The 57,671-nt window shown below is 29.6% G+C and carries 54 protein-coding genes (1 of these 54 running past the window's edge); 44 read left to right on the forward strand and 10 right to left on the reverse strand.

The window, feature by feature from the left end; translation table 11 throughout:
• Positions 1 to 106 precede the first annotated feature (106 nt).
• Positions 107 to 1,495, reverse strand: coding sequence for a PLP-dependent aminotransferase family protein (locus ACLVEP_RS06875; RefSeq protein ID WP_412583793.1), 1,389 nt, complete (start codon positions 1,493 to 1,495; stop codon positions 107 to 109).
• 113 nt (positions 1,496 to 1,608) lie between these two features.
• On the opposite strand from ACLVEP_RS06875, the gene pdxS reads away from it, so the two are divergent.
• The 5 genes from pdxS (at position 1,609) to ACLVEP_RS06900 (ending at position 5,607) form a co-directional block, all read left to right on the forward strand.
• Positions 1,609 to 2,484: a pyridoxal 5'-phosphate synthase lyase subunit PdxS gene (gene pdxS / locus ACLVEP_RS06880; protein WP_412583795.1), complete on the forward strand. Its 876-nt coding sequence runs from the start codon at positions 1,609 to 1,611 to the stop codon at positions 2,482 to 2,484.
• Positions 2,484 to 3,059 carry a pyridoxal 5'-phosphate synthase glutaminase subunit PdxT gene (gene pdxT, locus ACLVEP_RS06885; protein ID WP_412583797.1) on the forward strand — a complete coding sequence of 192 codons (576 nt, stop codon included), beginning with the start codon at positions 2,484 to 2,486 and terminating at the stop codon, positions 3,057 to 3,059. The genes pdxS and pdxT overlap by 1 nt, the downstream gene beginning before the upstream one ends.
• Positions 3,060 to 3,099: 40 nt before the next feature.
• Complete coding sequence (locus ACLVEP_RS06890) at positions 3,100 to 3,876, forward strand: helix-turn-helix domain-containing protein (protein ID WP_412583798.1); 777 nt, start codon at positions 3,100 to 3,102, stop codon at positions 3,874 to 3,876.
• A gap of 75 nt (positions 3,877 to 3,951) precedes the next feature.
• Positions 3,952 to 5,313, forward strand: coding sequence for an alpha-glucosidase (locus tag ACLVEP_RS06895; RefSeq protein ID WP_412583800.1), 1,362 nt, complete (start codon positions 3,952 to 3,954; stop codon positions 5,311 to 5,313).
• 57 nt (positions 5,314 to 5,370) lie between these two features.
• Positions 5,371 to 5,607: an alpha-glucosidase C-terminal domain-containing protein gene (locus ACLVEP_RS06900; protein ID WP_412583863.1), complete on the forward strand. Its 237-nt coding sequence runs from the start codon at positions 5,371 to 5,373 to the stop codon at positions 5,605 to 5,607.
• 13 nt (positions 5,608 to 5,620) lie between these two features.
• Here the strand turns inward: ACLVEP_RS06900 and ACLVEP_RS06905 are convergent, their stop codons facing one another.
• A complete protein-coding gene (locus ACLVEP_RS06905) occupies positions 5,621 to 6,646 on the reverse strand; it encodes a dihydrodipicolinate reductase (RefSeq protein WP_412583801.1) in 1,026 nt (341 codons plus the stop codon).
• Between the two features lie 60 nt (positions 6,647 to 6,706).
• On the reverse strand, positions 6,707 to 7,546 hold the full coding sequence (locus ACLVEP_RS06910) for a MerR family transcriptional regulator (RefSeq protein WP_412583803.1): 840 nt from the start codon (positions 7,544 to 7,546) through the stop codon (positions 6,707 to 6,709).
• A 327-nt stretch (positions 7,547 to 7,873) separates the two neighbouring features.
• On the opposite strand from ACLVEP_RS06910, the gene ACLVEP_RS06915 reads away from it, so the two are divergent.
• Together ACLVEP_RS06915 and ACLVEP_RS06920 are read left to right on the forward strand one after the other, a co-directional pair.
• On the forward strand, positions 7,874 to 8,575 hold the full coding sequence (locus ACLVEP_RS06915; RefSeq protein WP_412583804.1) for a response regulator transcription factor: 702 nt from the start codon (positions 7,874 to 7,876) through the stop codon (positions 8,573 to 8,575).
• Between the two features lie 8 nt (positions 8,576 to 8,583).
• Complete coding sequence (locus tag ACLVEP_RS06920; RefSeq protein WP_412583805.1) at positions 8,584 to 10,788, forward strand: sensor histidine kinase; 2,205 nt, start codon at positions 8,584 to 8,586, stop codon at positions 10,786 to 10,788.
• Positions 10,789 to 11,155: 367 nt separating this feature from the next.
• Here the strand turns inward: ACLVEP_RS06920 and ACLVEP_RS06925 are convergent, their stop codons facing one another.
• Positions 11,156 to 12,721 (reverse strand): DDE-type integrase/transposase/recombinase, encoded by a 1,566-nt coding sequence (locus ACLVEP_RS06925; RefSeq protein ID WP_412582242.1) that lies wholly within the window; start codon positions 12,719 to 12,721, stop codon positions 11,156 to 11,158.
• 209 nt (positions 12,722 to 12,930) lie between these two features.
• On the opposite strand from ACLVEP_RS06925, the gene ACLVEP_RS06930 reads away from it, so the two are divergent.
• The 11 genes from ACLVEP_RS06930 (at position 12,931) to ACLVEP_RS06980 (ending at position 19,385) form a co-directional block, all read left to right on the forward strand.
• A complete protein-coding gene (locus ACLVEP_RS06930) occupies positions 12,931 to 13,578 on the forward strand; it encodes a YczE/YyaS/YitT family protein (protein ID WP_412583806.1) in 648 nt (215 codons plus the stop codon).
• A 56-nt stretch (positions 13,579 to 13,634) separates the two neighbouring features.
• On the forward strand, positions 13,635 to 14,330 hold the full coding sequence (locus ACLVEP_RS06935; protein WP_412583807.1) for an AzlC family ABC transporter permease: 696 nt from the start codon (positions 13,635 to 13,637) through the stop codon (positions 14,328 to 14,330).
• Complete coding sequence (locus ACLVEP_RS06940; protein ID WP_318000184.1) at positions 14,323 to 14,628, forward strand: AzlD domain-containing protein; 306 nt, start codon at positions 14,323 to 14,325, stop codon at positions 14,626 to 14,628. The genes ACLVEP_RS06935 and ACLVEP_RS06940 overlap by 8 nt, the downstream gene beginning before the upstream one ends.
• Before the next feature lie 130 nt (positions 14,629 to 14,758).
• Positions 14,759 to 15,166, forward strand: coding sequence for a helix-turn-helix domain-containing protein (locus tag ACLVEP_RS06945; protein WP_412583808.1), 408 nt, complete (start codon positions 14,759 to 14,761; stop codon positions 15,164 to 15,166).
• A gap of 13 nt (positions 15,167 to 15,179) precedes the next feature.
• Positions 15,180 to 15,506: a hypothetical protein gene (locus ACLVEP_RS06950; RefSeq protein ID WP_412583809.1), complete on the forward strand. Its 327-nt coding sequence runs from the start codon at positions 15,180 to 15,182 to the stop codon at positions 15,504 to 15,506.
• Positions 15,507 to 15,611: 105 nt separating this feature from the next.
• Complete coding sequence (locus ACLVEP_RS06955; protein WP_318000182.1) at positions 15,612 to 16,037, forward strand: MarR family winged helix-turn-helix transcriptional regulator; 426 nt, start codon at positions 15,612 to 15,614, stop codon at positions 16,035 to 16,037.
• Between the two features lie 49 nt (positions 16,038 to 16,086).
• Positions 16,087 to 16,812: a sulfite exporter TauE/SafE family protein gene (locus ACLVEP_RS06960; protein ID WP_412583865.1), complete on the forward strand. Its 726-nt coding sequence runs from the start codon at positions 16,087 to 16,089 to the stop codon at positions 16,810 to 16,812.
• A 98-nt stretch (positions 16,813 to 16,910) separates the two neighbouring features.
• Complete coding sequence (locus ACLVEP_RS06965) at positions 16,911 to 17,684, forward strand: AAA family ATPase (RefSeq protein WP_412583810.1); 774 nt, start codon at positions 16,911 to 16,913, stop codon at positions 17,682 to 17,684.
• Between the two features lie 53 nt (positions 17,685 to 17,737).
• The gene (locus tag ACLVEP_RS06970) at positions 17,738 to 18,331 is read left to right on the forward strand and encodes an RNA-guided endonuclease TnpB family protein (protein ID WP_412583866.1); all 594 of its coding nucleotides are present in this window, start codon (positions 17,738 to 17,740) and stop codon (positions 18,329 to 18,331) included.
• 86 nt (positions 18,332 to 18,417) lie between these two features.
• A complete protein-coding gene (locus ACLVEP_RS06975; RefSeq protein WP_412583811.1) occupies positions 18,418 to 19,035 on the forward strand; it encodes a hypothetical protein in 618 nt (205 codons plus the stop codon).
• The gene (locus ACLVEP_RS06980) at positions 19,035 to 19,385 is read left to right on the forward strand and encodes a PD-(D/E)XK nuclease domain-containing protein (protein ID WP_412583812.1); all 351 of its coding nucleotides are present in this window, start codon (positions 19,035 to 19,037) and stop codon (positions 19,383 to 19,385) included. Before ACLVEP_RS06975 ends, ACLVEP_RS06980 begins: the two co-directional genes overlap by 1 nt.
• 22 nt (positions 19,386 to 19,407) lie before the next feature.
• Here the strand turns inward: ACLVEP_RS06980 and ACLVEP_RS06985 are convergent, their stop codons facing one another.
• Both ACLVEP_RS06985 and ACLVEP_RS06990 read right to left on the reverse strand, forming a co-directional pair.
• The gene (locus tag ACLVEP_RS06985) at positions 19,408 to 20,367 is read right to left on the reverse strand and encodes a D-isomer specific 2-hydroxyacid dehydrogenase family protein (protein WP_412583813.1); all 960 of its coding nucleotides are present in this window, start codon (positions 20,365 to 20,367) and stop codon (positions 19,408 to 19,410) included.
• A 2-nt stretch (positions 20,368 to 20,369) separates the two neighbouring features.
• Positions 20,370 to 21,734, reverse strand: a complete 1,365-nt coding sequence (locus ACLVEP_RS06990; RefSeq protein WP_412583814.1) for an LVIVD repeat-containing protein — start codon at positions 21,732 to 21,734, stop codon at positions 20,370 to 20,372.
• 329 nt (positions 21,735 to 22,063) lie between these two features.
• Between ACLVEP_RS06990 and ACLVEP_RS06995 the strand changes: the two genes are divergently transcribed.
• The 16 genes from ACLVEP_RS06995 (at position 22,064) to ACLVEP_RS07070 (ending at position 35,569) form a co-directional block, all read left to right on the forward strand.
• A complete protein-coding gene (locus tag ACLVEP_RS06995; RefSeq protein WP_412583815.1) occupies positions 22,064 to 23,353 on the forward strand; it encodes an IS110 family transposase in 1,290 nt (429 codons plus the stop codon).
• A 208-nt stretch (positions 23,354 to 23,561) separates the two neighbouring features.
• A complete protein-coding gene (locus ACLVEP_RS07000; RefSeq protein ID WP_412583817.1) occupies positions 23,562 to 24,449 on the forward strand; it encodes a LysR family transcriptional regulator in 888 nt (295 codons plus the stop codon).
• Between the two features lie 101 nt (positions 24,450 to 24,550).
• Entirely contained in the window at positions 24,551 to 24,829 is a 279-nt protein-coding gene (locus ACLVEP_RS07005; RefSeq protein WP_412583819.1) for a PTS sugar transporter subunit IIB, read from the forward strand.
• Positions 24,830 to 24,913: 84 nt separating this feature from the next.
• Entirely contained in the window at positions 24,914 to 25,873 is a 960-nt protein-coding gene (locus ACLVEP_RS07010) for a sugar ABC transporter substrate-binding protein (RefSeq protein WP_412583821.1), read from the forward strand.
• Positions 25,873 to 27,174 carry a sensor histidine kinase gene (locus ACLVEP_RS07015; protein WP_412583822.1) on the forward strand — a complete coding sequence of 434 codons (1,302 nt, stop codon included), beginning with the start codon at positions 25,873 to 25,875 and terminating at the stop codon, positions 27,172 to 27,174. Before ACLVEP_RS07010 ends, ACLVEP_RS07015 begins: the two co-directional genes overlap by 1 nt.
• On the forward strand, positions 27,167 to 27,847 hold the full coding sequence (locus tag ACLVEP_RS07020) for a response regulator transcription factor (protein WP_318000647.1): 681 nt from the start codon (positions 27,167 to 27,169) through the stop codon (positions 27,845 to 27,847). The genes ACLVEP_RS07015 and ACLVEP_RS07020 overlap by 8 nt, the downstream gene beginning before the upstream one ends.
• The gene (locus tag ACLVEP_RS07025) at positions 27,840 to 29,126 is read left to right on the forward strand and encodes an extracellular solute-binding protein (RefSeq protein ID WP_412583824.1); all 1,287 of its coding nucleotides are present in this window, start codon (positions 27,840 to 27,842) and stop codon (positions 29,124 to 29,126) included. Before ACLVEP_RS07020 ends, ACLVEP_RS07025 begins: the two co-directional genes overlap by 8 nt.
• Positions 29,127 to 29,286: 160 nt before the next feature.
• On the forward strand, positions 29,287 to 29,709 hold the full coding sequence (locus tag ACLVEP_RS07030) for a PTS fructose transporter subunit IIA (RefSeq protein ID WP_318000645.1): 423 nt from the start codon (positions 29,287 to 29,289) through the stop codon (positions 29,707 to 29,709).
• A 12-nt stretch (positions 29,710 to 29,721) separates the two neighbouring features.
• On the forward strand, positions 29,722 to 30,213 hold the full coding sequence (locus ACLVEP_RS07035; protein ID WP_412583826.1) for a PTS system mannose/fructose/N-acetylgalactosamine-transporter subunit IIB: 492 nt from the start codon (positions 29,722 to 29,724) through the stop codon (positions 30,211 to 30,213).
• Positions 30,214 to 30,241: 28 nt separating this feature from the next.
• Entirely contained in the window at positions 30,242 to 31,087 is an 846-nt protein-coding gene (locus ACLVEP_RS07040; protein ID WP_412583828.1) for a PTS mannose/fructose/sorbose/N-acetylgalactosamine transporter subunit IIC, read from the forward strand.
• 1 nt (position 31,088) lies between these two features.
• Positions 31,089 to 31,925, forward strand: a complete 837-nt coding sequence (locus ACLVEP_RS07045) for a PTS system mannose/fructose/sorbose family transporter subunit IID (protein ID WP_118661806.1) — start codon at positions 31,089 to 31,091, stop codon at positions 31,923 to 31,925.
• A gap of 13 nt (positions 31,926 to 31,938) precedes the next feature.
• Complete coding sequence (locus tag ACLVEP_RS07050; RefSeq protein WP_412583830.1) at positions 31,939 to 32,223, forward strand: hypothetical protein; 285 nt, start codon at positions 31,939 to 31,941, stop codon at positions 32,221 to 32,223.
• Between the two features lie 54 nt (positions 32,224 to 32,277).
• A complete protein-coding gene (locus tag ACLVEP_RS07055; RefSeq protein ID WP_412583832.1) occupies positions 32,278 to 33,024 on the forward strand; it encodes a MurR/RpiR family transcriptional regulator in 747 nt (248 codons plus the stop codon).
• Positions 33,025 to 33,118: 94 nt separating this feature from the next.
• Positions 33,119 to 34,507, forward strand: a complete 1,389-nt coding sequence (locus ACLVEP_RS07060; protein WP_412583833.1) for a DHA2 family efflux MFS transporter permease subunit — start codon at positions 33,119 to 33,121, stop codon at positions 34,505 to 34,507.
• On the forward strand, positions 34,497 to 35,267 hold the full coding sequence (locus ACLVEP_RS07065; RefSeq protein ID WP_412583835.1) for an SDR family NAD(P)-dependent oxidoreductase: 771 nt from the start codon (positions 34,497 to 34,499) through the stop codon (positions 35,265 to 35,267). The genes ACLVEP_RS07060 and ACLVEP_RS07065 overlap by 11 nt, the downstream gene beginning before the upstream one ends.
• Positions 35,268 to 35,278: 11 nt before the next feature.
• Positions 35,279 to 35,569, forward strand: a complete 291-nt coding sequence (locus ACLVEP_RS07070) for a Dabb family protein (protein ID WP_320096958.1) — start codon at positions 35,279 to 35,281, stop codon at positions 35,567 to 35,569.
• 9 nt (positions 35,570 to 35,578) lie between these two features.
• Here the strand turns inward: ACLVEP_RS07070 and ACLVEP_RS07075 are convergent, their stop codons facing one another.
• Positions 35,579 to 36,724: a YibE/F family protein gene (locus ACLVEP_RS07075; protein WP_412583838.1), complete on the reverse strand. Its 1,146-nt coding sequence runs from the start codon at positions 36,722 to 36,724 to the stop codon at positions 35,579 to 35,581.
• A gap of 69 nt (positions 36,725 to 36,793) precedes the next feature.
• Positions 36,794 to 39,154 (reverse strand): fibronectin type III domain-containing protein, encoded by a 2,361-nt coding sequence (locus ACLVEP_RS07080; protein WP_412583839.1) that lies wholly within the window; start codon positions 39,152 to 39,154, stop codon positions 36,794 to 36,796.
• Between the two features lie 188 nt (positions 39,155 to 39,342).
• Here ACLVEP_RS07080 and ACLVEP_RS07085 point away from each other — a divergent pair, with 188 nt between their 5' ends.
• The 8 genes from ACLVEP_RS07085 to ACLVEP_RS07120 all read left to right on the forward strand — a co-directional run bounded on the left by ACLVEP_RS07085 (position 39,343) and on the right by ACLVEP_RS07120 (position 49,343).
• Positions 39,343 to 40,086: a DeoR/GlpR family DNA-binding transcription regulator gene (locus tag ACLVEP_RS07085; RefSeq protein ID WP_412583841.1), complete on the forward strand. Its 744-nt coding sequence runs from the start codon at positions 39,343 to 39,345 to the stop codon at positions 40,084 to 40,086.
• Complete coding sequence (gene pfkB / locus ACLVEP_RS07090; protein ID WP_412583843.1) at positions 40,086 to 41,003, forward strand: 1-phosphofructokinase; 918 nt, start codon at positions 40,086 to 40,088, stop codon at positions 41,001 to 41,003. The genes ACLVEP_RS07085 and pfkB overlap by 1 nt, the downstream gene beginning before the upstream one ends.
• A 15-nt stretch (positions 41,004 to 41,018) precedes the next feature.
• Entirely contained in the window at positions 41,019 to 42,887 is a 1,869-nt protein-coding gene (locus tag ACLVEP_RS07095) for a fructose-specific PTS transporter subunit EIIC (RefSeq protein ID WP_412583845.1), read from the forward strand.
• 74 nt (positions 42,888 to 42,961) lie between these two features.
• Complete coding sequence (locus ACLVEP_RS07100; RefSeq protein ID WP_412583846.1) at positions 42,962 to 43,393, forward strand: hypothetical protein; 432 nt, start codon at positions 42,962 to 42,964, stop codon at positions 43,391 to 43,393.
• Positions 43,394 to 43,487: 94 nt separating this feature from the next.
• Complete coding sequence (locus ACLVEP_RS07105) at positions 43,488 to 44,435, forward strand: hypothetical protein (protein WP_412583848.1); 948 nt, start codon at positions 43,488 to 43,490, stop codon at positions 44,433 to 44,435.
• Between the two features lie 175 nt (positions 44,436 to 44,610).
• The gene (locus tag ACLVEP_RS07110) at positions 44,611 to 45,585 is read left to right on the forward strand and encodes an IS1595 family transposase (RefSeq protein WP_257360652.1); all 975 of its coding nucleotides are present in this window, start codon (positions 44,611 to 44,613) and stop codon (positions 45,583 to 45,585) included.
• 79 nt (positions 45,586 to 45,664) lie between these two features.
• Entirely contained in the window at positions 45,665 to 46,534 is an 870-nt protein-coding gene (locus ACLVEP_RS07115; protein WP_412583850.1) for an AraC family transcriptional regulator, read from the forward strand.
• 85 nt (positions 46,535 to 46,619) lie between these two features.
• Positions 46,620 to 49,343 (forward strand): prolyl oligopeptidase family serine peptidase, encoded by a 2,724-nt coding sequence (locus tag ACLVEP_RS07120; protein WP_412583851.1) that lies wholly within the window; start codon positions 46,620 to 46,622, stop codon positions 49,341 to 49,343.
• Between the two features lie 240 nt (positions 49,344 to 49,583).
• Here ACLVEP_RS07120 and ACLVEP_RS07125 read toward each other — a convergent pair whose 3' ends face one another.
• Together ACLVEP_RS07125 and ACLVEP_RS07130 are read right to left on the reverse strand one after the other, a co-directional pair.
• Complete coding sequence (locus tag ACLVEP_RS07125) at positions 49,584 to 50,990, reverse strand: ISL3 family transposase (RefSeq protein ID WP_412582684.1); 1,407 nt, start codon at positions 50,988 to 50,990, stop codon at positions 49,584 to 49,586.
• Positions 50,991 to 51,176: 186 nt separating this feature from the next.
• Positions 51,177 to 51,875 carry a GntR family transcriptional regulator gene (locus ACLVEP_RS07130; RefSeq protein ID WP_318000463.1) on the reverse strand — a complete coding sequence of 233 codons (699 nt, stop codon included), beginning with the start codon at positions 51,873 to 51,875 and terminating at the stop codon, positions 51,177 to 51,179.
• 166 nt (positions 51,876 to 52,041) lie between these two features.
• Between ACLVEP_RS07130 and ACLVEP_RS07135 the strand changes: the two genes are divergently transcribed.
• Together ACLVEP_RS07135 and ACLVEP_RS07140 are read left to right on the forward strand one after the other, a co-directional pair.
• Entirely contained in the window at positions 52,042 to 54,480 is a 2,439-nt protein-coding gene (locus tag ACLVEP_RS07135; protein WP_412583853.1) for a glycoside hydrolase family 3 N-terminal domain-containing protein, read from the forward strand.
• Between the two features lie 129 nt (positions 54,481 to 54,609).
• Positions 54,610 to 57,671, forward strand: partial view of a carbohydrate-binding protein gene (locus tag ACLVEP_RS07140; RefSeq protein WP_412583855.1) — the 5' portion only. It continues 1,123 nt past the right edge of the window; the window shows 3,062 of its 4,185 coding nt (coding positions 1-3,062); the start codon lies at positions 54,610 to 54,612; the stop codon falls past the right edge of the window.

Consider the following 57,671-nt stretch of genomic DNA (forward strand, 5'->3'; position numbering starts at 1 on the left):
AAGCATCATCGCGGCGAAGATAGTACGTTGTGCGAAAATAGCTCGTTGCCAGTTTTTTTTTTTTGCGTTTTTTATTCAAAAAAAAGTTCTCAATCAAGAGAACTTTTTAAATACATTGTTTTAATTTTTCAACGATTTCTTCTATTTTATTACTATTTAATGATGAATAGTTCATGACATATATATTGTTATTTTCTATGGAATTTGAATAATATTTAGAAAGAGGGTTTAATTTGATTCCTTTGCTATAAGCATTATTAATAATTTCTTTTTCTTCTTTTTTACTTTTTATTTTCATTAAAAAATGAACACCAGCAGATTCATTATAAATTTCAACTTTATTTTTTAAGACACTTGATTGAAAAGCATTTAATATAATTTCTTGTTTTTTTTGATAATAATTTCTTAAACGATTAATATGTCTTTCAAAATGTCCATTTTCAATAAATTTTGAAAGTGTATACTGTTCAAAATTAGAAACAGTACATGAATAAAAAGATAATCTTTTATAGTATTCATTAGCTAAACTTTCTGGTAAGACCATATATGACATACGAATCGTTGAAGATAATGTTTTAGTAAAAGTATTCATATAAATAACTTTATCTGAAACATCAATACTTTGTAAAGTAGGAAGAGGCTTACCACCTAATCTTAATTCACTATCATAATCATCTTCTATAATATAATGATTTTTTACTTTATTTGCCCATCCAAGTAATTCATAACGTCTAGAAATAGGCATTACAATTCCTGTAGGAAATTGATGTGATGGTGAAATATGAATCACATCAATATCTTTCCTCTCTAATTCTTGAGGATCTATCCCATAACTATCCATATTTACATATTCAAAATGAACATTCATACTTTTATAAATTTGTGCTGTTTTAGGATATCCAGGATTTTCTAAACCATATTTAATATCATTTCCTAACAATTGAATAATTAAACTATATAAATATTCTGTTCCTGCACCAATAATAATTTGTTCAGGTTTTACATCCATATCTCTAAACTCTTTTAAAAAAGTAGCAATATTTTTTCTTAACTCAAGAATTCCTCCACAAGGAGAATTAATCATAAGTTCTTTTTGATTATCTTTCAAAACTTCTTTCATTGTTTTAATCCATGTTGTAAAAGGAAATATTTCACTTTCAGTTTGATTACTAGAAAAATCAGCTAAATAATGTGTATGTCCACTTGTCAAAACAACTGTTTCTTGATGTACTTGTTTTGTTGGTTGTACATCATTTAAATCAGCAACATAAAATCCTTTTTTAGGTAAAGAATAAATAAATCCTTCAGACATCAATAAACTATAAGCATTTTCAACAGTAATCACGCTTATACCTAAATTTTTAGCGAAAGTTCTTTTTGATGGTAAACGTTCTCCAGGCTTTATCTTTCTTAAAACAATATCTTTTTTTATACATTTATATAAATGTTCATAAAGAGAATCTGACCCTATATTTGAAAGATTATAAGTTAACATAATGATTTCCTCCTAAAACTGACCTTATTGAATATATTTATTTTGAATATTTTTTTATGTTCACATTTAAGTATAATAAAAGCCATAACAAAAGTAAACAGGGGGATCAAAAAATGGAAAATGAAAGATATACATTAAATAAACAATTAGCACAAATGTTAAAGGGTGGAGTTATTATGGATGTCACAACACCTGAACAAGCAAAAATTGCAGAGGAAGCAGGGGCTTGTGCAGTAATGGCACTTGAAAGAATTCCTGCAGATATTCGTGCAGCAGGGGGAGTTGCTAGAATGTCTGATCCAAAAATGATTCAAGAAATTCAAGCTGCTGTAAGTATTCCAGTTATGGCAAAATGTCGTATTGGACATTTTGTAGAAGCTCAAATATTACAAGCAATCGAAATTGATTACATTGATGAAAGTGAAGTATTATCACCAGCAGATGATGTTTATCATGTCAATAAAAGAGAATTTGAAGTACCATTTGTATGTGGTGCTAAAGATTTAGGAGAAGCGCTTCGTCGTATTAATGAAGGAGCAAGTATGATTCGTACAAAAGGTGAACCAGGAACAGGGGATATTGTACAAGCTGTTCGTCATATGAGAATGATGAATAAACAAATTGCTCAAATTTCAGCACTTAGAAAAGATGAACTATTTGAAGTTGCAAAACAATTACAAGTACCTTATGAACTTGTAGAATATGTACATGATCATAAAAAATTACCAGTTGTTAACTTTGCAGCTGGTGGAGTCGCAACACCAGCAGATGCAGCTTTAATGATGCAACTTGGTGCTGAAGGTGTATTTGTTGGTTCTGGTATCTTTAAATCAGGAAATCCCAAAAAACGTGCAGCAGCGATTGTACAAGCTGTTACAAATTATACAGATGCTAAGTTGATTGCAAAATTATCTGAAGATTTAGGGGAAGCAATGGTTGGGATTAATGAACAAGAAATTGAAATCTTAATGGCTGAAAGAGGTAAATAATGAAAGTTGCAGTTTTGGCTTTACAAGGTGCTTTTATTGAACATGAAAAAAGATTAGAACAATTAGGAGTGACTTGCATAGAATTAAGACAAAAAAGTGATCTTGATCAAGAGTTTGATGGTCTTGTTTTACCTGGTGGTGAAAGTACAGTTCAAGGTAAACTTTTAAAAGAATTGGATATGTTTGATTCTTTACAAAAACGTATTCAAGAAGGACTGCCAACGCTTGCAACTTGTGCGGGACTTATTTTACTAGCACAAAATATTGAAAATCAAGATCAAACTTATTTTTCAACAATACCTATGAGTGTTAAAAGAAACGCTTATGGTAGACAACTAGGAAGTTTTCATACCATTGAAGAAGTTAAGGGAATAGGAAAAGTGCCTATGACTTTTATTCGAGCACCTTATATCGAAAGTGTACAAGAAGGTGTTGATATTCTTTCTAAAGTAAATGACCATATTATTGCTGTTAAGTATAAAAACCAACTTGCACTTGCTTTTCATCCAGAATTAGATGAAGATCATTCTATTCATCAATATTTTATAAATATGATTAAAAAGTCTACGAGGTAGGCTTTTTTCTTATATAATAAAAGTAAAAGGAAGTGTTAAGATGAATCATCATATAGAAGTAATGAATTCTAATATAAAATATCCAATTATTTTTTATAATCATTTTTTTAATCAAAACCGACCTGTAACATCACATTTCCATAAGGATATTGAAGTTGTTTATGTTGTTTCAGGAAAATTAGAGGCATATATTGATGGAAAAAATGAAATATTTCATCAAGGAGAAATGTTTATCATTAATAGCCATGTCATTCATCAATTTATATTTTTGGAAGAAACGCATATTTATACTTATCTTCTTTCAATAGATGTATTTAATGAGTTTAATATTAAATGTCATACATTTAGACTAAGAACACCATTAGATGTAGAATGGTTAAAACCTTGGTTAGAAATGAAAAATTACCAATGTCTATCATCTTTAGACAAACATATTTTAATGTATCAACTCTATCAAAAATTAATTCAAGATTGTTTAATTGAAACAAAGAAAGAAACAAAACAAAATGATATTTCTTTCATATTAGATGAAATAGAAAAAAATTATGACCAAAATTTAACACTTGAACTTCTTGCAAAAAAATTTCATTTTCATCCTAATTCACTAACACGCTATTTTAAAAAACAAACAGGAACTACCTTTTACCAATATCTACAAAAAATTCGTTTAAAACATGCTTATTATGATTTAATGCATACGGATATGAAAATTATTGATATTGCTTTAAATAATGGATTTAAAAATGTGAAATCTTTTGAAAAAGTATTTCAAAATAAATATCAAAAAACACCTACAAATTATAAAAAAGGTTTATAATTGCCTATTAATTGTTTAAAAAAGCAATGAATATATTTTATGAATAGTTAAAATATAAGAAAAGGGGGTCAAGAAATGGAATGGTGGAAAAAGAGTGTTGTTTATCAAATTTATGTAAAAAGTTTTCAAGATAGTAATAATGATGGAATAGGTGATCTTCAAGGAATTATTTCCCGTTTGGATTACTTGAAAAAATTAGGGGTTGATGTTTTATGGTTAACACCAATTTATAAGTCTCCTAATGATGATAATGGTTATGACATTTCAGATTATTATCAAATTCAACCAGAATTTGGAACGATGGATGATTTTGAAGAATTATTGGAAAAAGCACATCAAAAACAAATTAAAATTATCTTGGATGTTGTTTTTAATCATACAAGTGATGAACATCATTGGTTTAAAGAAAGTCAATCATCAAAAGAAAATCCTTATCGAGATTATTATATTTGGAAAGAGCCTAAAGAAGGAGCTGTTCCTAACAATTGGACAAGTTGTTTTCAAGGTTCAGCGTGGGAATTTGATGAAAATACAAAAGAATATTATCTTCATTTATTTTCTAAAAAACAACCTGATTTAAATTGGCAAAACCCTAAAGTAAGGCAAGAATGTTATGATATTATGAATTATTGGGTAGATAAGGGAGTAGATGGTTTTCGTTTAGATGTCATTAATGTTATTAGTAAAGATGTAAGTCAATATTATGTAGATAGTTTAATTAAAGGACATAAGGTATGTGCTAATGGGCCACATGTACATGAATATATTCAAGAGATGAATCAAAAGGTATTTTCAAGAAAAGAATTATTGACAGTAGGAGAAACCCCAGCTGTTACTATAGAAGATGGTCAAAAATATGCACCATTAGATAATAGTGAATTAAGTATTATTTTTCAATTTGAATTGATGGATGTTGATGGTGGGGAAACGAATAAGTGGTCTGATCAACGCTTTGTTTTAAAAAATTTAAAACAAATCATGTCAAGATGGCAAGAGGGAATGTATCAAAAAGCTTGGAATTCATTATTTTGGAACAATCATGATCAACCCCGTTGTGTTTCACGATTTGGTGATACTTCAACTGCTCTTTATCATGAAAAATCAGCAAAAATGCTAGCAATTTGTCTTCATATGATGCAAGGAACACCTTATATTTATCAAGGAGAAGAATTAGGAATGACGAATGTTCCATTTAAATCATTGAATGATTATCGCGATATTGAAACCTATAATAGCTACAAACAACTTGTTGAAATAGAAAAGAAAGTAACCCATGAAGATATGTTACGCTACATGTTAAAATCAAGTCGTGATCATGCAAGAACACCAATGCAATGGAACAAAGATAAAAATGCGGGATTTAGTAAGCAAACACCATGGATCATGGTAAATCCAAATTATCTAACGATCAATGCAGAAGATGAAATCAGTAATTAAAATTCAATTTTTTATACTTATCAAAAACTTATACAATTAAGGAAGACATATGAAATTATAACTTTAGGAAAATATGAATTAATAATGAAGGATGATGAAAATATCTATGCATATAAACGTCTTTATAAAGACGAAGAAATGATTGTTTATTGTAATTTTAGTAATCAAGAAGTTAGTTATGATGCTTCTATTTTAAAAAATGAAAAAATATTGATTCAAAACTATGAAAAGCATCAAAAAGGAACTCTTAAACCTTATGAAAGTATTGTTTTCTATCAAAAAAGCAGAGCTTAGCTCTGCTTTTACATTAAATATGATATTCCATAGGATAAGTTAAATAATCTAAACGATCTAATTCATCAACTGTAACAACACCAGCAGGTGCAACTAAAACAGTTGGAATACGATTGACAATTGTTGCACATGTATGTTCAACTGTTGCAGGTTTTACAACATGGAATTCTGTATCTGGTTCACCAGTAATCTTCCAATCACACATATCACCATCATCTTCACCATAAACTTTACCAATACATTGTGTTTCAATAATTGGTCCTTGGAATGTTTCAGTTGTTACAACAGCAGCCATTCCAATACAATTTCCTTTAGGAATTGTTTCACCCAAAGTAGATGAATATAAATCTGTTTCATGGAAATAAGGAACACATTTTTGTGTTTGTGATTTAATTGTCCATCCCATACGAGTAGCTAATGCTTCATTTGAATTCCATACATAAGAAGGTTCTAATACTTCAGGATGAGCAATACTTGCTTCAAATTCTTCAGGTGTTAAACCAACACCATGTGCTTTAGCAAGTGCTAATCCATAATCTTCAACATTATAACTTACAGCCCCTTCAATCTTTTTAATAGAATGACATCCACCAGCAACAAGACCTACCATGTTTACCCAGAAAATATCTTCCATACCACTACCAACAAAAGTACATCCATTTTCTTTAGCAATGACATCCAATTGATTTGTACGAACAGGATCAGTTGTCCAACTATATGTTGCTTCTTCACAAGTTGAAATAACACTGATTCCTCTAGATAAACATTTTACATAATGATCAAAGCAATCACTAACTAAACTAAATAAAGTCACAACAGCAATATCAGGATCAGTTTCATCTAAAACTTTATCAGCTTGATCACTAATACAAACCCCTGTTTTAACACCTAATTCAGCAAAATCTCCAATATCCATTCCTACAATTGCAGGATTTGTATCAATAGCTCCAACAATCATAGCTCCATTTTCATAAAGATAACGAATAATATACTTTGCCATCTTTCCACAACCATATTGTACAACTTTAATCTTTTCCATATTTCATGCCTCCTATTTCTTTCACTTACATCATAGACCCTTATCTAAGAAGAGAGTCAACTACTTTTCAAAAGAAACAGGGACTTGCAATCTTAAAAACATCGAACGTTCATGATGATCAAAAATACTCAATTCACTTAAAACTTCACAAATATAATCACCACATATTTTTAAATGATTCATTTTACAATAATTTAAAAGTCTTTTCGCATAATCTATTTCTTGATGAAAATCATCTAAATAAATACAAGCATACATTCCATTTTCAATAATTTGAATTTCTTTTTCAGGAAAATGATCATCAACAAAAACAAAAATTCTATCAGAAACAAATTCTTGTTTTAAAAATCTATCCTTATTAAGAAAAGTACCAGCATTACAATAATAAATTTGAGGATAATGATGCATAATCAAATCATTTTTTAATTGTGTTAAAAGATGTTCATAAACATTTAAATCATGTTCATAAAAATTAATATCAGTATGCATTGCATAAATTCTTCTACGATCAATATATTCTAAAGTAATCGTTCCACTTGGAGGAGATTTACGATATCTTTCTAAACTATAAATTGTTCTAGAAATAGCATCTTTTGTTCTTTGCAAATCTTTGATTTGCATAGCTAATTGTTGTTTCTTTTTAATTAAAATAGCCTCAATTAAATTAATATCTTCTTTATCAAGAAGCTCTTTAATTTCTTTTAAATTCATTTGTAATTCTTTCATATATTGAATTAAATCTAAACGGGCATTTTGCTTAATATCATAATAACGATAATTTGTTTCTGGATTAACATAAACAGGTTTCAATAAATCAAGTTCATCATATAATCTTAAAGTTGTAACAGTGATATGATTCATTTTGGCCATTTCACCAATACTTAAATAGTCATTATTCATTGTTTTCACCTCTTTATTATTATAACAAACTCTCATGTAACATGAGAGTTATTTAGATAATTAAATGAAAAATAGACAAAAAATCTTATATTAATAAGAGATTTTATTTTTTTGATTATATTTTGTACAATAAAGGTAGTTTTAATCTTTAGAAAATCTTTAGAAATATAAAAAGAAAATATTTATAAATCATCTCTATACTTTAAGACAAGAGGTGAGGAAGATGGAAAGACTTAACAAAATTATTTTAATAAGCTGTATTTATGCAGGATATATATGTATTAGTTTTGCATTGTTTTCAATGCTTAAATAAGGAGTAAAAAGGGAATGGAAAAATATCATGTATTAGTTGTCGAAGATGACGTAGAAATTGCTAAGGCAATTGAAATTTATTTACAAAATCAAGGTTATGATGTCTTTGTTGGAAATGATGGATTAGAAGGATTAGAAATCGTTGAAAAAGAAACGATTCATTTAGCAATTGTTGACATAATGATGCCACGTATGGATGGTTTAACAATGGTTTCTAAATTAAGGGAAAAATATGATTTTCCAGTGATTTTTCTTTCAGCAAAATCAGAAGATATTGATAAAATTATGGGGCTTAATTTAGGTGGAGATGATTATGTGACAAAGCCATTTGTACCAATGGAATTAATGGCACGTGTTCGTTCACAACTTAGACGTTATGGACGTTATTTAGATGCTACTGCCCCTAAAGAAAGTGATCATATTTATTTATGTGGTGGACTTGAACTTAATGTAGATACTAAAACAGTGTCAGTAGATGGCAAAAAGGTGAAAGTTACACCTATTGAATTTAAAATATTAGAATTACTTATGAAAAATGCAGGAAAAGTTTTCTCTGCTGATGATATTTATGAACGTGTATGGAATGAAGAAGCTATTAATAGTGAAACAGTCATGGTTCATGTTCGTAATTTAAGAGAAAAAATAGAAATCAATCCTAAAAAACCACAATATTTAAAAGTGGTATGGGGTGTAGGTTATAAAATTGATAAACAATAGGGGGAAATATGAAAAATAAAAATAGACTTCTTAAAATATTTATATTTTCAATACTAATTATGGCATCATTAATAACATATTTAAGTTATGGTGCTAAAGAAAAAAGTTCTTCAACAAAATTAGATTTCGATAATAATCGAGGAACTATTACAGAAATACTTACATCTAAAAGCATTTTATTAGATATGAAAATTCAAAGAAGAAAAGGAAATTATGACTTACTTCATTATTATGTTGAAGGTGATAATATAGATAAACTTAATGTTTATGATGATTATTCTTTAAAAGATGCTTTTAATAATTATATTTATGATTTAGAAGATGAAAATAATCGACAATCAAGAGGTGTACAGTATTATGTTTATGATAAAACAGATGAAAAAATCTGTTTTACTAATTCTAAAAAGAATTTAAAGAAAGCTTTTGAAAAACAAGATAAAAACGTATTAAGTAATTATCAATGGTATGCAACGATTGATTATGATGAAAATGGAAATGTATCACTTGAAGGAAGTCAATCAAGTGATTGGGAAGGATCTTTCTACAATACATCCTTTGATCAACTCTTTAAAAATAATTATTTAGATGAAGATAATAGTGATACTATTAATAAAATAACCCTTAAAAATCCAACAAATATCAAAGTATTAATTGCTATACCCAAAAGATTACCAACGAATTGTTATTTAGAACAACTTTGTACTAATAAAGTATCTATGTCAAATGTTTTAACAACATATGTTTTCTTTATACTAGCAGTTCTTATTGTTATTATGATTTTTGTACCAGTAAGAGAACTTATTCATATTGAACCATTCCAATCCATTGTAAAAATTAAATTATGTTTTATGTTCTTTATTTATATTATTGTAGCTGCTATGTGGATTGCAATCATGACAGAAATTTTAAGAGCATCCTGGCAAGGAACCTTTGCATGGATGTTAAGAGAAAAAGGCATGGCAGGAGCAGGTGTTGCTATTGAACCTATTATTAATATTGTAGGATGGTTTGTATTCTATGCAATGATTATGTATTTTATCTTTTATCTTAAATCCATTCTTGTTTTTGGAAAAGATTTTTTGAAAGAACATACACTTATTTGTAGTATTTATCGTTATTTTAAAGATGAAATTAAAAGTTTAACACAATTTGATTTAAAGAATCAAAAAGGAAATGCGATTTTTAAATTAGGAATAATCAGTGGTATTTGTATTGAATCTATTCTCTTATTTGTTTATTTGTTGATGGGAATTACAGGAAATATTTATTACAACAGTCCAAGAGCTTATCTTTTACTTACATGTTTTCTTTCATTTTTTTCAGCAATTATCATTATGTTGATTGCTAAAAAAATGATGACAAAGGTCACAAATGACTATCATATTCTTTTACAATCAGCTAATCATCTTTCTAAAGGTGAATTTAATGATAAAATCAATCAAGATTTAGGTTTATTTAATTCACTCAAAGATGAACTTAATTGTATCAATGATGGTTTTAAAGATGCAGTAAGTAAAGAAGTTGCTTCTCAAAAAATGAAAACTGAATTGATTAGCAATGTTTCACATGATTTAAAAACACCACTTACATCAATTATTTCTTATATTGATTTATTAAAACAAGGTCATCTTACTTTAGAACAACAAAATGAATATATTGATGTTCTAGATAGAAATACTAAAAGATTAAAAACACTCATTGAAGATTTATTTGAAGTTTCAAAAGTTAATAGTGGTAATATTCAATTAAATCCTATAAATTTAGATATTCATGCTTTAATACAACAAGTCCTCTTTGAATATCAAGAACAATTTGAACAACATCATTTAAATATAAAAAATGATGTTGAAAATAAAAAAATAATTTGTTATTTAGACAGTGAAAAAACATATCGTGTTTTAGAAAATCTATGTCAAAATATTTGTAAATATGCTTTAGAACATACGCGAGTTTATCTTCAAGTAAAAGAAACAAATCAACAAGTCATTATTGTTTTCAAAAATATTTCAGCTCATGAAATTAATAATCCAGAAGATTTAACAGAAAGATTTGTTCAAGGGGATGCTTCACGTAAAAGTGAAGGTTCTGGTTTAGGTCTTGCTATTTGTAAAAGCTTTGTTGAAGTTCAAGAAGGAACTTTTGAAGTGGATGTAGATGGTGATTTATTTAAGACAACGATTACTTTTCCAAAGAAGATAGACATGCATGATTAAAAAACTAATACTTTGGACAGTTCTTTTTATCTTCCTTCTTTGTATTAATACAGGAATCATCTTTATGATTTATAAAACACTCTATTTGATAAAACTATCTCTTTTTTGAGATAGTTTTTCAAATTATGAAAATAAAATTTAATCATAAAAAAATAAGTATAATACAACTGGGTAGAGTCTAAAGTTTATGAAAACTATATAAAATCATAGGTTTTAGGACTCAATGAACGATGTGAAATCATTCAAAAAGTTATAAAACTTAATATTTCAGAATTTTCTAAATCATTGGATTATAAAAAGTAATAAAAAAAGACTGAAAAAGGCGCAATGAGGGTATCGTCTCTAGGAACATATCTTAGAGAAATGATCAGTTGGCTGTATTTGTCGGATGATAATGATGTGATATTTCAATAAGTTTAAGCCATTGATCAGGCATAAGCATATCATTATCAAATAATCCTGTGACGGGTGTTTTAAATCCTAATGATGAATGTGGTCTTAGAAAGTTAAAAAAGCATACAAAAAGAATCATGTAGCTGTTGGCACCTTCGATTTTGTCATAACCATTAGTTCCATAATAATTCTGCTTATATGTACGATTGAGCCTTTCTTCAATCTGCTTGAAAGGTCTATATTTTTTAGATGTCTCATCTTTATTTTTAACACCGATGACTTGATGAAGATCAAACTTGATATCATTGATATCAAAAAAGACCTGAGTGGCATTATAGATGGGGTTGCCATCTGTAATAAGAGTAAGGTTTTCAGGAATATTACCATTGTAATGTTTCAAACAGTCATAGATGGATCTACAGGCACATTCAGTATCACGAGTTGGATAAATCGTATGGGATGTAATAATTTTGGAATGAGGATCTGACCAAAAGAAAACATACTGATTTTTACCCCTGACTTTGATGTAAGTTTCATCCCCTGCAAGAAGTGAACCAATCTTATAAGGATAATGATCAACCATATCTTTTACAAGAGATGATACACCATTGGCATAGTTGATGACGGTCTGGTGAGAAATACGCACACCATGAATTTGTTTCATGATGAGAGCAGTTTTTCTGGCACCAAGACCATAATTGACGTAATACGTCAAAATAAGACCAAGGACTTTATGATCAAAATGGATTCTGGAAATATTAAATCCTGTATTTAAAGACTGAGATACCTTTTTAAGAGATTTCATATCAAATTTGAATTCGCGATAGTGATATCTAAGACGATACTGATTACTGGAGGTAATAAGAGAATCCCTGTCATCACTGTCTAAAACTTCTTTATTATGTTTGTAATAGGAACAGTCCTGATTCATGCAGACGTAAACAAAATAGCCATTGCGATCATGATGTAAAACAAGCTTACGTTTGCAGTGAGGACAGTAGATACCAATCTCATCTTTGATAGTCGTTTTAACGGTAAAAGTATTCTTGCAAGCCTTGCATTGATATTGACCTTTGCCTTTATTATTGTCATAAATATATTCTTTAGGAGCACCACAATAAGGGCATACACCGTCAAATGCAAAAGATTCAGGATTTCTTCGCCTGATAGGACCAATATTCTTTTTGTTGATGATGTCTTCAAAAGAAAGCTGTTCAACCAGTTCATTTTTGAATAGAGGAGGTTCATCGACCTTGAAATCAGCATAGGGGATTTGGACATCTTTGTTTTTAGAAGATTTAAGATGAGAGATTTCTTTTTTTGTAACAGGATTGATATTGTCTTCAAAGAACCTGTTGAGCCAGTCAATATGTTTAGAGGCCTCATCAAGATGATAGATAAAATCAATATTGTTCAAATGATCAGAAATAGAGTCAGAAATCCTGTTTAAGATGTTCAGAGGCTGAAAATATTGAGAGAATTTAAAATTTTGTTTAGAAAAAGATTCAATAGAATCAATTAAATGTGTTATACTTTGCATGATGAAATATCCTTTCGTTAGATTTTGGTTAGCGCTTAAAAGTATAACATAGGAATTTCATCTTTTTTTAGTAAAAAACGAAAAAAAGATGATTACTAGGATATACTCAGTAATCATTTTACTGTTTATATAGATAAATTGAAGGGTAGTGTATTTACGCTATTTAATATAGATTTTTGACACTACCTACAACTGAAAGAGGGGAGTTTATGAAATTTAAGTTTTCAATCAAATTAGCAATTATTTCATTAATCGGAAACTTTATTATCGCTATTGGAGTTTCCACATGTCGTATTTCACAAATGGGAATTGATCCATTTACATCAATGACAACTGGAATCAGTGGTTTATTAAATATACCTTTAGGTGTTTTTCAAGGAAGTATTAATGCTGTTTTATTTTTAGTTTTAATTTTATTAAGTAGAAGTAATTTAAAATACTTAAATATTGGAGCCATTATTAATATGTTTTTACTAGGCTTCTTTGTACAATTCTTTAATAATGTTTATTGTCAATTATTTAATGTTACTTCACCTGATGTCATTCCATTTTCTTTACCAATGAAATTTGTAGTTTTAGCGATTGGTATTCTATTATGTACACTTGGATGTTCTTTATATATTACATCAGATCTTGGAACAGGATGTTATGATGCTTTATCAATTTATATGGCAGATGTTATGTCACCTTCTTATCCTGTATGTCGTATTATGACAGATGTCATTTGTGTTTTAATTGGTTTTGTTACAGGTGGACCTTTAGGAATAGCCACAATTATATTAATGTTTGGTACAGGCCCATTAATTAGTACTTGGAATAAATTGGTTTCAAAGCCAATTGTTGAAAAATTTGCTTAAAATATTCCTCGATAATTGTAGAGTTATCGAGGATTTTTTTGTATAATAGATACGTTATGAAAGAAATAAGAAGAGGAATGAAAAATGGAATACCGATTGCTTTAGGCTATTTATCTGTGTCTTTTTCCTTTGGTGCTATTGCTGTTTCAATGGGATTTAGTGTGATACAAGCTATTTTAATTTCTTTATTGAACTTAACATCAGCAGGGCAATTTGCATCATTAGGTATTATTGCTGGACAAGGAACATACTTAGAAATGGCTATTGTGGAATTGACAGTGAATATTCGCTATGCTTTTATGTCACTTTCGCTTTCACAAAAAGTAGATGATAAGTTTAAAGGCATTTATAAATGGTTATTAAGCTTTTTTATTACTGATGAAATTTTTGCTTTATCGATGTTAGAAGAAAGTGTCAGTCGTACTTACTTTTTTGGTTTAGCTGCGATTTCAGCAACAGGTTGGCTTTTAGGAACAAGTCTAGGTGCTATTTTAGGATCAGTTGTTCCCCAAGTTATCAGTAATGCTTTATCGATTGCATTATATGCGATGTTTATTGCAATTATTATTCCAGGTATGAAAAAAGATAAACATGTTGTTAAAGTAGTATTACTAGCTATTATTATTCGTTCATGTTTTTACTACTTACCAGTCATCAATCAATTATCAAGTGGTTTTGCAATGACAATTTCAGCACTTTCAAGTGCATTGATAGGAGCTGTAATCTTTAATAAGGAGGAAGTGCATGGATAAACAATTTTGTATCTATTTAGCGATTATGTCACTTATAACATATGCGATTCGTGCTATTCCGCTTGTCTTTATTAATAAAAAAATAACGAATCCTGTTATTCAATCATTTTTAGACTATATCCCTTATACTGTTTTAGCCGCAATGACCTTCCCTGATATCTTTTATTCAACAGGTCATTTACTATCAGGCATTATAGCGACAATCATTATTATTTATGCTTCATATAAAGAATTAAGTCTTATTCAAGTTGCTTGTATTGGTTGTTTTGTTGTAGTAATGATTGAACTTTTATTATAGTATTTGACGCTTTAGAGCGTCTTTTTTCTATGTCAAATCATTTTGACATTAAAAATGATGAATGTAAAAAGTATTTGATAGATGAAATCATTGGATTATGAAAAGATGTTTTTGAAAGGAGAAAATGAATATGGAAATTGGAAAAAAACTAAAAGATGCACGTATAAAATCTGGATTAACTCAAGAAGAAATTGCTGAAAAACTGAATGTTTCTCGTCAAACAATTTCAAATTGGGAAAATGAAAAATCTTATCCAGATATTATAAGTGTGATTGAATTAAGTAGCCTTTATTCCATAAGTCTTGATGATTTATTAAAAGGAGACGAAGAAATGAAAAAACATCTAGAAGAAAGTACAAATGTTGTTAAAAGTAATCAAAAACTTTTTGGAGTCATTCTACTCAATATTGTGATTGTTATTTTATTAATTGCTTTAGGAATGTTTTTACCAAATAAAAGTTATTATTTAATAATAGTATTTTGTTTGGCAATTGTGAGTTCATCACTTTTACTTTATCAAATAATTAAACGTATTTAAGGAGAAAATGTTCATGGAAATAAAGAGTGTTTTAGCGGTTATATTTATAGCAGTAGCTATTGTTGGAGCAATTGAAACAGTATATCAAATTTATCAATTAACAGTAATTGATGCAACAATTCGTGGATTAAAGCATCCAAAATTATGGGGATTATTAGCAAGTAATGGGAATAATTCAAGTGGTTTATTATTATATCTTATAGGTAGAAGAAATTATCCTATACATTCTATAGATCATAAACAATTAGTTTTGATGGATAAAAGAAAAAAAGCTGCAGGTATTGGATTAGTCTTTCTTGTTATTGGAACTATTGGTTTGATCTTATGTATTGGTTTATAAATTAAGGAAATCCTTAGGGATTTCTTTTTATTTGACATTCTTTTTTTAATATATTAAAATAGTTCAAAAATGAACTATCTAAAAATGAAGTAATGAGGTGAGAAAATGAATATTGATTTTGCTAGAAAATTAGAAATGGCCTATCATCAACAATGTAAAGCGATTTGTAAAGAATTTAACCTTAAACAAACAGGATTTGATATCTTAATGTTTTTAGGAAATAATCCACAATATAGACATGCAAGAGATATCGTAGAAGTTAGAAAAATTAAAGCTAATCTTGTTTCAATTCATGTAGATCAATTAGTAGAACAAGGATATTTATCAAGAATTAATGTTCCTGGTGATCGAAGAAAAGTGGAACTTGTTTTAAATGAAAAAGCATTAGTGATTATTGAAAAAGGAAAACTTTTTCAAAATGATTTTATTGCCTCACTTTTTGTAGGCATTGATCAAAAGCATCAAGAAATATTTAAAGAAACTTTAGAGTTGATGGAAAAAAATATAGATAAATTAATGGAGGAAAAATAAAGTGGAAACAAATATTTTATTTATTATTCTTGTGACATTCTTTGCAGGAATGGGAGCAGGACTTGGAACTGGATTTGCAGGTATGTCGGCAGCAGCTGTCATTAGTCCAATGTTGATTGCTTTTTTAAAAATGGATCCTTATATGGCAGTAGGAATAGCTTTATCATCAGATGTTCTTGCTAGCGCTGTTTCAGCTTATACTTATGGGAAAAATAAGAACCTGGATATTAAAAATGGTTTATTAATGATGGTCAGTGTTCTTGCTTTTACAGTTGTTGGAAGCTATGTCGCAAGTCTTCTACCATCTTCTACAATGGGAAGTTTTTCAGTTTTCATGACTTTTCTTTTAGGAATTAAATTTATTGTTAAACCAGTAATGACAACAAAAGAAGCCATGAATAATATATCTGCTAAAAAAAGAGCTATTCAATCTGTTATTTGTGGAATGTTTATAGGATTTATTTGTGGTTTTGTTGGAGCTGGTGGCGGTATGATGATGCTTCTTATTTTAACAACAGTCATGGGTTATGAACTTAAAACAGCAGTTGGAACAAGTGTTTTTATTATGACATTTACTGCACTAACAGGGGCTGTTTCTCATTTTATGATTGGTGGTCTTCCAAATCCAACTATTTGGATTCTATGTATTATTTTTACTCTTATTTGGGCAAGAATTGCAGCTTTATTTGCGAATAAAGCTACACCTGAAACTTTAAATAGAGCAACAGGAATTGTACTTGTTGTTTTAGGAATTGTTATTTTCTTGTTTTCATAAAAAGTATTTTAAATTGATAACAATCTCTAAGGGGATTGTTTTTTCTTCGTAGTAAAGAATTATAAATAGTTTATAATAAAAACGAAAGGGTGATGAGAATGAAGGCAATACCAATAGGAATATCTGATTATAGAAAGTTACGCCAAAATGACTATTACTATGTTGATAAAACATTAATGATTAAAGACTTTTTAGAAAGAAAAAGTCAAGTAACATTAATTACACGTCCTCGAAGATTTGGAAAAACTATTAATATGTCTATGATGGCAGAATTCTTTGATATTACAAAAGATTCAAAAGAAATCTTTAAAGGTACTAAAATCATGGATACACCTTATGCTAAAGAAATCAATCAATATCCAACAATCTTCATTTCTTTTGCAAATGCAAAAAGAGATAAGGAAACAGTAGTTTCAACAATTAAAACTCAAATACAAAATCAATGGGATAAATATGAATATATATTTAACAATTTAAAAGGTTTTAAAAAAAATAAGTATAATGATCTTTATAATGCATTAGCTAAATATCATAGTTTAGCAGGAATAAATGATGCTATTGGTTTTTTAATGGAAAGATTACAAGATTATTACCATAAAGAAGTTATGGTTTTTATAGATGAATATGATACACCGTTTATTGAAGCTCATACAGGTGGTTTCTATGATGAAGTAAAATCAGGACTTTCAGGTTTACTTCATAATTCACTTAAAACATCAAATAGTTTAAAATATGCAATGCTTACAGGAATTCAAAGAGTTGCTAAGGAAAATATTTTTAGTGATTTAAATAATCTTGTTGTATGTGATGTTACCAAATGTTGCCGTAAAGCTCCCAGCTTCAGCTGTGGAGATATAAGGCAACTTTTTTAAGATTTTATTAATAAATCATATCGGCAGATAACTTTTGATAGTATAATATATCCATAAAATACAAATCAAATAATAATGTCATGGGTGTTGATTTTGGAATCAAATGTCCTGCTGTAAGCTACTGTCCAGATGGAAGTGTCAAGTTTTATGGAAATGGTAGAAAAAACAAATATATAAGAAGACACTACAATAATCTTCGAAAAAGATTTCAGAAAGCTAAGAAGCCAAAGGCAGTTGTTAAAATCAACAACAAAGAACAACGTATCATGAAAGATATAGATCATAAGCTAAGTCGTGAAATCGTAAATACAGCAAAAGCTCATGACGTATCAGTAATCAAATTAGAGCGACTTCAAAACATACGCTCTACGACAAGAACAAGTCGAAAAAACAATCATAGCCTGCATATATGGTCATTTTATAGACTAGCACAGTTTATAGAATACAAAGCAAAACTGGCAGGCATAGAAGTTGAGTATGTAGATCCAGCATATACAAGTCAGATCTGCCCAATATGTGGAAGTGTTCATCATGCAAATGACAGAAGATATACGTGCAGATGTGGATTTCATACGCATAGGGATCTGTTGGGAGCCATAAACATATGCAACTCAACTGAGTATATTGGTAACAGATATACTGCCTAGAGAACTATAGGTTCTGCTCTAGGAAGGGTAATGGCATACCCCTATCTTGCACTGCGAGCTATCAGAAATGAACTGGTCAGCCAACAATGTTGGCAGGTAGCAAGAATCCCCTGTCTTTAGACATGGGGAGTGTCAATGATCAAAGATATGCTTGTTATTTTGGCTTTGATAACGAAGAAACACAAATATTATTAGAATATTATGGGATGAAGTTAAATGCAAATGTTAAAGAAATGTATGATGGCTATAAAATGGGAGACAAAGAAATCTATAATCCATGGTCAATTTTAAATTATACAGATAATAAAAAATTGATTCCTTATTGGGTCAATACGAGTGTTAATACAATGATTAAAGAAGCAATCAAAGATGCAAATTATGATTTTAAAGAACAATATGAAAAGCTTATAAAAAATAACTATTTAGAAACAACGGTTGTTCTACAAACAAGTTTTTATGAAGTTAAGAATACACCATCTTTATGGGGACTTTTAGTTAATGCAGGATATTTAACAATAACAAAAATTATCAATGCTCTAGGTGATCGTTATCGTATTGAAATTCCCAATAAAGAAGTAAGAAAAGAATTTATTAATTTAACAGAATTCTATTTAGGATTGCAAATGGGGCAAATGAATAATGTGGTAGAGAGTTTAATAGAAGAAAATAAAGAAGATTTTTTGATAGTTATCAAAGTATCTTGATGTTACCAAGTTATCATGATTTAAAAAATGAAAATAGTTATCATATGATGATGTTAGGAATGTGCGCGTGTTTATCAAATAATTATAAAATTATTTCAAATCGAGAAGAAGGTAAAGGAAGATGTGATTTAATTATACAAGCATACGATAAGAAAAATACATCTTTTGTTATAGAATTTAAGTATCTTAAAGAAGGAAAGAAAAATCTTCAGGACGAACTTAATAGACTTGCCAGTATTGCTATTCAACAAATTAAAGAAAAACAATATGATGTTGATTTAAATGGTAATGTTATTTATATAGGTTTAGCACATCATGGCAAAGATGTTGCTATAGAGTGGAAAAACTAAAAGAGCACGTTTGTGCTCTTTGTTATTTATTTGCCATTTCTACAATACCTTTAATACCACTTTTAACCATATTTTTAACAGCTGTATTTGTATAGAAAGCCATATGTTGAGTCATGATAACATTAGGAAATTGATGAAGGTAAGCCATATTTTTATTAGCTAAAATATCACTTCGATGATCAATATGAGTAATACCTTCTTCACCTTCAATAACATCTAATCCTAAAGCACCTACTTTTTTATTTTCAATGGCTTCAATAATATCTTCTGTATCAATAAGTTCTCCACGAGAACAATTAATTAAAATGACATCATCTTTCATTTTTTGAATTGTTTCTTTATTAATTAAATGATACGTATCCTTTAATAAAGGAAGATGAATACTGATTGCATCACTTTCTTTTAATAAAGTATCCTTATCTACATAAGTAGCATATTTTTTAACATCTTCTTTTTCATGAACATCATAAGCCAAAATACGACAACCAAAACCAGAAAGAAGTTGAATAAACGTACGTCCAATATTTCCAGTTCCCATCACACCAACTGTTAAATCATGAAGTTCTTTTCCTTGTAAACCACCTAATGAATAATCATTAACTTGTCCTCTCCATAAAGCTTGTTTATAGTTTCTCATACACATTAATAAAAGCATCAATGCAAATTCAGCAACTCCATTAGGTGGATACTTCGCATTACATACTTGAATACCAATTTCTTTAGCGTGATTTAAATCGATATGATTTAAACCAATTGTACGTGAAGAAACATATCGAATACCAAGACTATACCATTTATCTAGTAACTTTGCATTAATATCTCCTTGTCCTAAAATAGTTACCCCAATACATCCATCAACATTATCAGCGTTTTCTAATGTTGGGACTTGATGATTTAAAATGAGTTGAACATCATATTTCTTTTCATATTCTTTAAAATAATCCATTTCATCGCTTCTTACTTCATAAGCATATATTTTCATAATTAATCCTCCATTTTTAATCTTACAATATATAATCCATCTTGGAATGTATCAACATAAATATAACCACGATCATCAACTAAACAATCTTCAGTAATCGCAACTTTAGATCCTGGTAATAAAGTACCCTCTTCATTGTTAAAAAGATCAACTTCAGGATCAGGTGGCATAAAGTATGCAATTTCTTTAGGAATAAATGGATCAGTTGTATCAAAAACTCTAAGTCCTGCTCCAAAATAACAATTATAAATCAATCCCTTATAAGGTTCATAACAATCTTTACCAAAAGCATCAAATAAATTATGAGGGCCAAAAGGAACACGGACACCATCGACAACATTAAAGTTTTTTCCATGAGTATATCCATCAGGCACTTCTGGATATGGGAAAATGGAAATAAGAGATGGATTAGCAGGATCAGTTGTTTCTACAATTCCAATGGTATTCATTGGTTGAGTAACAAGTTTTTTAAATAATCCTTCTTTATTATCATTAGAAAAATAACGTGGTCTTTCTCCTTCAGTAGAAACAACACCATAAGGTAGATCACCTAAAGGCATATAAGTATGAACTGACATCCCAGCAGCTCCTCCACCAAAAGGAGGATTCATTGGTAAACATCCAATTAATTGAGGATTTGTAGGATCACTGACATCAATTTGACAAGCTCCAAAATTAGCCACTGCAGCATAACAAATATTATCTTTAACAGTTACTGCATGAACTGTGGCCATTTCTAAAAATTCTTTAGAACCAAAAGCAACATGTCCACCACCAGGTTTATTAGCGCGATATTGATTATCAGCCCACCATGATCCAACTTCCACTGGATGTGTAGGATCTTGAATATCGATAATTCTTAAAATAAAAGTTAAAAATCCAGGTTTATTACCTACACAATAAACATATCTTCCTCCATTATAGAAGAAACGGTGAACACCAGCCATACCTTTACATTCAAATTTACCTAATAATTTTGGATTCATTGGATCTGCTTCAATATCCCAAATCATCATTCCACCCCAAAAAGGAAGTGTATTTCCTTTAGGTGTCCCATGTAAAACATCCATGGTTCCACCATGAGCTGTAATTAAATAACCATCTCCAGATTGAATTTTAGGTAAACTTTGACCATCTCTAATACCTTCTTTGACCCAAGGACCTTCTACCCATTTAGAAGGAGTAGGATGATAAGGATCTGTAACATCTATAATATTAAAACCATTATGTCTAAAACAAGCAACATATAAATAATAACGACCTTCTTTACTTTTATGAAGAGTCATTTGAAAACCAGGTTTTCCATTTAAACCTTCATAAGCAATAAATTCCATATTCTTCATTAACATTTCTTTTCTTTGTGACATTTTCTTTCCTCCTCGTATAATATATTTTGTAAAGATAACTACTCATCTTTACAAGTTTTTTTCAATATTGGATTTTCCTAAGTTATAATAGAGTTACTAGTCACTCTATTATTGGAAATTATTCTTTTCCTCCTTGAAGTATCTTTTTGATAACTTCTATATAAAGTCTGTTTCTCAACTTTAGAATGTCTTTGCTTACCGAATGTTGTTTGTTCAATACTTTTTAGATACGTAGCCTTTGATCTGTATTGTCCTATTCTTATGGCGAGGTCGCATCATGTCTAAAGAACTGAGGTTTTTCCAATATTTTGTTTCTAGTTTAATCTTTTATGAAAGGTGGTGATTCCATGAATACTCTCTTTGTAGGTATTGATGTATCAACCAAAAACAATCAAGTCTGTGCTGTTAATTTTAATCAGGATGTTTTCTTTAATCTTTCTTTTCCTAATAACCCTGATGGCTGTGACCTTCTCATTACAACTGTTTTGGCTTTTGTTGATAAGGAAAAGTTTGATTCTATCATCATCGTTACTGAATCTACTTCTATATATGACTATCATATTTGTGCTTATCTTTCATCTCAGCTTTCGATTGTCGGCACTTCTGTCGTCATATATTCTGTTAATGCCAAATCCATTGCCAATTATAAGAAGTCTTATATTGAAATGGAAAAAACTGATCCTGGTGATGCTTTTTTGATTGCCGATTTCGCTCGTGTTGGTCGCTGCAAAAAGCTTCGCCCCTTTAAAGCTGCTCAACATATCGCTCTTAAACGTCTCACTCGTGAACGTTACCATTTAGCTGAACAGCTTTCCAGAGAAAAAAATTATATCCTCAACAACATCTATTTAAAGGTTTCTGGTCTTATGACCTTACCTCATAAGGATTTGCCTTTCAGTGATAATTTTTCTGCTTCCAACACGAAATTTTTAACTGATTATGCTTCTCCTTTTGATCTGGCTGAAAGACCCTTAGATGAAATCATTGAATATTTCAAATCTGCTTCTAAAAACAGATGTGATGATTATGGTAAAATTGCTTCTCTTTTTGATAAGGCAATTCGTTCTTCCTATAGACTTGATAAAACTGCATACGATCCCATTACCATCTCAATTACTGCCTCTATCAACCTGATTCAATGCATTGAATCACAAATCAAGATGGTTGACAAGGCAATTGAGAAAGAAATGAGAGGTCTTTATCCTAATGGATATCAATCTTTGATGTCCATAACAGGTATAGGGCCTGTCTTTGCAGCTGGTATACTTTCTGAAATTGGTGACATTTCCTATTTCAAAAGTGATGCTTCATTGGCTAAATATGCCGGTTTTCATTGGAAGAAAAATGATTCTGGTAATTTCACATCCGATGAAAAGCATTCGGCGAATTCATGTAATAAATATTTAAAATATTACATAACGCAAGCTACACAGATGTCAGTGATGCATGGCTTTGATTATACGACTCCTTTTTATCGTAAGAAGTATAATGAAGCCTCAACACACAAGCATCGTAGAGCACTCGTCCTTACATCAAGAAAACTAGTTCGTCTCATTTATGTCTTGCTACGTGACAATAAATTATACGTTTCTGTGTCTCATGACACAGTCATTGAGTAATTTGTCAATTTCATAAATTTTTTCATACTTCTTTTTAGTGTACTCTTTTTTAGTTGAACGTTTTTGATTTATCTAAAAAATATTTTATTTATTAGCTTGACATTTTACCGAATGACTTTATCTACTTCTATTTTAAAACAAGATTCAAAAAAGTAAATTAATGGCATTAAACAAATTCTAATGCTAGAATAAAAAAGAGGTGATTTCAATGAATAGTCAAGAACTCAAATGTTTTGTTGTTGCTGCAGATCGTTTAAATTTTACAAGAGCTGCCAAAGAACTCTATGTTACACCACCTACAGTTACTCATCATATTCAACATTTAGAAGATGAATTAGGGGTTAAACTTTTTATAAGAGATAGTAAATCCGTTCAACTGACTACAGCAGGAGAAATTTTTTATCATGATGCTCATGATATATTATTACGTATGGAGGAAATTCCTAATCGTTTAAAAGCAGTTAAAATGGATGGACAAAGAATTTTAAAGATAGGGTGTACAATGAAACAAGATACAAAAGTGTTAACGAAAGCTCTACGTTTATTTCATCAAGAAAATTCTATGGTTTCTCCTCGAATATATTTAGATGACTATTTTCAACTTGTTAATCGACTTGTTGAAAATCAACTAGACCTTATTATGGGCACAAAAGCAATGATTCAAGATAGAACAGAATGTCAGTTTCAAAAACTTTTTACATGTTCAATGAAAGCTTTGATTCCAAAAGAAATAGCGATTGTTGATCAAAAAAGCCTTTCAATTAATGATCTACAAAATTATTCTTTTATTACTTTAAGACAAAAAAGTATTCCTAAATTAAAAGAAGATGAGCTTGAGCGCTTTTTATCAGCCAAAACAAGAGAAAAAAATGTTATTAGACAAGATGATGTAGAAGCAGTACTTGCTTTAACATTAAGTGGCTATGGGATTGGTATTTTACCAGAATATGCTTTTTGTAAAGAAGATTTAGATGAAACAGTACAAGTGGTTGATATTCAAGAAAGTTTAGAAATAGATTATGGAATTATTTATCTTAAAAAAGATAAAAATTTATTGGTTAGAGAATTTATAAAGTGTCTTAATTCTTTTTTATAAATACGAAAAAAGAAGGAATTACACATTGTTTGATAAAATAGATATTGTGTATTTTAGCTATTTCGATTATTATATTATTACTAAGCACTTGGAGGTACCATATGAAAATTGCATTACTTACAAAGCCAGGATTTTCAGGAAGTATGCTGGTAAGAAAAATACAAGAAGTGGCTAAAAGTCAATTATTGAATATAGAAGTTTTTTTAAATGAACATTTACAAGAAGCAGATGTTGTTTTATTAACACCACAAAGAAATGAAGATTTAAAAGAAATTAAAAAAATTGTAAAAGTTCCAGTAGGTGTTATTTCTTTAAGAGATTATGGTTTATTAGATGGAAGTAGTATTATTAAACAAGCAAAACAGTTGATTCAAAAATAGAATGAACTGTTTTTTTATGACATTTGTCATATTTACATATATGACAAAAATCATTAAAATTAAAGTAATAGTGGAGGGGAAATCATGTTTTTTTCTAAGAACAGAGCTTTAAAAATAACATGTGTTATCAGTTTATTAATGATTACTTTTGTTTATCATCGTTATATAAATGCCGAAAATAATACGCATCAAATAAAATTTGGTGCAACTTATATGACAATGAATAATACCTTTTATAAGGCTGTTAATAATGAAATAGAAAATGTTATTAATGATCATGGGGATGTTTTATATACAAGAGATCCTGCGTTAGATGCTAAAAAACAAGAGGAACAAATCAATGATTTAATTGATTTAGGAATAGATGTTTTAATTGTTAATCCTGTGGAATCTACAACTATTAATAAAACTTTAAAGAAAGTAAAAAAAGCAGGAATTAAAATTATTGTTGTAGATGCACCTATTAGTGATGATCAAATTGCTGATTGTACTGTTGTTTCTGATAATTATGATGCGGGTGTAAAGTGTGCTTTGGATATGATGCAACGTTTTGAAAAAGCACGTATTGTTTTATTAGAGCATCAAAATGTATTATCTGCTGTTGATCGTATTAATGGTTTTAAAGATACAGTTTCTACAAATGAAAATTATCAAATTGTAGGAAGTGTAGATTGTTTAGGACAAACAGAAATTGCTTTACCAGCATTAAATAAAATTATTCATCAAGGAATAGATTTTGATATTGTTTTTTGTTTAAATGATCCTGCTGCTTTAGGAGCTTTAGCAGCAGTTAAAGAAAATACGATAAATCATGATGTTTATATATATGGAGTAGATGGTTCACCAAATATCAAAAAATTAATGGGTGAAACAAAAGAAATTATGGCGACTGCTTCACAATCGCCTACTTCTTTAGGAAAAGAAAGTATTCAAGTTGCTTATAAAATCATACATAAAGAAAAATATACACATTCTATTATTGTTCCTACACAATTAATTACAAAAGAAAATATTAAAGATTATGATACAATGGGGTGGCAATAATGGAACATTTAAAAAAAGAACATGTTATTAAATTAAAAGATGCACTCTTACTTTTAAATGCAATCATTGTCATTTATAGTGCTTCACTATTTTTACTTTCAACAAGATATATATCTATTCATTATTATGCTAGAGATTTTTTAAATAAAGTATCTTATATTACACGTTCACCACAAAATATTTTCTTTGAATCTATTTTACTTTTTATGATGCTTGTTTTCTTAATGAAATTAAGAGAAAAAGATAATATTAAAATAACGAATGGACTTGTTTATATAGAAATATTTATTTCTTTTTTAATTATTATTCGTTTAAATGGTTCTTATAATGGTATTCTTTTATTTGTTTTTGCTGATTTACTTTATAATATGAGAAATATTAAACATATTGTTTTATTATTACTTGTTGCTTTTGGATTATTGATTATTTCAGATTTTAATATTCTATCAAATATCATTCATATGCCAAGTATAGAATCTTATTTATCTTTTTATCCAAATTCAAGTCGTACATTAATGTTACTTACTAAAAATATTTTAGTTTCATTAAATGTTGTTTTATTTATTCTTTATCTTGTAGCACAATTATTTGTTAATCAGGAAGAAAATAAAAAAATAACAGAAGAATTAAAAATGGCTTCTAAAGTTAATGATGAATTAAAAAACTATTCAGCTTTATCAGAAAAAATGGCAGAAGATAAAGAAAGAAAAAGAATTTCTAGAGAAATTCATGATACTTTAGGTCATGCTTTAACAGGTATTTCTGCAGGAATTGATGCTTGTATTGCTTTGATTGATATTGATCAACAAAAAGCCAAAGAACAATTAATAGTGATTAGTAATGTTGTTAGAGAAAGTATTAAAGATGTGAGACGTTCTTTATATAAACTTAGACCAGGTGCTTTAGATCAAAGAACATTAAAAGATGGTTTAATAAAAATGATTGAAGAGTTTCAAAGTGTTTCTCATTTAAAGATAGATCTCTATTATGAATGGGATGAAGTTGATTTTGAAAATACAAAAGAAGATATTATTTTTAGAATTATTCAAGAAACAATTACCAATGCTTTAAGACATGGACATGCAACCGCTATAGAAATTCATCTTTTTGATGATGAAGATAAATATATGATTATTATGCAAGATAATGGTACAGGTTGTAAGGAAATTCATTATGGTTATGGTTTAAAACAAATGAATGAAAGAGTTGCTATTTTAAATGGAAGTATTCATTTTTATAATGAAGATGGATTTAGAACAGTTGTTGAAATACCAAAAATAGGAGGAAATAATAATGATTAAAGTCATGATTGCTGATGATCAAGAATTAATAAGACAATCTTTACAGATTGTTTTATCTACTCATGAGGATTTGAAAGTTGTTGATGCTGTTGAAAATGGTTTTGCGGTTTTAGAAAGTATTAAAAAAGAAAAACCAGATGTTATTTTAATGGATATTCGTATGCCAGAGATGGATGGTGTTTATTGTACAAAAACAGTGATGGAAAAGTATCCTGATATTAAAGTGATTATTTTAACAACTTTTGATGATGATGAATTTGTTTTTAGTGCTTTAAAATATGGTGCGAGTGGTTATTTATTAAAAGGTGTGAGCATGGATGAACTTTATCGTGCTATTTGTACTGTTTATAATGGTGGGGCCATGATCAATCCTGATATCGCCACTAAAGTATTTAAATTATTTTCTAAAATGTCGATGAGTAATTATGCAATTCAAGTTGATGACTCTTTATCAAAAGATTTAACACAAGCAGAACTTAAGGTCATTCAACAAGTAGGTTTTGGCTTATCAAATAAAGAAATTGCTCAAAAGCTTTTCTTATCTGAAGGGACTGTTCGTAATTATGTCAGTACTGTTTTATCAAAATTAGCGCTTCGTGATCGTACACAACTTGCGATATGGGCGGTACAAACAGGAGTAACAATGCAAGAATTTGGTGATGAAAGTGTCTAAAACAAAAAAACTGATTATTACTCTTGTAAGTATCTCTTTAGTGCTTATTTATTGTTTGATCAATGATCCAAGTCGTGAGATAACACTTACTTTAGGACTTTATGCTGGAAGTAGCTGGGATGTGCCTAATGGTGAAAGTTATCAAGTGATTGATCAAGCAATTCAAAAGTTTGAAAAGAAATATCCCAATGTTAAAATTGAATATAAAAGTGGAATTATGAAAGATGATTATTCTTCATGGTTAGCGAATGAAATTACTAAAGGGACTACACCAGATCTTTTCATGGTTTTATCAAGTGATTTTAATACATTATCGTCAATTGGAATATTAAAAGATTTAAATCGTCTTATAAAAGAAGATCAAATAGATACTTCAATGTTTTATCAAAGTGCCTTGCTTGCAGGAAATAATAGTAGTCAATATGCTCTTCCATATGAAATCAATCCAACGATCATGTGTATTAACCATGATTTACTAACAAAAGAAAATATTGAAATACCTTCAAGTGATTGGACAATCGATGATTTCTATAAAATTTGTACACAAGTTACAAAAGATACAAATCATGATAAAAGCATTGATCAATATGGCTGTTATGGTTTTGATTGGAAAGATGCAATTGATTGTTATGGATTAAATATTTTTGAAGAAGATAGTTGTCATTTAGATAAAAAAGAAGTAAAAGAAGCATTATCTTATCTTACAAAAATAAATGAATTATCCAAGGGATATCAAATATCTTCAGAAGATTTTGATCAAGGAAAAGTAGCTTTTTGTCCATTGACATTTGCTCAATATCGTACATATCAACCTTATCCTTATCGTATTAGTAAGTATACTTCATTTAGATGGAGCTGTATTCCAATGCCAGGGACAAAAACAAATACTGTGACAACGCACTTAGATACATCTTTAATAGGAATGTCATCGCAAACAAAACATAGTCAAATGGCATGGGAATTTTTGAAAATGTTGACAATGGATGAAGATATCCAACAATCATTGCTTAATAATTCTAAAGGAGCTTCTCCTTTAAAAAAAGTGATGCTTTCTAAAAAAACAAAAGAAATACTTGATACAGATACAATGTCAAATGCTTCTTTAAATCAAGATGTTTTAAATAATTTATTAGAAAATACAATTGTAGAACCTAAATTTAAAGAATATGAATCAATTTTAGAAAAAGCAGATTATTTAATTAATCAAGCACTTGATCAAGGAACAATTGATAATGATTTAAATAAAATACAAAAGAAATTAGAAAATGAAATGAAATAGATAGTTCATAACGCTATCTATTTTTATTTTATGACAAATGTCATATAAGGAATGATATTTGTCATTTTTTTTATGATTTTTGTCATCTTAAAGTCATGATTTTAGACACATTGCAAGTGCTTTCATATTTGGTATTCTATATGTGCAAGGAGGGAAGGACATGAAATATTTAGTATTAGTCAGTCATGGTGAATTTGCTGCAGGTTTAAAAACTTCATTAATGATGTTAGCAGGGCAAAGAGATGATGTGATTGCTGCAGGGTTACCTGATGGCAAAACAGCAGATGAATTTGCTGAAATCTTTAAAGAAAGTATTAAAGATATTCATGAAGATGACGAAATTGTTTTATTAGCAGATATTGTAGGAGGGTCACCACTTACAACAGCATTAAATGTTTTAGCTGAAAAAGGATTAATGGAAAAGACAACAACAATTGGTGGAATGAATTTACCATTAGCACTTACTTCAGTATTGATGAAAGATAATTTAGAAGGTGAAGTTTTTGTAGAAACAGTTTTATCTGAAGCTAAAACTGCTTTACAAGAATTTAAAGTCGTAGAAGACGACGAAGATGATATTTAAGGAGGAAGAAAGATGTCAGTATCATTTATTAGAATTGATGACCGTATGATTCATGGTCAAACATGTACACGTTGGGCAAGGGAATATCCTTGTGATGGATTAGTTGCTGTCAATGATAAAGCAGCTAACAATTCGGTTTTAAAAGCAGCTTATAAATCAGCCAGTGGAAAGAAAACATTTGTTTGGACAATGGAAGCTTGGCAAAAGAAATGTCAAAAGGTTTTAGATAGTCAAGATCAATATTTCTTAATTACTAAAAATCCTATTGATATGAAAAAAATTCTTGTTGATCAAGGATTTGATTGTGGTATTAAAACAGTTATTGTTGGACCTTGTAATGATCGTGAAGGGGCAACAAAATTAGGAAACAATCAATCTATTACACAAGAAGAAGCAGAAGCTTTTGAAGCTTTAGCTAAAGCAGGTTATACAATCAAATTTGCTTTATTACCAGATGTTTCAATTGGAACATGGGATGATTTTAAAGATAAATTTGGTTTTTAACAAATAAATAAAAAGGGGAAGAAAAATTATGACAATCAGTTGGTTACAAGCGGCATTACTTGGATTATTTGCTTGTTTATCAAGTATGCCAGGTTTAGGTGGTACTTCCTTTGGTAACTACACATTAGGTCGTCCTTTAATTGGGGGACTTGTATGTGGAATCATCTTAGGAGATATCAAAACAGGTATTTTAGTAGGGGCAGCAATGCAAGTTGTCTACATCGCATTAGTTACTCCAGGTGGAACAGTTTCAGCAGATGTTCGTGCTGTAAGTTACATTGGGATTCCACTAGCAATGGTAGCGTTAAGTAGTTATGGTTTATCAGCTGCTACAAAAGAAGGAGCTGCACTTGCTACTTCATTTGGTACAATGGTTGGTACTTTAGGTACAGTATTATTCTATGGAACAGCAACAATCAACTTAGCATGGCAACATGTTGGATGGAAAGCTGTTGAAAAAGGTGATTATCATAAATTATATCTTGTAGATATGGTATTACCTTGGATCTCACATATTTTATGTTCATTTATTCCAGCATTAATTATGTGTAAATTAGGGGCAGATGTTGTTGAACTTATTAAAACAACATTACCTATGGATGGTTTAGCTATGAAAACATTATTTACAGTTGGATCATTATTACCATGTGTCGGAATTGCTATTTTATTAAAACAAATCGTTACAAAAGCTGTTGATTTCATTCCATTTTTCTTTGGATTTACTCTTGCAGCATCAATGGGAATCAATTTAGTAGCTGCAACAGTTATTGCTGGTATGTTTGCTTTAATTAACTACAAATTAAAAATGTTACAAAATCAAAGAGTAGCTGCACCTGCAGGAGACTTTGATGACGAAGATGAGGAGGATATTTAAGATGGAAAAGAAACTATCTAAAAAAACATTAACAAAATCCTTCCACAATTGGTATTATGGAAACTTAACATGCTTCTCTCAAGAACATATGCAAACTTTTGGTTACTTATGCTCTATGTTACCAGTAGTAGAAGAACTTTATGACAAAAAAGAAGATCAAGCTAGATCAATGAAAACTTACACTGCTTTCTTTAATACAGAACCACAACTTGGGACTGTTATTGTAGGGATGACAGCAGGGTTAGAAGAAGCACGTGCAAATGGTGCAGAAGATGTTGATGATGAAACAATCAACGGGTTAAGAGCAGGTTTAATGGGACCAATCGCTGGTATTGGTGATTCCTTAGTTGTTGGAACAGTTATTCCTATTTTACTTGGTATTGCTTTAGGTATGTCTACAGGTGGTTCTCCACTTGGAGCAATCATGTATATTATTGTATGGAACTTATTTGCTTACTTTGGAATGAAATTCTTATATTTCAAAGGTTATGAATTAGGTGGTAAAGCTGTAGATTTCTTAGTAGGTCCTCAAGGGGAAGCTTTAAGAGAATCTGTTACAATGTTAGGTGGTATTGTTATTGGTGCCGTATCTGCTACATGGATTTCAGTAACAACTTCATTTACGATGACAGCAGCAGGAGCTAAAAAACCATTCTTAGATTTACAAAAAACATTAGATGGTGTTTATCCAGGTTTATTAACAGCAGTCTTTGTTGTTGGATGTTGGTATTTATTATCTAAAAAGAAAATGTCACCAATCAAAGTAATGTTATTATTAGTTGTAGTTGCCTTTATTGGTGTATTTGTTGGATTCTTTAATCCAGGATTATCTTACTAAAAGGAGAAATACAATGAATAGTCAAGAAAAACAAGGGTATATAGATGAAATTAACTACCAAAAGAAAATGATTAATAACCTCGTTAAGTGGTTACGCAATTTGTTCTTCCTTTCCTCTCTAGGAGTCTTATTGATGTATTATTTTTCTAATATCTTATTTATAAAAATCTTTGCAATCATATTAATAATTATATCTATATTAGCGATTATCCTTGTTGGAAAGGCTATTTATAGTGGTAAGAAAAACATAAATAAAATTGTTGATCAGTTTTCCTTAAAATATAAAAACTCTCTATAATCATACATAAAACCGCTTAGGCGGTTTTTATGTTATACTTTATTTGGTGATATTATGATAACAAATAAAATCAATACATTATTAAACAATAGTCAACAAAATGATTTAGATTATTCTATTTGTAAATATATTAAATTAAATCTAAAAACAGTATCTTCAATGTCTATTGAAGAACTTGCAAAAAATACCTATGTTTCTAAAGCAAAAATCTCTAAACTTATAAAAAAAATAGGTTATGATAACTATATTGCCTTTAAAGATGATTGCTTATTAGAATTAGAAATTAGAAAACAAGTAAACAATAGGCAACATCATTTTACAAAAAATCATTTACATGATTCATTTAAATGGATAGAAAATAATTTACTAGAAATTAAACAAAATCAAATAGTTGATTTTGTTAAAGAAATAACAGTAGCTAAACATATCTATCTTTATGGAGTTGCTTATTCTCATTTACTTTGTCAATATCTTCAATATGAAGGAGATCTTTTTCAAAAAGATATTTTGGTTTTAGATGAAAATGAATCAACCATAGAATTGAAAGAAAATGATTTATTACTTGTTATAGGAATTGAAGAGGATGCTTTAAGTAAACAATCCTCACGTTATTTAAGAAAGCTTTTAAGAAGTCAAGGACGTAAACTTTTGATTTCAACACAGATGATTGATCAAAAAATGTTAAACTATTTTCATGAAACATTACTTTTATCTATCAATCATTTAGAAATGAAAGAAAGAAGAATCATGTTTCATTGTTTGATTGATTTGATTATTTCTTGTTACTACGAATGTGCTTAGGCACATTTTTTTTGTCTTGTCAAGAAAGTTTATGAAATATAAAAAGAAAAGCAATTCATTTATTTATGAGTAAATTAATGAATAGGAGGCAACTATGGAAGAAAAATTAACAATTAAACAATTATTAGCTATTTTAGCTGCAGGTTTGTTTTCTTTTTGTGGTGTTTTGATTGAAACAGCAACGAATATTACATTTCCAACATTGATGAATGAATTTCAGGTTTCTACTTCTTTAGTTCAATGGATGACTACAGGGAATTTATTAATGATGGGAATTCTAATTCCTATTTCATCTTATTTAAAAAGAAGATTTCAAACAAAAAAATTATTTCTAGTAGCAGGATTTTTATTTTCAATAGGATTAATAATAGATATCTTTGCACAACAATTTAGCTTATTACTTATAGGAAGACTTATACAAGGAGCAGGTGTAGGAATTGCTTTACCAATGATGTATAACATTATTTTAGAGGAATCACCTCAAAGACTTCTAGGATTAATGATGGGATGTGGTTCTTTTGTAACAGCGGCTGCACCAGCAATAGGTCCTACTTTTGGAGGAATAATGACACAGTATTTTACTTGGCGTTATATTTTTATTTGTGTTTTACCGATTATTGTTCTAGCAAGTTTTATAGGTTATTTGTGTATGCGTGAACAAAAAATCAATATCCATGAAAAATTTGATATTTTAAGTTTTATAGCCGTAGCGTTCGCTTTTATTACTTTAATTATGGGATTTTCTAATTTAAATCAAGTTGTTGATCATTTAGTGTTTGTTTTATGTTGCTTTATCATTGGAATAAGCAGCTTATATTATTTTACTAAAAGGCAATTACATATTAAAAATCCATTAATTCATTTAGATATCTTTAATCATAAAAGTTTTACGTTTCATACCTTAGCCATCATGTTTTTACAAATGACAACATTAGGATATGGTTTATTATTACCAACATTTGTACAAATTGTTTTAAAACAACCTGCTACAGATGCAGGAGTCATCTTATTACCTGGAGCAATTGTTGGTGCTTTATTTGCACCTGTAGGTGGTTTGATTTTAGATCGTTTTGGAGCTAAAAAACCTATTATTTTAGGGATATGTTGTAGTTTTATTTCAACAATTTGTTTTCTATTTCTTTTTGATAAACTTACTTATCAATTATGTATGATACTTTATTTTATTTATAGTTTAGGAATTGGCTTGATTGTTGGTAATACAATGACGTGTGCGATGTCTCATTTACCTACAAATTTACAAGCAGATGGAAATGCAACATTACAAACATTGATGCAACTTTCAGGAGGAATAGGAACATCTATTACAGCTGCTATCTTAGCGTTTGTACAACAAGGAACTAATTTATATGATGGGACAAATAGAGGAACGTTGTTTGTTTTAGTTTTTTTGATTTTTAATGTTACGATTGTTGTTTTAAGTCAATATTTTGCTTTTAAAGGAGGAGAAAAAAATGAATTTTAAAGATCAAGTGGTAGTTATTACAGGAGGAACAAGTGGTATTGGAAAGCAAGCTGCTATTGAGTTTTCAAAAAAAGGAGCCCATGTTGTTGCTTTGACAGTAGATAAAGAAGAAGTATGTAAAGAAGCTATTAAAGAAATAGGAAATGATGCATCTTATATTCATTGTGATGTGTCTAAAGAAAGTGATGTTAAAAAAGCAATTGATGAAGTTGTCTTGAAATATGGACGTATTGATTGTGCTTTTAATAATGCTGGTATTGGTCCAGATGGCGTACGTATGCCTTATGAATCATTGACAGAAATTTCTGAAAAAACATGGGATTTAGTTGTAGATGTTGATATGAAAGGTGTTTTTCTTTGTTTAAAATATGAATTATTACAAATGCAAAAACAAGGATTTGGTGCTATTGTTAATACAGCTTCTATTGGAGGCTATAAAATGGCTCCAGGATTTGCAGCTTATGGTCCAGCCAAAGCAGCAGTTATTGCTTTAACAGAAATGGCTGCTTTAGAAAACGCATCTTATGGTATTCGTGTAAATGCCATTTGTCCAGGACCAACAATGGGAACAGAACTTACTAAAAATTCTTTATCAACAAATCCTCATGAAGAAGAAATGTTGAAGGAACATGTCATTCCTTTAAAAAAACTTGCGACAACAAAAGAAGTAACAAATGCAGTTTTATGGTTATGTAGTAAAGAAGCGAGTCATACAACAGGACAAAAATTATTTATTGATGGTGGAATGCATATTGCATAGGAGGAAAAAAGATGATTAAACATGTGTCAGTATTTACTTTAAAAGATAAAAGTAAAATTAATCAATTTAAAAAGATGTTAGAAGAAGTGGGTAATGAATGTTCTTTAATAGTAAACAGTGAAGTTGGTTGTAATATTAGTAAACAACCAGCAATAGGACCTCATTTTGGAGATCTTATTCAAATTATAGAATTTAAAGATGAAAATGATTTAAATGCTTATCCAGTTTCTAAAGAACATCAAAGATTATTAAAAGAAGGTCCAGAGATGGAAACTGTTACTGCTATCGATTATTACATTTAAAAGCCTCATTTAAGAGGCTTTTAAATGTTTATGATAAAGTAAACTACAAAGAAGTGCACCAATAGGGACTGTTAAAATAATACCTAATGTTCCTGTAATTCCTTGAGCTATTTCAATTGCAATAAAATCAGAATTCATTAATTGAGGATATTGAATTTGATAAGCAAAAAATGCAAGTAAAATTGTCATTGAACTTCCAGTAAAAGCTAGAATCAATGTATTACACATTGTTCCAATCATATCTTTTCCAATATTAATACCAGATTTAAATAATTGTGATTTAGTAATTTGTGGATTAAGTGCCTTAACTTCATATAAAGAAGAAGCAATTGACATACCTACATCCATAACTGCTCCTAATCCAGAAATTAAGATTCCAGAAAATAAAACTTCATTAATTTTTAGTCCTGTTTGTTGAGAAATAATAATCAATGCTTCAGCTTGATCAGTATTAAATCCTGAAATATGAATAAGCTGACTTAATACTAAAAAAGAAAGCCCACTAATAATAACACCTAGTGATGTGGCTATTACAGCTACCCAAGTTTTTATAGAAGGTCCATTAAGCATAAATAATGAATACCCAGTTGTTAAAATAACAATAAAGATAGTTGAAATAATTGGTGAAAAGCCACTAAAAATCATTGGCAGCAATAAACCTACAATAGCATAGAGAGTAAAGGCTAAACTGATAATCGTTCGCATTCCTTTTGATTTACCAATCATTAAAATAATGATTAAAAGTAAACCTACAAAACCATAAATATAAGGGGTACGATAATAATTATACGCTGTAATTAAAGTATTATCAGATTCAGGATTATCAATACAAGCAATAAATGTCTCCCCAGCTTTAAGACGTACATTATGTGTTGTTGAAAGATAATTATCGATATAAACTTTTTTATTTTTATAAGATCCATCTAATATCTCAACATATAAACTTTGTACACCATAATATCTATTTGTTGTTTCATCTTTTTTTGATTGATCATCGATTACACGCAATACTTTAGCTTTACTATAACTTAAAGATGATGAATTTTGAATTGCAACAGGACTATAAACCTGACTATGGAAAAAATAGACACCAAGTGTAAAAATAAAAATAATGATGAGAAGGATAAGATCACATTTATGAATTCTTTTTAACATGATATCTCCTTATGAAAGAACCTGTTTATGATAAACAGGTCCTGTTTTAATATATATTTTTCTTAATGATTAGTTTTCTTTTTTCTTTGCTTTGATAACAATGATAGCTCCAGCAACAATAGCCATTGTTGAGGCAATCTCTAAAGCAAGAAGAGGAGTATCATCACCAGTTTTTACTTTAGAAGATGTTGGGTTATCTTTTTTGTCTGTAGATGAAGTATTATCTTTTTTATCAGTTATTGAAGAAACTGGTTGATTTGTTTCTTTTTTAACTAATTGTTCTTTAGCTTCTTTTAAAGTGTTATAAGCTGTTTCAACATCTTGATTTGTAGCATCATTATTGTTAAGCACTGTTTTAGCTGCTACTAAAGCATCTTGTAATTTAGCAAATGATTCTTTTGTATAAGTTGAATCATCGATTTGACTACATTCATTAATTAATTTTTCTAATTCTGTTTTATCAACAGTTTCAGTTGATGTTTTATTGATTGTAAAATCATCAACAACAGATAAATCAGAAGTACGATAAGTTACAATTTTTAATTGATTATCTTTAACATCTAATTTTGTAATATTTGGTGTATGTTCTTGGTTTTTAACAGCAATATAATCACCACTTAAATTAGAAGTAAATTCATAATACTTACTACCACTAGCTGAGTTAGCAGTAATATAAGTAAGACCTTTAGGATCAGTGACTTCATGAATTGGATTACCATTTTGATCAAATGATTCATCTTTTAAAGCAGTTGTACCATCCATTAACATACTACGTGTATAAACATGGTCATGTCCCATTAAAACTAAATCAATACCATTTTGACTAAACATTGGAGCAAGAGTATCTCTTCTTGCTAGAATATCATTATCACTTGCATGAGATGCTGATGAATAAATTGAGTGATGGAAAACAACGATTTTCCATTTGATATCTTGGTTATCTTTTGTCTTAGCAAGAGTATTTTTAATGAATTCTTCATGTTCAGCAGTACTTCTGTTATTTGAGTTTAAAACAAGCATTAATGCATTGTTATAAATATAATAGTAATCACCTTGAGCATTTCCTTGACCACTGCTTCCTAAATTGCTGACATTTGGTAAGTTAAAGTGATCATTATAAGCAGTACCTGCATAATCATGGTTACCTACGGCATTTGCAAATGGTGTAGAGTAAACCACACTTCCTTGATAGTTAGATAAATAAGCATCATATTGAGATTCATTTTTACCAGCTTCTACATGGTCACCAGCATTTTGAATAAAGTGTACATCTTTAAATAATGGATTTGTATTAACAAGATCTAATGTCTTTTTCCATCCATCTTTATCAGCAGCTAAATCACCAGAAGAACCTAATTGTGGATCTCCAGCAAATAAGAAACTAAAATCACCTTTAGATTTCGTTGTTGTTGTATAAGTTTCTGACCAATGACCATTATTTCCTACACGATAAACATAAGCGGTATTTTCTTCTAAATCACTCATTGTTGCTTTATTAGCGTAATACCCATCAGCTTGTGCTTTTTCAATTTTAGCGTTTACTGTTTTTGCTTTAGCTTCAGGAAATTCATTTCCAGTCATATCTGCTTTTTTAGCGAATTGAATTTGTCCATTCGTACTATCTGTTGAAAACCAGTTTAAATTAAGTTCAGTTGGTGTACTTCCTACAGATAAAGAAATAGCTTTTAAACTTTCTCTTTCAGGTAATAAGCTTTCATCAGGATTGATTCCTAATTCATTAAGTTTAAAATATCCTTCACGGGTTTCATTACTTTTATGAATTTCAAAGGCAATAACATTTTTACCATTTGTAAGCATATCTTTAATATCTCTAAAATAGAGATCTGCAGTTTTTACACTTGAAGAAGTTTCTTTACTTCCATATCCCATGTTATCTTTATGACTACCATTTCCACTATCTTGGCTGCGGTAACCTTCATCAGGTACATTTAAGGCAGTTAATTGTTGACCGTTGATATAAACAATGACAGCATCTTTATAATTAAAACTTAAATGAATACCATTTACTTGACTGGCTTGATCAACATTGAAATAGCCTCTAAAGAAATAAGCACGAGATTCTTTATTTAAAGTTCCTTTTTCTGTAGAGAATTCTCCGTTTTGTTCTTTCCATTCATTGTCATTGTATTGACCATTTAAAGAAGCATTGTCGCCATTTTTATAAGTACGTGTCCAACCAGTGTATTGTCCCCATTTATTTTTGGCTTGTGTTCCATCGGCTGGATCAGTGTTTGTATCTAAATATTTAATTGTTGTGTCTTGATTCATGACAACAGTTCCTTTGTTGACTGTTTGGTCACCTTGAAGTGCTATAACATTTGTAAAACTGTTAATAGCTAATGGTGAAACGGATGTTAGTGACATCGCTGATAATACTGATAATGCAATTAATTTGTTTTTTTTGTTCATAAATTTTCTCCTTTTTCTACCGAAATTATAGAAGATATCTAAATAATCAAAAATCAAAATAAGGTAAAAGATAGTTTAAGAAAGTGTAAATATAATTATCATTCAGTCAAATATATGACCAAACAATCAAAATAATGTTGACAATTTGATTGAACGGTCATATAATAAAAATGTAAGAGGTGGTTTGAATGGATAATCAACGTCATAAGATTATACTGAATGAATTAGATAAAAAAGGAAATGTAACGGTTGCAAATCTTGTTGAACTTACGGGTGCTAGTGAATCAAGTATTCGTCGAGATTTAGTAGAACTTGATCATCAGGGATTTTTAAAAAGAGTTCATGGAGGAGCAACACTTATTCCTAAAGCAACTCAAACGACAGAAGATCCACTTGCGAAAAGACAATTATTCAATGCAGATGAAAAGAAGAAGATTGCTAAGTATGCAGCTTCATTAATAGAAGATAATGATGTTGTTTATTTAGATGCTGGTTCATCAACATTAGAATTAATCGAGTATTTAGATCAAAAAAATGCCCATTATATTACAAATGGCTTGATGCAAGCACAACAACTTACTTTAAAAGGTTTCCATGTTGTTTGTCTTGGTGGAGAAGTTAGAAATATTACAGGAGCATGTGTAGGAGCTAATACGATGAAGTCTTTAAATCGTTATCATTTTTCTAAAGGTTTCTTTGGAACAAATGGTATTGATATGACAAATGGTTTTACGACACCTGATAGTGAAGAAGCAGCGATTAAAGAACTAGCAATGGAAAGATGTCAAATGAGTTATGTTTTATCTGATCATAGTAAATTTAATAAAGTTTACCATGTAACATTTGGTCAAATTAATGATGCAATGATTATCACAGATCACTGTGAAAAAGAAATAAAGGAACAGGCAACAGTTGTGGAGGTAAAGGACTAATGATTTATACGATTACTTTTAATCCGTCTTTGGATTATATTATGCATGTTGATTGTTTTGAAGAAGGGGAAACAAATCGTTCAAAACAAGAAGAAATTTATCCTGGAGGAAAAGGATTTAATGTTTCAACTATTTTAAGCCGTTTAAATCTTGAAACAACAGCTTTAGGGTTTGTAGCTGGATTTACAGGTGATGAAATTGTTAAAGAATTAAAAGAAAGAGGATTTACTTGTGATTTATGTCAGTTAGAAAGTGGTCTTTCAAGAATTAATGTTAAGATGAAAGGTGCTAAAGAAACTGAAATCAACGGAAGCGGTCCAGATATTCCACAAGAAAAACTAGATGAATTATTTGATAAATTAAATCAATTACAAGAAAATGATATTTTAGTTCTTGCTGGAAGTATTCCATCATCATTACCTAATGATATTTATGAACAAATTATGAAAAAATTAGCACAACAAGGTATTAAGATCATTGTTGACGCAACTAATGATTTATTAAAGAAAGTATTACCTTATCATCCTTTCTTAATTAAACCAAATCATCGTGAATTAGAAGAATTATTCAATGTCAGAATTGAAAATAAAGAAGATCTTATTCACTATGCTCGAAAACTTCAAGAACAAGGAGCTATTAATGTTCTTGTTTCTCTTGGAAAAGATGGTGCTATTTTAGTCAGTGAAGATGGTCATGTTTATTATTGTGCTGGCGCTAAAGGAAAATTATTAAATAGTGTTGGTAGTGGTGATAGTATGGTTGCTGGATTTATTGCTGGATATTTAAAAGATAAAAAATATGATGAAGCTTTAAAATTAGGAAGTGCTTGTGGTGGCGCTACTGCTTTTAGCGAAGATTTAGCGGAAGCTTCAATGATTCAAGAAGTCTATAAACAATTACAAGTGGTGGAACTATAAATAAAGATCTTAGATTTGTTAAAAGATGTTTCAATTGATGTAAATGCTACATGTTCAAATAAAGATGAAGCTATTGATACTTTAGTTTCATTAATGGCAAAACAAGGAAACTTAAATGATCAAGATGTTTATAAACAAGGAATTTACGCACGTGAAGAATTAAGCACAACAGGAATTGGTGAAGGTATTGCGATTCCTCATGCTCAAAGTGAAGCTGTAAATGCCCCAGGACTTGCAGCAATGGTTGTTAAAGACGGTGTCGATTATCAATCTTTAGATAATCAACCAGCAAAACTGTTCTTTATGATTGCGGTCCCTAAAACAGGTGGAAACGAACACTTACAAATTCTTGCGATGTTATCACAAATGTTAATGGATACAGACTTTAAAGATTCTTTAATTAATGCACAAAGTGTAGAAGAATTTATGGATTTAATTAATCAAAAAGAAGCTGCACAAAAATCTAAAGAAGAAGAAAAAGAAGAAGCGCAAAAAGAATTTACAGGAACTTATCGTTTACTTGCGGTAACTGCTTGTCCTACAGGTATTGCGCATACTTATATGGCGGCTGAAGCTTTAGAAGAAAAAGCAAAACAAATGGGAATTACAATCAAAGTCGAAACTGATGGTAGTGGTGGAACTAAAAATGCTCCAACTGCTAAAGAAATTGAAGAATGTGAAGCTATTATTGTAGCTGCTGATAAAAATGTCGAAATGACTCGTTTTGATGGAAAACCTGTCATTCAAGTCAAAGTGGCAGATGGTATCAATAAAGCAGAAGAATTAATTAATGAAGCTTTAAGTGGAAATGCACCAATTTATCATGCAGATCATGCTTCTACAACTGTAGAAAGTGAAAGCGATGAAAGTATTGGCCGTCAAATCTATAAACATTTAATGAATGGTGTCAGTCATATGTTACCATTTGTTATTGATGGAGGTATTTTAATTGCCTTAGCTTTCTTATTTGATGACTATAAGATTGATCCAAGTAACTTTGGTAAAAATACACCATTAGCTGCTTTCTTTAAAACAACAGGAGATACAGCTTTTGGATTTATGTTACCAGTTCTTGCAGGATATATTTCAATGTCGATTTCAGATCGTCCTGGTCTTGCTGTTGGATTTGTTGGTGGAGCACTTGCAAATCAAGGAAATTCAGGGTTCTTAGGAGCTTTAGTAGCTGGGTTTGCTGCTGGATATTTAATGAAAGGTTTACGTAAATTATTTGATCATTTACCAGATGCTTTTGAAGGATTAAAACCAGTTCTTTTATATCCATTCTTTGGATTATTATTAATGGCATTACTTATGACATTTATTATTAATCCACCAGTTGCTGCTATCAATACAGCTCTTACAAATGCTTTAAAATCAATGGGTGGTTCAAGTAAAATAGTTCTTGGAATGTTACTTGGTGGTATGATGGCGATTGATATGGGTGGTCCAATCAATAAAGCAGCATACGTTTTCGGAACTGCATCGATTGCTTCAGGAAACTATGATATCATGGCAGCTGTTATGATTGGTGGGATGGTTCCACCTCTAGCTATTGCACTTGCAACATTCTTCTTTAAAAATCGTTTTATTAAAAAAGAACAACAAACAACACTTACAAATATCATTATGGGATTATCATTTATTACTGAAGGAGCAATTCCATTTGCAGCTTCTGATCCATTACATATCTTACCTGCATGTGTCGTTGGTTCAGCAACTGCTGGTGCTTTGTCAATGTTCTTTAATTGTACATTAATGGCACCACATGGAGGAATCTTTGTTATCGGTGTTATCTCTAATCCTCTTGGATATCTATTTGCATTAGCTGTTGGTTCAGTAGTAGGAATGTTAGGTTTAGCTTTATTAAAGAAACCTTTAAAATAATATTGAATTCTAGGTGAAAGCCTAGAATTTTTTTTATTAAAAAGGGAATATTATGTTTGAAAGGAACATATATAATGGATAATGATACAATTTTATTATTAAAAGAATGTGATTCAGGATTAAAAATGGCAATTTCATCTTTAGATGAAGTTTTAGATGTCATTAAAAATAATGAATTCAAAGAAATCTGCATTACTTCAAAAAATAAACATCAAACTTTAAAAAAAGAAGTTGATCAATTATTAAAAGAACATCATCTTCAAGAGAAAGAACCTTCCCTCATAGCAAAAGGCATGTCATGGTTAAAAATGAATTTTAAAATACAAATGAATGAAGATGATCAAACAATTGCTTCACTTCTTTTTGAAGGATGTTCTATGGGAATAGAAACACTTTATAAATATCTGCATCAATATGAAAATGCTTCATCAAAGATAAAAAAGGTGACAGAAAAACTTATTGAAATTGAAAAAGAATTATCACAAAATATACAAAATTATTTATAGATGATTACGAAACAAATTTGTTTCGTAATTTTTTACTAAATTAAAAAGAAAAACATCAAAAAATTGTCTATATAATAATAGGAGGAAAAATTATATGGATAAAGTATTAGAAATCACATCAAATGATCATATCATCATGATTGATAAACTCTGTAAAAGAATATTAGGTCATCCAGAAATTTTAGGAAGAATTATCAAAGGTTTTATTAAAGAAGCTAAAGATGTATCTCTAGAAGAAATCATTGGAATAATTAAAGGAAATGATGGTTTTCAACAATTAAATAATGTAATAGATATTCCCTATCATGGAAAAGTAGAATTCGATTATTTCTGTTATATCAACTTACCACAAAAAGAGGGTACATCAAAAAGAATCTATCTAGATGTTGAAATACAAAATGTAGAAAATCCAGGCTATGCTCTATTAACAAGAGGAAATGATTATCTTTCAAGAATGATTACCAGTCAAAATGGTAAAGAATATGATTATCGAAATTATGATGGAATGAAAAAAGCCTATGTGATATGGATACTGCCACAGGCAGCTAGAAAAAGAGATGGACATGTTAATCGTTATAAAACAACTGAAGAAAATATCAGTGGAGCAACAATTGAAAGGTTAGATAGCTATGATAAAAATGAACAGATTATGATATACTTAAATAAAGATCATAAGCTAGAAGACAAGTATGAAAGCAGTGATTGGATAAAGACACCATTAGTCATATTTTTTAATAATACATACGATCTTTTAGTAAAAAAAGATGTCATGAAAAAATATAAATTTAAAGAAATAGAGAAGGAGGTTGAAAAGATGTGTAATTTAGGAGAAATGATAGCGAGAGAGAATATAGAAAAAGGACATTCTATGGGACTTGAACAAGGATTAGAACAAGGACAAAAATTAGAAAGAAGAAAGAAAAATATTCAATCAATAACAAATCTAATGGAAAGCTTAAATGTTTCGTTTTCGAAAGCAATAGAATTGTTGAAAGTACCTGAAGATGAGGTTTTAGAAATAGAAGATTATTTTAAATTTTAAGTGATGGTGGCATAACATGTATAGGTGTTATGCTTTTTATTTTTTCATGAAATGAAACTTAATTAACCATCTGACACATCTTTTGATTTAACTCCGTTATTCTCACTTTAAACCGAGGAGTATAATCTATCACTTCTTTAAAATATTATATACTTTTCTTAAAGAGGTGGATACTATGGCTAAAAATCAAAAACCAAAAAAGGATTCTTTAATTACTTTAACTAGAAAATATGCAAATAATCATGATGAATGTGTAAAATTCTTTTTTAAAATGAAATGGCCTGTTGGCTTTTACTGTGAAAAATGTGGATGTACACATTACTATTCCATTAAAAGAGGTGATGTCTTTCAATGTAAAGAATGTGGTCATCAACATTACTTACTTTCTAATACTATATTTCAAGATAATAAGCTAGATCTTTATAAATTGATTTTAGGAATGTATCTCTTTTTTACGGCAAATAAAGGTTTGTCTGCGATTGAATTAGCTAATGAATTAGAAATAAATTATAAAACAGCGCTATTACTTTGTAGAAAATGTAGGATTCTTATGTCCCAAAGTAACAGTGAAAAAATTCTGGACAGCTTTTTTTATGAAGCAGACGTTGCTTATATAGGCTCAAAAAGTAAAGAAGAACACAAACAAGGAGTTGCTACTGAACAGCAACCCTTTTTAGTAATGTTATCAACAGATAAAGAAAATAAATATCCAAAATTTTTAAAATTAATGCCAGTAGCTGTAGATAGTACAAATAATATTGTTAGATTCATCTCAAAAAAAGCAATACTTTCAAAAGAAAGAATACTAAACACTGATGGAAAAACAACTTTTTTAGGATTAACTGATAAAATAACATTAAAATCAGAAAAAATACTCTATGATGAAGAAAATCATAGATTGTATTGGCTTAATGTATTAATTGGTGATATAAAGAATAATATTACTGGTATATATCATGGAGTAACTAAACGTGACTTACCTTTGTTTTTGAATGAACAAGAATGGCGTTTCAACCATAGATATACTGGAAAGAACTTCATGAACAAAATACAGAAATATGTTTTGAAATCACATCCATGTCCTAAAAAAGCAATTATTACTGTACTCAATTTATCCGAACCATACTATGCACATGTGTCAGATGGTTAATTAAGAAATGAAATAAATAAGAAAAAAGAAAATTTTTTTACTAAAATAATAGTATTTAGAAAGAGGGGAAAATAACAAGATGGCAAAATATGAAAAAATTGAAGATGATTCAAAATTACCAATAAAGTTAATTCGTTTTATCAATGATATATCTGGTCCAATTGAGAAGCATTGGCATAATAGTATTGAAATTGTTGTTCCACTTTCTGGAAAAGGATTTGCGTGGATTGATGGAAAGACATATGAATATGAAGGAATGAATTTAAATCAGGGAGGTCATCGTGTATTTGTGATTAATTCTCAAAGTATTCATTCTTTTGAATCTTATGATGTTCCTATTCCTTATTATGGATATGCTTTACAAATTAATTATAAATTTCTAAAGAGTATTTGTCCTACAATAGATCAACTTTCTTTTATAGAAAGACCTGATTATCAATATTCAAAGAAAATAAAAGAAATGATTTGGCAATTAGATGAAGCTTATCTTTGTGAAAGTCATTATAAAAATGCTCTTATTATGAGTAAGTTATATGAGATTGTTTATTATTTATTAGAAAATATTTCTAATAAAAAAGAAAATTATATTGAAAATAGAAGTGTAAAAAATAAAAAGAGGATAACTGAGATTGTTAATTATATAGATCAACATTATCAAGATGATTTACATATTCAAGATATTGCTGAACATTTTTCTATGTCTACAAATCATTTATCAAAGTTATTTAAAGAAAATTTAAATACAACAGTTAAATCTTATTTAACTTCTGTAAGAATTAAGTGTGCTAAAAAATATTTATTAGAAACAGATCTTCCATTGATTGATGTTGCAATGGTTAATGGTTTTCCAAATTTAAAATCATTAAATAGAGAATTAGAAAAAGATTGTCAAATGTCAGCAACACAATACAGAAAAATGGTTAAAAAAAGTATTAATTATGTGAAATAATAGAAAATGATACTAATTTGGATTGTTTTTGACCTGAATGTAAGCGCTTAATGCTCTATAATATAAAGCATAGAGGAGGGAAAATATGAATAAACTTAGAAAATCGTTAAGTTGTGTAACAAGTGCAATGATGATTTTATCATTAAGCACACCAGTTTTCGCAGCAGGAACTGGAATCGCAACAGGAACACAAAAAGCTTATGTCACAGGTGACGACTGGGGTTGTGGTGTTTCAAAAACAATCATGACTCTAGACAAAACAATTGATGCAAAATCAGTTGCAGCTACTGATTTCTCTGTTGAACAAGTTGTAAATGGTACAACTAAATCACAAAGAACAATTAAAGCTGCTTACACATCAGATGAAAACGGAAATAAGGTAACAAAAGATTCTAATATTGTTACTGTAGAAATGGAAATTTCTCCATCAGAAGGTAGCCCTATTTCATGGAGCATGGCTACTTGGAGAAATACTTGGGCTAACCCATATGAATTAAATGTTAGTATTGTAGATGGTCAAGATATTACGTCTGAAGGTGAAACAATTCACGAATTAGATGTTGAATCAGTAATTGATGTTGCTGGTAGTGGAAAAGTATGTCCACAATTAGATGGATTCTCATTTGGAGAAAATTATAAAAGCTTAGAATATACAGATGAAAATGGAACTATCTCTTATTCATTATATACACCTAAAAAAGATTCTCATAAAAACGCTTTAGTTATTTGGAATCATGGTATTGGTGAAACTGGAGAAGATGTTCAAATCGACTTATTAGGAAATGAAGTAACTGCTCTTGGTGGAGAAGAATTCCAATCAGTTATGGATGGTGCTTACGTATTAGTTCCTCAACGTAGAAATAGAACAAACGTAGAAACAGTTTACAATTTAGCTAAGAAAATTCTTGCTGAAAACGATGATATCGATCCTAATAGAGTAATCGTTGGTGGATGTTCAGCTGGTGGAGCTGCAACATTACAAATGATTTATGCTCATCCTGATTTCTATGCAGCTGCTTATCCAATTTGTGCTGCAGGTGCAGGAAATGAAACTTATTTACAAAATGCAGATAAACTTAAAGATTTACCAATTTGGTTCATTCATGCTAAAAATGATGATACTGTAAAAGTTGAAGGTACTGAAGCTTTAGTTGCTGCATTAAAAGAAGTTGGTGCTGAAGTACATACTTCATATTTTGATGATGTACATGATACAACTGGAAGATTTACAAATGAAGATGGAACACCATATCAATATAGTGGACATTGGTCATGGGTATACTTTGATAACAATGAATGCTATGATGAAAACGGTGTTAACTTATGGCAATGGATGTCAAGACAATCTAAAGAAGATACTGTAGTTGCTACTGGTACTCAAAAAGCTTACGTAGTAGGTGAAGATTGGGGTCCAGCTGTTACAAAAACAGTTATCAAATTAGACAAAGCAATCGATGCAGACTCTGTAGATGCAAACAACTTAAGTGTTGTAGAAGAAAAAGCTGCAACAAACTGGGCTGATGGTTCTACTTATGAAGCAAAAGCTGATAGAAAAGTTACAGCTGCTTATACTTCTGATGAAAACGGAAATAAAGTAACTGGTTCATCTAATTACTTAACAATCGAAATGTATGTATCACCAAGTGAAGGATCACCATTTATTTATAGTTTAAAAACTGGATTCAATAGTTGGTGTGATCCTTATAGATTATATGTAAGCCTTGCTAAAGGTGCTCAATTAAAATCTGATGATGAAATCGTAAGTGAATTAAATGTTGTTGCTGATATTGACGTTGCTGGTGATGGTAAGATTTGTCCTCAATTAGATAAATTCAATATCTATGAAAAATCATACACAGCTAGTGATGGAACAGTTTATTCTTATGCAGACTACGCTCCTGCAAAAGATGATAAGAAAAATGCACTTGTAATTTGGTTACATGGTGCTGGTGAAGGAAAATATGACCCTTCAATTGATATTTTAGGAAATGAAGTTACTGCTTATGTTGGAGAAGAATTCCAAAAAGAATTAAATAATGCTTATGTATTAGTTCCTCAATGTCCAACTATGTGGATGGATGGTGGTAACGGAGAATACCAAAACGGTGATAAAGGTTCAATCTACAAAGATAGCTTAATGGAATTAATTAAAGATTACGTAGATGCAAATGATGATATTGATCCTAATAGAATCTATATCGGTGGATGCTCTAATGGTGGATATATGACTATGGAAATGATCCTAGCTAATCCAGATTACTTTGCTGCTGCATTCCCAATTTGTGAAGCATTCCAAGATCAATACATTACAGATGAACAAATCGAATCAATCAAAGATATGGGAATCTGGTTCACATATGCTAAAAACGATACAACTGTAGATCCAACTAAATGTGCTGAACCAACAATTAAGAGATTATTAGCTGCTGGTGCTAAAAACGTACATGTTTCAGCATTTGAAGATGTACATGATACAACTGGAAGATTTACAAATGAAGATGGTACACCATATCAATATGCAGGACACTGGTCATGGATTTACTTCGATAACAATGAATGTTATGATGAAAACGGAGTAAATGCATGGACATGGCTTGGACAACAAGTTAAAGCAACTGCTGCTGATGATACTAAGAAAGATGATGCATCAAAAGATGACACTTCTAAAGGTGATAAACCAGCAACAGGTACTACTACAACTGATAAAACTTCTCCAAAAACTGGTGATGAAACTGCAGTTGCAGGATATGCTATGTTATTCATGGCTGCTGCTTTAGGTACACTAAAATTAAGAAGAAAAGAAGACTAAAATAATACAATTGAATAAAACTGCTGCTAAAAGAATCACAGAAATGTGATTCTTTTTGGGTAACCAAATAATTTAGGGGGAAAGCCAAATTATTTAGGGGACAACTTTAGGGGTTTTAAGAAAACCCTGTTGAAAGTTAGGGGGCACTTTAGGGGGCAACCTAAAAATTCATAGAAAATAAGTTTAAAGGAACAATCAAATAGGTTGTTCCTTTAATTTTGTCTAGATACATTTAACAAGTTATTTTTTAAATTTATATACTTCTTTTTTTGATTTAGGAGTGGCTAAAATAGGTTCGTTTTTCCTGTTAGCCCAAATCAATCTACTTCTTGCATATTCAAAATTGCTTAATCCTCTTGAATTTCTTTTGAAATCTTTAGGAGTCCTATTATATCCTTCCATAGGCCCGTTAGATAGTCTTCGTTCATTTCCATTATTATCAGTTATATAAATAAATGAATTGATGATTTCTTGTTTATGATCTTTTAATAATTCAGGAAATTCTTTAAACATGATTAATGTTGAATGAGAATAACAATCAATAATATAGCTTAAGAGAGTATTGATTTTTTCTAGATTCCTTTCTTTGGTTTTATTAAACTCGATATATTTTTCTTTTAGACGTCTGATTTGTATAAGATTATCGTCCAATTGGAAAAACATTTTTTCATAGTCATAAGTATTTAAATAAGCTTTTAATTTGTGGTTGTATCTAACATTACTTTGATAGTCTATATTTTCTACATTTTGTAATATGAGCCATTTAAAATTATTAAGAAGATAGACCTCTTTAGATGTTGGCATATTTTTAAAATCTATAGGTTTATTATTTTTTATACAAGTGTCTTCGTAAAGCTTTTTATCTCTTATTTGGAATTTCTTTTTTAGATCGTTGATATAGTTATTTATCTTTCTTATGATCCAAGAAACAACATGAAAGCTGTCAATGATAGCAATACTGTTAGGAAAATAGCGTTTTGTATAGTTGATATAGGGGTTATACATATCACATATAAGGTATTTAACGTTTTTTCGTTCTTCCAATGGAATGGATAAAAAGTAGGCATTTGTTGTTTCCTCCCATCTGTTGGGAAGGATATCAACGATTTCTAGAGTATTGAAATCCATAATGACCAGAGCATAACGATGCTTATAGTCAATATCTAAAAATACTTCGTCGACAGAAATTATTTCAGGTAAAGGAAGACGTTTTATGTTCAAATATTGTAGAAATATATAATGTACGGAAGTATCAGAAATATTATATTTTCTAGCGACATCTGCAGTAGTGATATGTATATTCTTCATTTCATTAAGGATCATATAAGGAGTAATATTAGATGACTGTTTATATTTACTAATAAAGTTAAACTGATCATTGAAGTAAAGATTACATTGAGGGTTGGTACATCTCCATTTTCTTTGAGTTACAATAAGTTTTAATTGATAGCCATCCTGTAGGATAGGATGATTTATTTTTCTAATATATTTTCCTTTTGAATGCATTCTAGAAGAACAGGCAGGGCAATATTCGACTTTGAGAGTCTTTTCTAAATAAATTATCTTAGTATTTCCATCAATTAAAATCTTAGAGATAATTATGTCTTTATCTTCAATGTTTAAAAATTTCATGATATCATTATTCATATAGTTCCTTTCATAGTATCTAGACAATATAAATGATAAATGAACTATAAAAAGAAACAACAGCCAGAATCCTAGCTGTTGTTTTTCAATGGCAATTATTAGAAGTTCATCCCCCTAAAGTTGCCCCCTAAAGTAGACCCCCAAAGTTGAGGCCCCTAAATTATTTGAATAGCCGACAAGCTTTGATTATTGTGCAACACTATAAAAATTAGTTGTTTGATAATTATAAATAATGTTTGAAGTGTTAAATAGAAGACCATTTGATAAATGAATATTATCATTGATCATAATAGCTGGATCATTTTCATTAAGTTTTAATAATTCAGCATCTTCTTTACTTAATTTAATAGCTGTTAAATATTTATCTGCAAAACCAAAAGATAATTTCAAATCATCTTTTAAATATCTAAAAATAGATCCTTCAGCTATTTCTTTACCTAAATAAGGGACAATGTCTTTATTATAATAAGTTCTTTCTAAAGCATATGGAATGCCATCGACAATACGTAATCTTTTTAAATAATAAACAGGAGTGCCAAGTTTACAATTCATCTGTTGACTAAGCTTTTCATCAGCTTCAATTACTTGAATATCCAATAGTTTATTAATAATTTTATTACCAGGATTATCCATTGTTACACCGCGTGTTGAATTTAAATAGACTGTTCCTTTTTTCTTAGGTGCACGAACAAACATCCCATTTCCCTGAACTGAATAAACAATACCTAAATTGATTAATATTTTAATTGCATTACGGATTGTATTACGACTGACTTTATATTCTTCTATTAGTTTTTCTTCAGTAGGTAATTTGTGGTTTTCTTCGAATTCTTCATTCATTATTCTTTTTTGAAGATCATTGACGATCATTTCGTATTTTAACATATCATCACCCAAAGCTCATTATATCATAATGTTTTTATTTCACAATACGATTATATATTTGTTGGTACAAATTTTAAATATTCCATACATTTTATTTGAAAGCGCTTTACATTATATAAATGTAGGCATATAATGAATTTGTACCAATGAATTTGGAGGGAATATGATGAAAAGGATATTGAAAGTATTACTAGTGGCTTTAATGGTTATAGCTTCAACTGTTAGAGTCGATGCAAAGTCAACAATATCAGAGAGGGTTCAAAATATAATAAATAGTATGAGCTCGACAGATAAAGTTGCGCAAATGATTCAAGCGGATACCCGCTGGATTACACCAGAAGAAGTGGCTGAATATAAAATTGGTTCAATTTTAAGTGGTGGTGGAGCTGCACCATCAACTGGGAACCAATTAAGTAATTGGGCAGATTCAGCAAATAGTTATCAACAAGCAGTTATTAATAGTGGAGGTATTCCATTACTTTATGGAATAGATGCTGTTCATGGAAATAATAATTTATATGGTGCAACAATCTATCCTCATAATATTGGTTTAGCAGCAGCTAATGATCAACAATTAGTTGAAAAAATTGGTAGTGCATCAGCCAGTGAAGTAAGAGCAATGGGAGCTAACTGGACATTTACACCAACGTTAGGGGTTCCTCATAATGAACGTTGGGGACGTACTTATGAAACTTTCGGTGATGATGTAGAACGTGTTACCTCTTTAGGAAATGCTTATATTAAAGGAATCGAAAAAGATGGTTCTACTCTTTCAACTGCTAAACATTATTTAGGAGAAGGTTTAACAACAAATGGTACGAATCAAGGAAATGTTGAATTGAGTGAAAGTGATTATAATGATTTGATTAATGCGAATATGGATAATGAAATTGTTAAAGAAATTCTTACACCATATAAAAAAGCAATTGATCAAGGTGTTCAATCTATTATGGTTTCTTATAATAGTATTAATGGTAAGAAATGCCATGGAAATAAAGATGTTCTTACAACTTTATTAAAAGAAAAACTTGGTTTTGAAGGAATTGTTATAAGTGATTATAATGGTTTAGATCAAATTGAAAATCAATCATCTTATAAAGATAAAGCTATTGCTTGTATCAATGCTGGTGTTGATATGTTGATGGTAGCAGAAAAAGATGGTGATACACCTCGTTGGAGAAATTTATATAATGCTTTAGTAGAAGCAGTTAATGAAAATAAAATTAGTGAAGAACGTTTAAATGATGCAACAGCACGTATTTTAACAGCAAAAGAAAATATTGGACTTTTAGATGATTCTTCAAAAGCGTACGCTAATAAGGATGCACAAGCATTATTTGGTGGACAAGAACATCGTACACTTGCAAGACAAGCAGTAAGTGAATCTTTAGTATTATTAAAAAATGATACAGTTAAAGATGATCAAACAATGATGCAAGCATTAGAAAAGATGGATAATTTAATGGTTGCAGGAAGTGCTGGCGATGACATTGGTAAGCAATGTAGTGGTTGGACAATTACATGGCAAGGATCAACTGGAAATACGACAAAGGGTACAACGATTTTCAGTGGATTAAAAGCAGCTATGGATAAAAAAGGTGGTACTATTAATTATAGTGCTAATGGCGTATATACAGATTCTACTTCAAAAGTGGATGCAGCAATTGTAGTTGTAGGAGAAGATCCATACGCTGAAAGTAATGGAGATAGAAGTGCTAGTCAATTAAAATTACCAGCTAGTGATATCAGTACAATTAAACAAATTGAAAATAGTCATCCTGATACACCAATTGTTTTGGTTTTAACAACAGGACGTCCAATTGCAATTGCTGATTATGTTAATGATCAACATATTAAAGCAATTGTTAATGCATGGCTTCCAGGTAGTGAAGGTGATGGAGTTGCTGATGTATTATTAGGTGATAAAGATTTTGTAGGAACAAATCCAATTACATGGACTTGGTATCCTCAAGATATTACAAGTAAATATACAGATACAAGTAAAGTTTTATATCCAGTAGGATATGGTTTAAAGAAAGCACAAAAAACAGGTGATTTTAGTGCACCTGATGATCCAAATGTTGTAGATTTAGAAAAAACAAAAGGAAAATTAGAAGCAGAAGACTTTATAGATGCACATAGTAGTATTCAATTAGAAAATAATGGTACAACTGTTGGATATTTACAAGATGGTCGTTATATGACTTATAAAATAAAAGTACCTGAAAAGGCAGCTTATAAGTTAACTGTTCAAGCAGCACGTCAATATGAAGCAACAATTGATGGAGCATTTGAATTATATTTAGATGATGAATTAGTTTTAGAAAAGAAAAATACATCTATTGTTTCAACAGGTAGTTGGACAACATTTACTGCTCAAGAAATGAAAGCTTTAGTAAGTTTAAAAGCAGGTGTTCATGAACTAAAACTTGTAGCACGTGATAAAGATTTCAACTTTGATTATTATACATTTGAAAAAGCAGGGGATTATGTAGGACCAGTTGTTCCTGAAGAAGTGACAAATGTTGGGACTGGTGCTATGTTACAAGAAGGTGCTGTTGAAGTAAGTATGTCATCTTCTGAAAATTCACAAAGTATGTCATGATATAAAGGTGAATTTGAAATTTCTAATAAAAATGCGACAAAAGATGCTCTAGATTTACGAGTAGCAGATGATTCTAAACAAACAACAATTATTGTTAATGATCAAAAAACATATCAAAGTGTATTAGGAATGGGAACTTCTATTGAAGAAGCAACAATTCATAATTTATTAAAAATGACTGATGAAAATCGTCAAGCATTTTTAAGAAGATTATTAGATCCAGTTAATGGTATGGGAATGTCTTTAATTAGAGTTACAATTGGAACATCTGATTTTACAGCTCAAGATTTCTATACTTATTATGATGGAACTGGTAAAGAGTTAGATGGAAAACCAGACTGGAATAATGTGACTGGTAAAGGATTTAGTATTCAAAAAGATCAAGATTATGGTGTGATTAAAGTTCTTAATGAAATGTTAGCAATTGCTAAAGAATTAGGAGTAGAAAATAATCTTAAATTCTTTGCATCTTCTTGGACACCACCAGGATGGATGAAAACAGCGACTTCTAGTAGTAAATCATATGAAAATAATGATTTATTATTAAAAGGTGGAAAATTAAATGATGCATATATTAATGATTTAGCTAAATATATGGTACGTTATGTAGAAGAGTATAAAAAACAAGGAATTCCTATTTATGCAATGACTCTTCAAAATGAACCATTACTTGAAATCAATTATCCAAGTTGTGCAATGACAGGAACACAAGAAGCTAAACTTGCTAAAGCTATTAAAAAAGAATTAGCGCTAAGTACGATTTTAAATGATCAAGAAAAAGATGTTAAATTGTGGGCTTTTGATCATAACTTTGATGGTGCTGATAAATTTATGAAAGATTTCTTCAATGAAGCTGGAGATGATTATAATATTGATGGTATTGCTTTCCATCCATATGGAGGAAATGCTTCAACAATGGGATCTTTCTATGATAATTACAAAGATAAGCTAAGTATGAACTTAACAGAAAGATCTGTTTGGGGAACAAGTGGTGCTAATGATATTATTACTTGGTTAAGAAATGGTTCTGAAAGTTATAATAGTTGGGTAACAATGTTAGATAGTAATATTGGAACTCATCATTGGGTAGGAACACCTGATCCAACATTATTTGTACAAGATGCGAATAACCCTCAAAGATATTGGGCAACACCTGAAGTATATATCATGTCTCAATTTACTAAATATGTAAAACCAGGATATGTTCGTATTGATACAAATAATGGAAGTAGTTCAACTGTTACAAATGTTGCTTTTAAAGATCCTGAAACAGGAAAAATTGTTATGATTGTCGCAAATCGTAGTGGTTCTGATCAAAAATTTAAAGTAATGATGAATGGAACACAATTTAATGCTGTTTTACCAGCAGGTAATGTAGCAACTTATATTTGGGATGGTTCTATTGCTGAAGTTAAAGGAAATGAAATCCCAGGTGTATTAAAAGCAACAGATGCTGTTAATTATGATAAATTAAAAGTGAAAGATGATGGTTCTGGATTTGGAAACGTTCAAGATGGTGCTTGGGCAGATTATCTAATCGATGTTAAAGAAGCAGGTCTTTATAATGTTTCAATTCCTCATGCTATTGGACCAACAAGTGGACCATCAGTTGATAGTAATACTGACAATAAACAAATTGTTTTAAAAGTAGATAATCAAGAAATTGGTCAAACAGTGACTAAACGTTTTGATACTTGGTCTAGTGATTGGAATGCATGGGGTACAACAAGAAATGTTCAAGTTCAAGTAAAATTAAATGCCGGTGTACAAAGACTTACATTATCCTTACCACAAGGTGATATGGACATTGGTGCTTTAACATTTACTAAAGCAAAAGATGTTTTAAATGTTCCAGGTTATATTCATGCTTTAGATTATAGCTATGGTGAAAATATTATTGCTGAAAATAATGAAAATGTTGGTTTCTTTGATGATGGTGATAAATTAGAATATACAGTCAATGTTCAAAAAACAGATAATTATAAGATGCAACTTGAATATGCTAAGGCTGAAAAAGATGCTGAATTTGATATTTATATAGATGATGTTTTAACAACATCAAGTACTTTAGAAACAACTGGAAGTTTTAGTTCTTATAAAAAAGGAACAGTTGCTATTGATTTACCAGAAGGTAGTCATAAAATTATGTTTGTTCCTAAAAATAATGGAGGATTTAATTTAAAATCATTATCATTTGGATCATATATCCAATTAGAAAATGATTCATTAAAAGAAGGAAAATTAGATGGTCAAAAGATTACCGTTCATTTAAAAGATGGTAAATTTAATGAACAATTAGATAAAGATAATTGGCATATTGATTTACCTCAAGGAATTGATTTTGATTTAGATAAAGTAAGTGATACAGAAGCAACAATTACTTTAAAAGGACAAGAAGTTGTAGATTACGATAGTAATCGTACTTTAAATATTGAAATTGATGCTAAAGAAGTAGGAGATAAAGATTATTTATTAAGTGATCAAACAATCATTGAAGCAGTTGATGATGAAGAAAGCTTAGAAGATATTGGTGATCTTGACTATGATAGTAATACATTTGATTTAAAGATTACAGGTGGTAAATTTAATCAAAAAATAAAAACAAGTGATTTAACATTAAGTGAAGAAATTGCTCAATATGTTAAAGTAAGCAAAGTTGAAGTAAGCAAAGATGGTACAACAGCAACTGTTACATTAGAACGTACAAATACAAATTATGATGATCTTGCTGGAACAATTGCGGTTAAAGTAAGTGGTTATAGTGATGGTGATTTAGATTTAGTTTCAAATATTAAATTATTAAAAACAGATCGTTTACCAGATAGTATTGATGTAAAAGATGAAGCTGTTAAATTAAATGAAAGTGATGCTTATCGTAAAAAAGGTACTTTAGTAAATGGTGCTAAAGGAGATTATTTAGATTTCTTCTTAAATGTTGAAGAAGAAGGAAACTATGTTTTAACTTATAAAGTTAAAGATGATGAAGCTGTTACAAATGGTTTGAAATTAAGTGGTGGTTTAGGATTAGCAACAGATAATTTAGGTAGTGTTTCTTTTGGTAAATATTGGGGAAATGTTCAAGGTTATGCACAAATGCTAAATTTAAAAGCTGGTAAACAAACATTAAGACTTGAAGTAAATAATATAAGCTTTGAATTAACAAACTTACAAATTAAAAAATTAACAGATGC

The organism is Faecalibacillus sp. (assembly GCF_047023275.1).
Classification (GTDB): domain Bacteria; phylum Bacillota_I; class Bacilli_A; order Erysipelotrichales; family Coprobacillaceae; genus Faecalibacillus.

Bases quoted from the DNA above. Each gene is read 5' to 3' on its own strand.
- ACLVEP_RS06875 (WP_412583793.1), bottom strand. From the start codon at position 1,495: ATGTTAACTTATAATCTTTCAAATATAGGGTCAGATTCTCTTTATGAA.
- pdxS (WP_412583795.1), top strand. From the start codon at position 1,609: ATGGAAAATGAAAGATATACATTAAATAAACAATTAGCACAAATGTTA.
- pdxT (WP_412583797.1), top strand. From the start codon at position 2,484: ATGAAAGTTGCAGTTTTGGCTTTACAAGGTGCTTTTATTGAACATGAA.
- ACLVEP_RS06890 (WP_412583798.1), top strand. From the start codon at position 3,100: ATGAATCATCATATAGAAGTAATGAATTCTAATATAAAATATCCAATT.
- ACLVEP_RS06895 (WP_412583800.1), top strand. From the start codon at position 3,952: ATGGAATGGTGGAAAAAGAGTGTTGTTTATCAAATTTATGTAAAAAGT.
- ACLVEP_RS06905 (WP_412583801.1), bottom strand. From the start codon at position 6,646: ATGGAAAAGATTAAAGTTGTACAATATGGTTGTGGAAAGATGGCAAAG.
- ACLVEP_RS06910 (WP_412583803.1), bottom strand. From the start codon at position 7,546: ATGAATAATGACTATTTAAGTATTGGTGAAATGGCCAAAATGAATCAT.
- ACLVEP_RS06915 (WP_412583804.1), top strand. From the start codon at position 7,874: ATGGAAAAATATCATGTATTAGTTGTCGAAGATGACGTAGAAATTGCT.
- ACLVEP_RS06920 (WP_412583805.1), top strand. From the start codon at position 8,584: ATGAAAAATAAAAATAGACTTCTTAAAATATTTATATTTTCAATACTA.
- ACLVEP_RS06925 (WP_412582242.1), bottom strand. From the start codon at position 12,721: ATGCAAAGTATAACACATTTAATTGATTCTATTGAATCTTTTTCTAAA.
- ACLVEP_RS06930 (WP_412583806.1), top strand. From the start codon at position 12,931: ATGAAATTTAAGTTTTCAATCAAATTAGCAATTATTTCATTAATCGGA.
- ACLVEP_RS06935 (WP_412583807.1), top strand. From the start codon at position 13,635: ATGAAAGAAATAAGAAGAGGAATGAAAAATGGAATACCGATTGCTTTA.
- ACLVEP_RS06940 (WP_318000184.1), top strand. From the start codon at position 14,323: ATGGATAAACAATTTTGTATCTATTTAGCGATTATGTCACTTATAACA.
- ACLVEP_RS06945 (WP_412583808.1), top strand. From the start codon at position 14,759: ATGGAAATTGGAAAAAAACTAAAAGATGCACGTATAAAATCTGGATTA.
- ACLVEP_RS06950 (WP_412583809.1), top strand. From the start codon at position 15,180: ATGGAAATAAAGAGTGTTTTAGCGGTTATATTTATAGCAGTAGCTATT.
- ACLVEP_RS06955 (WP_318000182.1), top strand. From the start codon at position 15,612: ATGAATATTGATTTTGCTAGAAAATTAGAAATGGCCTATCATCAACAA.
- ACLVEP_RS06960 (WP_412583865.1), top strand. From the start codon at position 16,087: ATGGGAGCAGGACTTGGAACTGGATTTGCAGGTATGTCGGCAGCAGCT.
- ACLVEP_RS06965 (WP_412583810.1), top strand. From the start codon at position 16,911: ATGAAGGCAATACCAATAGGAATATCTGATTATAGAAAGTTACGCCAA.
- ACLVEP_RS06975 (WP_412583811.1), top strand. From the start codon at position 18,418: ATGTTGGCAGGTAGCAAGAATCCCCTGTCTTTAGACATGGGGAGTGTC.
- ACLVEP_RS06980 (WP_412583812.1), top strand. From the start codon at position 19,035: ATGTTACCAAGTTATCATGATTTAAAAAATGAAAATAGTTATCATATG.
- ACLVEP_RS06985 (WP_412583813.1), bottom strand. From the start codon at position 20,367: ATGAAAATATATGCTTATGAAGTAAGAAGCGATGAAATGGATTATTTT.
- ACLVEP_RS06990 (WP_412583814.1), bottom strand. From the start codon at position 21,734: ATGTCACAAAGAAAAGAAATGTTAATGAAGAATATGGAATTTATTGCT.
- ACLVEP_RS06995 (WP_412583815.1), top strand. From the start codon at position 22,064: ATGAAAGGTGGTGATTCCATGAATACTCTCTTTGTAGGTATTGATGTA.
- ACLVEP_RS07000 (WP_412583817.1), top strand. From the start codon at position 23,562: ATGAATAGTCAAGAACTCAAATGTTTTGTTGTTGCTGCAGATCGTTTA.
- ACLVEP_RS07005 (WP_412583819.1), top strand. From the start codon at position 24,551: ATGAAAATTGCATTACTTACAAAGCCAGGATTTTCAGGAAGTATGCTG.
- ACLVEP_RS07010 (WP_412583821.1), top strand. From the start codon at position 24,914: ATGTTTTTTTCTAAGAACAGAGCTTTAAAAATAACATGTGTTATCAGT.
- ACLVEP_RS07015 (WP_412583822.1), top strand. From the start codon at position 25,873: ATGGAACATTTAAAAAAAGAACATGTTATTAAATTAAAAGATGCACTC.
- ACLVEP_RS07020 (WP_318000647.1), top strand. From the start codon at position 27,167: ATGATTAAAGTCATGATTGCTGATGATCAAGAATTAATAAGACAATCT.
- ACLVEP_RS07030 (WP_318000645.1), top strand. From the start codon at position 29,287: ATGAAATATTTAGTATTAGTCAGTCATGGTGAATTTGCTGCAGGTTTA.
- ACLVEP_RS07035 (WP_412583826.1), top strand. From the start codon at position 29,722: ATGTCAGTATCATTTATTAGAATTGATGACCGTATGATTCATGGTCAA.
- ACLVEP_RS07040 (WP_412583828.1), top strand. From the start codon at position 30,242: ATGACAATCAGTTGGTTACAAGCGGCATTACTTGGATTATTTGCTTGT.
- ACLVEP_RS07045 (WP_118661806.1), top strand. From the start codon at position 31,089: ATGGAAAAGAAACTATCTAAAAAAACATTAACAAAATCCTTCCACAAT.
- ACLVEP_RS07050 (WP_412583830.1), top strand. From the start codon at position 31,939: ATGAATAGTCAAGAAAAACAAGGGTATATAGATGAAATTAACTACCAA.
- ACLVEP_RS07055 (WP_412583832.1), top strand. From the start codon at position 32,278: ATGATAACAAATAAAATCAATACATTATTAAACAATAGTCAACAAAAT.
- ACLVEP_RS07060 (WP_412583833.1), top strand. From the start codon at position 33,119: ATGGAAGAAAAATTAACAATTAAACAATTATTAGCTATTTTAGCTGCA.
- ACLVEP_RS07065 (WP_412583835.1), top strand. From the start codon at position 34,497: ATGAATTTTAAAGATCAAGTGGTAGTTATTACAGGAGGAACAAGTGGT.
- ACLVEP_RS07070 (WP_320096958.1), top strand. From the start codon at position 35,279: ATGATTAAACATGTGTCAGTATTTACTTTAAAAGATAAAAGTAAAATT.
- ACLVEP_RS07075 (WP_412583838.1), bottom strand. From the start codon at position 36,724: ATGTTAAAAAGAATTCATAAATGTGATCTTATCCTTCTCATCATTATT.
- ACLVEP_RS07080 (WP_412583839.1), bottom strand. From the start codon at position 39,154: ATGAACAAAAAAAACAAATTAATTGCATTATCAGTATTATCAGCGATG.
- ACLVEP_RS07085 (WP_412583841.1), top strand. From the start codon at position 39,343: ATGGATAATCAACGTCATAAGATTATACTGAATGAATTAGATAAAAAA.
- pfkB (WP_412583843.1), top strand. From the start codon at position 40,086: ATGATTTATACGATTACTTTTAATCCGTCTTTGGATTATATTATGCAT.
- ACLVEP_RS07100 (WP_412583846.1), top strand. From the start codon at position 42,962: ATGGATAATGATACAATTTTATTATTAAAAGAATGTGATTCAGGATTA.
- ACLVEP_RS07105 (WP_412583848.1), top strand. From the start codon at position 43,488: ATGGATAAAGTATTAGAAATCACATCAAATGATCATATCATCATGATT.
- ACLVEP_RS07110 (WP_257360652.1), top strand. From the start codon at position 44,611: ATGGCTAAAAATCAAAAACCAAAAAAGGATTCTTTAATTACTTTAACT.
- ACLVEP_RS07115 (WP_412583850.1), top strand. From the start codon at position 45,665: ATGGCAAAATATGAAAAAATTGAAGATGATTCAAAATTACCAATAAAG.
- ACLVEP_RS07120 (WP_412583851.1), top strand. From the start codon at position 46,620: ATGAATAAACTTAGAAAATCGTTAAGTTGTGTAACAAGTGCAATGATG.
- ACLVEP_RS07125 (WP_412582684.1), bottom strand. From the start codon at position 50,990: ATGAATAATGATATCATGAAATTTTTAAACATTGAAGATAAAGACATA.
- ACLVEP_RS07130 (WP_318000463.1), bottom strand. From the start codon at position 51,875: ATGTTAAAATACGAAATGATCGTCAATGATCTTCAAAAAAGAATAATG.
- ACLVEP_RS07135 (WP_412583853.1), top strand. From the start codon at position 52,042: ATGAAAAGGATATTGAAAGTATTACTAGTGGCTTTAATGGTTATAGCT.